The sequence below is a fragment of the Halomonas shengliensis genome, from assembly GCF_900104135.1.
GTDB classification, from domain to species: Bacteria; Pseudomonadota; Gammaproteobacteria; order Pseudomonadales; family Halomonadaceae; genus Halomonas; species Halomonas shengliensis.
On record NZ_FNIV01000001.1, the window covers coordinates 1 to 53,448 of the forward strand.

A 53,448-nucleotide genomic window follows, 5' to 3' on the forward strand; every position below is an offset into this window, starting at 1 on the left:
GGCTACCACGTCAGCACCGTGCACTGGAACTACGCCTCCACCATGGATCGCCGCAACTACGAGGCCGGCGGCACCAAGGCGGTGGACGCCGACGGCTGGTCCAAGAGCCTGGGTGGCTTCTACTCCTTCGAGAACGGCCACATGCTGCTGTGGACGCGCCTGCTTAACCCCGAGGTGCGCCCGGTCTACAGCAACAAGGAGTGGATCGAGAAGGAGTTCGGCGAGGCGCGTGCCGACTCCATCGTCAACCAGACGCGTAACCTCTGCCTCTACCCCAACGTCTACCTGATGGACCAGTTCTCCACCCAGATCCGCGTGCTGCGCCCGATCGACGTGGACAAGACCGAGGTCACCATCTACTGCTTCGCGCCCAGGGGCGAGTCGGCCGAGAACCGTCGCATCCGCATCCGCCAGTACGAGGACTTCTTCAACGTCTCCGGCATGGGCACCCCGGACGACCTCGAGGAGTTCCGCGCCTGCCAGGAGGGCTACAACGGTGCCCTGGCCGAGTGGAACGACCTCTCCCGCGGCGCCAAGCAGTGGATCGAGGGCGCCGACGACAACGCCCAGGCGATCGGCATGAAGCCGCTGCTCAGCGGCGCCTCGCCCGAGGACGAGGGCCTCTACGTGATGCACCACAAGCACTGGGTCGACGAGATGCTGCGCGCCATCGACAAGGAACGCAGCCAGTTCATCGCCACCGCATCCGCATAAGGGGAAGAGACCATGAGCATCAACTATCAGGACCTCCAGGCCTTCCTGTACCGCGAGGCGCGCCTGCTGGATGACCGCGAGTGGGACGAGTGGCTGACCTGCTACAGCAAGGACGTCGAGTTCTGGATGCCGGCGTGGGACGACGACGACCAGCTGAGCCGCGACCCGCACAGCGAGATCTCGCTGATCTACTACCCCAACCGCGAGGGTCTCGAGGACCGGGTCTACCGGATCAAGACCGAGCGCAGCGGGGCGAGCACGCCGGAGCCGCGTACCACGCACCTGGTCAGCAACATCGAGGTGCTCAAGGAGGAGGGTGACAAGGTGGAGCTGCGCTTCAACTGGCACACCCTGGTACACCGCTACAAGAAGACCCTGGAGTTCTTCGGCAGCTCCTTCTACACGCTCGACGTGTCCGGGGAGCAGCCGCTGATCACCCGCAAGGTCGTGCAACTCAACAACGACTATATCCACCAGGTCATCGACGTCTATCACGTCTGACCGTCAGGGACGACGGCGGGACAGGGACGTCCCGGCACGCCACACAAGCCCAATAACAAGCAACCCCCTGGGAATCACCATGAAAAACCTCAAGAAGACCGCCCTCGCCAGCGTGCTGGGCACCGCTACCCTCGTGTCCGCGTTCGGCGCCATGGCCGACGACCACCCGGTCAAGCTGGGGCTGATGCTGCCCTATTCGGGCACCTACACCGCCCTGGGCGAGGCCATCACCAACGGCCTCAGGCTCGCCATCGAGCAGCAGGGTGGCCAGCTGGGCGGACGCGACGTCGAGTACGTCGAGCTCGACTCCGAGGCCAACCCCTCCAAGGCCCCCCAGAACATGAGCCGCCTGGTCAAGGGCGACAAGGTCGACTTCGTCATCGGCCCGGTGCACTCCGGCGTGGCCATGGGCATGCTGCGGGTGGCCAAGCAGAGCGGCGCCATCACCATCATCCCCAACGCCGGCCTGGAGGCGGCCACCAACCAGCTGTGCATGCCCAACGTCTTCCGCACCTCCTTCAGCATGTGGCAGGACGCCTATCCCATGGGCAAGGTCGCCTATGAGCAGGGGCACCGCAGGATCGTGACCATCACCTGGGACTACGCGGGTGGCAAGGAGGACCTGGCCGGCTTCGAGGAGGCCTTCGAGGCCGAGGGTGGCGAGATCGTCGAGCAGATCCTGGTGCCCTTCCCGAGCACCGAGTTCCAGAGCTATCTGACCCAGATCGCCAGCCTCGAGCCGGATGCCGTCTACACCTTCTTCGCCGGGGGGGGCGGGGTCAGCTTCGTGCGTGACTACGCCGCGGCAGGGCTCAAGGAGAGCATTCCGCTGCTCGGCTCCGGCTTCCTCACCGAGGGCAACGTCGCGGCCCTGGGCGATGCCGGCGAGGGGGTGATGACCACCCTGCACTACGCCGAGACCCTCGACAGCGAGGAGAACCAGGCCTTCGTCTCCGGCTACCAGGAGGCCTACGGCGAGGCGCCCGACACCTATGCCGTGCAGGGCTATGACACCGGCATGATGCTGGTCCAGGCGCTCGATGCCGTGGACGGCAACACCGAGGACCAGGAGGCGCTGATCGAGGCCCTGGCCGGTGTCGAGCTCGAGAGCCCGCGTGGCCCGATGAGCTTCTCCGATTCCCATCACCCCATCCAGAACGTCTACCTGCGCGAGATCCGCGACGGCAGGCACGAGGTGGTCGGCGTCGCCGCCGAGCAGCTCGAGGTGCCGGACGACGCCTGCAGGATGTAACGCGGACACCGTCTGACTCGGGGGCGAGCGGGGCTCGCCCCCTTCATCTGGAGGGGATCACATGGATCTCGCATTCTTCGGCGTGCAGCTACTCAACGGGCTGCAGTACGGGCTGCTGCTGTTCCTGATCGCCAGCGGCCTGACCCTGATCTTCGGGATCATGGGGATCATCAACCTGGCCCACGGCGCCATGTACATGATCGGTGCCTACCTGGTCTGGGACCTGACCCTGCGGCTCGGCAACTTCTGGCTGGCGATCCTTATCGCCATCCCGGTGGCAGTCGCCCTGGGGCTGATCATCGAGCGGCTGTTCCTCGACACGCTCTACAAGCGTGACCACCTCTATCAGGTGCTGCTCACCTTCGGCCTGATCCTGGTGCTCAACGAGGCGCAGCGCATCATCTGGGGCGGCGACGTGCACAGCGTGCCGGTGCCGGCACCCTTCGACGCCAGCCTGCAGCTGACCGACAACCTGCAGTACTCGGTCTACCGGCTGTTCGTGATGGGGGTCTGCCTGGCCCTGGCCGGGGTCATCTACTGGGTCATCCGCCATACCCGGCTGGGCATCATCATCCGCGCCGGCGCGGTCAACCGCGACATGGTGGAGGGGCTCGGCATCAACGTGCGCACCCTGTTCACCCTGATCTTCAGTGTCGGCGTGGCGCTGACCGCCTTCGCCGGCATGATCGCCGCCCCGCTGACCTCCATCGCCCCGGGCATGGGCGACAGCATCCTGATCACCTGCTTCGTGGTGGTGGTGATCGGCGGCATCGGCTCCATCAAGGGCGCCTTCTGGGGCGCGATCCTGATCGGCATGGCCACCACCTTCGGGTCGGTGCTGATCCCCAGCCTCGCCAGCATGGTGATCTACCTGATCATGGCCGCCGTGCTGCTGGTGAAGCCACGCGGACTGTTCGCTTGAGGAGGGCGACACCATGTTACATACCTATCCCAAGCGCGTGATGGCCATCATGCTGGCCCTCACCGCCATCGTCGCCACCTTCCCCCTGTGGGGCGAGGCGGTGTTCGGCGGCCAGGCCGACTTCATCCTGGAGAAGATCACCCTGATGCTGATCCTGGCGCTGTTCGCCATGAGCCTCGACCTGCTGGTGGGGGTGGTGGGCCTGGTCAGCCTGGGCCATGCGCTGTTCTTCGGCCTGGGGGCCTACACCCTGGCGCTGGCCAGCCCCGAGTTCAGCCCCGCCTCGCTGTGGTGGATGCTGCCCCTGGTGATGCTGGTGGCGGCGGTGGCGGCGCTGGTCGTCGGCATGCTGGTGATCCGCACCAAGGGCATCTTCTTCATCATGACCACCCTGGCCTTCGGGCAGATGCTTTACTACTTCATCAGCACCTCCCAGTTCGCCGGCGGTACCGATGGCGTCTTCATCATGTTCCGGCCGAGCCTGACGCTCGGCGAGACGGCGCTGCTGGACCTCGACAACCCCTACACCTTCTTCTACTTCTGCCTCGGCCTGCTGGTGGCGGGGTATCTCTTCCTGCGCTGGCTGACCCGTTCCTACTTCGGCCAGGTGCTGGACGGCATCCACGACAACGAGCACCGCATGCAGGCGCTGGGCTATGCCACCGCCGGCTACAAGCTGGTCGCCTTCGTCATCGCCGGGGTGATGGCCGCCATCGCCGGGATGCTGGCGGCGATGCAGTACGGCTTCGCCAACCCGGCGCAGCTGGGCTGGCACACCTCCGGCGAGGTGCTGATGATGCTGATCCTGGGTGGGATGGGCACCATCTTCGGGCCGATCCTGGGTGCCTTCGCCTACGAGATCCTGCTGTTCGTCTACGAGCATGCCACCACCCACTGGCCGATCCTGATGGGCCTGACCATCATCGCCGCGGTGCTGGTGCTGCCACGCGGCATCGCCGGCGTGATCATCGCGCCGCCCTGGCGCCGCCGGGCATCGGCGTATGAGCCGGCGGCCGACGAGGCGACACCGGGGAAACCTGCCACCCAGGGCGAGGAGGGCTGAGCCATGACCCAGGAACCGATCCTTGCCACCCGGGGCCTGACCCGTCGCTTCGGCGGCCTGGTCGCGGTCAACGACGTCGACTTCGACGTCGCCCCCAACGAGATCCACGCCATCCTCGGCCCCAACGGCGCCGGCAAGAGCACCCTGATCAACCTGCTCTCCGGGGAGATCCCGCCCTCCGAGGGCGAGGTGCGCTACCGCGGCCGGCCGATCCAGGGCAGGAGCGTGCGCCAGATCGCCCGCATGGGCATCGGCCGCAGCCACCAGAAGACCAACATCTTCCCGCGGCTCAACTGCCTGCAGAACTGCGAGCTGGCGGCGCGTATCCACATGGGCGGCGTGTTCGGCAGCTGGCGCTCCCGCCGGCAGGCGCGCCGGGTCAGCGAGCGGGCGCTGGAGGTGCTCGACACCTGCCAGCTGACCCATCGCGCCTACACCCCGGCCGCCGACATGAGCTATGGCGAGCAGCGCCAGCTGCAGATCGCCATGGTGCTGGCCACGGCGCCGTCGCTGATGCTGCTCGACGAGCCCATGGCCGGCATGGGCCGCGAGGAGACCGCCCAGGTAACCGAGCTGCTGGCCAGCCTCACCGACCGCTACACCCTGGTGCTGATCGAGCACGACATGGATTCGGTGTTCCGCCTGGCCGACCGCATCACCGTGATGGTGGATGGTTGCGTGCTGGAGAGCGGTCCCACCGAGCAGATCCGCACCAGCGAGAAGGTGCGCGACGTCTATCTCGGGCGCCACCATGAGGAGGCCACCGCATGACCGCACAGCAGCAGATCACCCCGCTGATCGAGGCCCGCGGGCTGCACACCTACTACGGCGAGAGCCATGTGCTGCACGGCGTCGACCTCACCCTGATGCCCGGCGAGACCCTCAGCCTGCTGGGGCGCAATGGCATGGGCAAGACCACCACCCTGAAGTCGATCCTCGGCTTCGTGCCGCCGCGCCGCGGCGAGGTGTTCATCAAGGGCGTCTCCACCGCCAGGCGGCGCCCCTGGCAGCTGATCCGCCAGGGCATCGGCTATGTGCCGGAGGGGCGCGGGATCTTCCCCGGCATCAGCGTGCGCGAGCACCTGATCATGGCCGCGCGGCCTAACGAGCGGGGCGAGACGCCCTGGACGCTGGAGCGGGTGCTGGACACCTTCCCGCGCCTGGGCCAGCGCATCCACCACGACGGCTCCTTCCTCTCCGGTGGCGAGCAGCAGATGCTCTCCATCGGCCGGGCGCTGACCACCAACCCTGACCTGATGATCCTCGACGAGGCCACCGAGGGCCTGGCGCCGCTGATCCGCGACGAGATCTGGAAGATCATCCGCGAGATCAAGGCGTCCGGCATCGCCACCATCATCGTCGACAAGAACATCGACAACCTTCTGGAGGTGGCCGAGAAGCACGTGCTGCTGGTCAAGGGCGAGGTGGTCTACGCCGGTGATGCCCAGGGGCTCAAGGATGACCCCGCGATCCTCGATACCCACCTGGGCGTCGCCTGACGCCGCCCCGGCGGCCGCCGCCGGGGCGATTCCATGCATCACTCTTCGGGAACCCCTGCCATGCAACTCTTCAAGGACGCTTCGGTCCCCGCCATCACCGCCGGCTTCGTGGCGGTGCTGGTCTCCTACTCCGGCCCGCTGGCGATCTTCTTCCAGGCCGCCCAGAGCGCCGAGATCTCCAGCGCCATGATGACCTCCTGGATATGGGCCATCTCGCTGGGCGCCGCCGTCTCCGGCATCCTGCTCAGCCTGTGGCTGAAGGTACCGGTGGTCACCGCCTGGTCGGCGCCGGGCACGGCGCTGCTGGTGACGCTCTTCCCCGAGCTGTCGCTGGGCGAGGCGGTGGGCGCCTACCTGGTGGCGGCGGCGCTGCTCTTCGTGATCGGCGTCACCGGCTCCTTCGATCGCATCATCCGCCTGATCCCGCCGGGCATCGCCAGCGCCATGATGGCGGGCATCCTCTTCCAGTTCGGCGTCGGGGTGTTCGTGGCCCTGGAGGCGGTCCCCGCGCTGGCCATCGGCATGCTCGTCGCCTACCTGGTGGCCAAGCGGCTGACGCCGCGCTATAGCCTGGTGCTGCTGCTGGTCGGCGTGGTGCTGGCGGTGGTGCTGGAGGGGGCGAGCCTCGACGGGGTGTCGCTGAGCCTGGCCCAGCCGCAGTTCATCCGCCCCGAGTGGAGCTGGAGCGCCACCCTCAGCCTCGCCATCCCGCTGGTGCTGGTCAGCCTGACCGGCCAGTTCCTGCCCGGCATGGCGATCCTGCGCACCTCCGGCTACTCGACCCCCGCCAAGCCGATCGTCACCGTGGCCAGCCTGACCTCCTTCGGCACCGCCTTCTTCGGTGGCATCACCACCGTGGTGGCGGCCATCACCGCGGCGATCTGCACCAGCAAGGAGGCCCACGAGGACCCCGACAAGCGCTACGTGGCCGGGGTTGCCAACGGCGTCTTCTACCTTATCGGCGGCACCTTCGCCGGCACCATCGTGGCGCTCTTCACCTCGCTACCCGGGGAGTTCGTGGCGGTGCTGGCGGGGCTGGCGCTGATCGGCGCCATCACCAGCAACGTCAGCGCCTTCGCCGCCCAGAAGGAGCACCTCGAGGCCTCGGTGATCACCTTCATCGCCACCGCCTCGGGGGTCAGCTTCCTGGGACTGGGGTCGGCCTTCTGGGGCGTGGTGGCCGGGGCGCTGGCCTACCAGCTGCTGCATCGCCCCTTCCGGCTGCCCGGCCGCGGCGCCGAGGCATCGTCATCCGCCGGGTCGGCGGCATCCAGCAAACAACAATAGTGCTTACAGGAGAAACCGCATGAACAAGCTGCATGTGGCAATGGACGAGTCCGACTATTCGCGCCGTGGCCTGCGGCTGGGCGCCCGCCTGGCCGCCCAGTCGGGGGCCGCGCTGTCGCTGGTCTCCGTGGTGGCCGAGCCCGCGCGGGCCGAGCCGCGTCGCGCGTCGCTCGCCGCCGCGCTGGAGGAGGAGGGCGCCACGGCGGAGGTCACGGTGCTCACCGGCGACAGCGCCAAGGATGCCCTGGCCGCGCTGCTCGATGACGACCAGGCCGGCCTCTGCATGAGCGCCCATGGGCGGCGGCCGGTGCCCGAGATGCTGATCGGCAGCGTCACCGCCGGGGTGGTGCGTCGTGCGCCCCGGCCGGTCTTCCTGTGCGGGCCGCGCTACGCCCCCGACCGCCACGAGCGGGTGGAGACGATCATGGTCTGCGTCGATGGCTCGCGCCTCTCCGAGGCGATCCTGCCCCATGCGCTGGCCCTCTCCGCGCGCTTCGGTGCGCGCCTGCAGCTGCTCCAGGTGATCGACGTCAGCGCCGCGGCGGCGGTGCCCCGCGACGGTGGCCACGCCGACGTGATGGAGTCCGGCTATCTCCACGGCCTGGCCCGTCGCCTGGGGCACGAGCACGGCGTGGAGGTGGACTGGGAGGTGCTGCATGGCGACCCGGCCGACGCCATCGTCGGCTACCTGGCGGACAGCCACAACGCCATGCTGGCGATGACCACCCATGGGCGCAGCGGCCTCTCCCAGGTGGTGGCCGGGAGCGTCAGCCACGAGGTGCTCCACGAGGCGTGCTGCCCAGTGGCCGTCTACCGGCCGGCCGACCGCGGCTGAGGCGTCGATCCCGGCGTGATGCAGGTCAAGGCGGGGGCGGGCAGCGTGGCCTAGGGTGAGGCTCAGGACACATGACGAGGAGACCTGCCATGATTCCCCTTCACGATGGCGTTCACACCCTGGCGCGCTCGATGGCGAGCGCCTGGCGACGCGGCCGGGAGGAGCGTCGCTGGATGCACCTCGAACCGGAGGAGCGGGAGGCTCGCCTGCGTGACCTGGGGCTGGCGCGCTTCGATCCCTCGCTGTTTGGCGAGCGGAGCGATTCGGCGACGTCCCAGCTGCCGCGCATGATGGCGGTCTTCGGGGTCGACCCGATGACGCCGCTGGTGGTGGGCAATGGGGTCAAGCGCGACCTCGAGCGGGTGTGCAGCGCCTGCCCCGCCAGGTCACGCTGCGCGCGGGTGCTTGACCAGGGCCCGACGCCCGAGGCGTGTGCCTTCTGTCCCAACGCCATGACGCTGGAGGCGCTGGGCCACCACTGAGCGGTGACCCGGTCGTGGCAAGCTCAGCGGCCGTCTTGCCCGGCGTCGCTCCCTTCCTGGCGCACCTCCTCGCCTCTGACTTCATAGTCCCCCTCCAGCACCCGCTGCTCGCGGCGGGTGCCGGAGGCGTCGTGGGTCTCTCGGTAGTGGGTCTCGCGGTAGTGATAGCCGCCGCCGACGTCCTCGGCCTGCTCGGCGCGCATCTGCTCCATGCGCTTCTTCAGGCGGTGGCGCAGCAGCGGCATCAGCGCCCAGCCCAGCAGCAGGAAGACCAGGCCGAACACCATGGCCACGATCATCAGGGTGCCGAACAGCAGCCAGGCGGCCAGCATCTTCAACCCGTCGAGCAGGCCGCCGCCCTGGCTCTGGCGGGCGCGCTGCTGCCATGCCTGGGCGGCCCGCCAGGCGGGATTCTGGCGGGGGTCGCGGTGAGGGCCTCGGGAATCGGGCATCGAACTCTCCTGAATGGCGGCGCGTGACGCCGCGAAATGGACTGCCCCTTGGAAAGCCGCGGGCGAGGTTCGTTCCTTCTGGCCTATCCCTCCAGGGAGGCTACCCCTTCCAGACCTCGGCGACGATCTCGTAGCTCCTCAGGCGATCCGCCTGGGCGTAGACATCGGTGTTGAGCATCAGCTCGTCGGCGCCGGTCTGCTCGAGGAAGGCCTCGAGCCCGGCGCGCACCGTCTCGGGGCCGCCGACGATGGCCGCCCCCAGGAACTGCTGCAGCTGCGCCTCCTCCATGGGGGTCATCTCCAGGTGCTCCACCGGCGGCTTGGCGCAGGTGCGCCGGCCGCGGATCATGCCCAGGAACTTCTGCTGGGAGGTGGTGGCCAGGTACTCGGCGTGGGCGTCGTTGTCGGCGGCGACCACCGGCAGCCCCACCATGGCGTGGGGCTTTTCCAGCACCGCCGAGGGGCGGAAGTTGTCGCGGTAGAGGCGCAGGGCCTCGAACAGGTAGCCCGGGGCGAACTGGGCGGCGAAGGCGAAGGGCAGGCCCAGCCGCGCCGCCAGCTGGGCGCTGTAGCCGCTGGAGCCGAGCAGCCAGATCGGCACCCTGGTGCCCTGGCCGGGCACCGCGCGCACCCGCTGGCCGGGCCGTTCGTCGCCGAGGAAGCCCTGGAGCTCCTCCAGGCGCTGGGGGAAGTCCTCCACCCCCGCGTAGGGGTCGCGGCGCAGCGCCGCCATGGTGGCGGCGTCGGAGCCGGGCGCGCGCCCCAGGCCCAGGTCGATGCGCCCCGGGTAGAGGGTCTCCAGGGTGCCGAACTGCTCGGCGATCACCAGCGGCGGGTGGTTTGGCAGCATGATGCCGCCGCTGCCCACCCGGATGCGCTCGGTGGCCCCGGCGATATGGCCGATCAGCACCGCGGTGGCGGCGCTGGCGATGCCCTCGATGCCGTGGTGCTCGGCGAGCCAGTAGCGGGTGAAACCCAGGCGCTCGGTGAGCCGGGCCAGGGCCACGCTCTCCCGGAAGCTGTCGGCGGCGCTGCCGCTTTCGCGGATGGGGGCGAGGTCGAGGACGGAGAGGGGCGTATCGGCGAGACGGGGCATGGCACCTCCGGGGCGGGAAAACGATTAGCTTGCTTGTCATCCTTGGTGGGGGCAAGGGCAGGGCGTTGCAATCCCCCCGGACAGCGTGTGCCTGGGGGCGCGTTGTGCGCCGGGCGCCGCCGCGGGTCGATCGCTGCACCCACCGCGACGAGGGCCTGTCCTGCGCCATGGCGGGCCGTCGCCACTGGCCGGGCGACGGCACAGGTCGTAAGCTCAGGGGACAATGGTGAAAACGGACTTCGACCATGCCTCTGCTTCCCCTGGCCCGCGGTCGCCGTCGCGGCGCCACAAGGCGTCGCCGGCTCCCTCCGGGGGCGCGGCGCCCCAGCCTCGCCGGGCTGGACCCGTGGCTCGATCGCCTGGTGGATGCCGCCGTGATCATCGCCCTGGTGGTGGGGGGCATCGCCCTGGCGCTGACCCTGCTGCTGTGATGCCCTCGTCGTCCCCGTGACGGGCTGCTATGGTGACGTCCTGCCGCCACAGGGACGTCCCGCATGAGCCCCATCCCCTCCGCCGTGCCGACGACACCGCGCGCCTCGCGCAAGGAGATCTTCGGCTGGGCGATGTTCGACTTCGCCAACCAGGCCTACACCCTGCTGATCATCACCGTGGTGTTCGGCGAGCTCTTCACCACGGTGATCGTCGGCGACCGCGGCGACGGCTATCGCCTGGCCAACTTCCTGTGGAGCCTGGCGCTGGCGGTGAGCTACCTGCTGGTGGTGGTCACGGGGCCGCTGTGCGGGGCGGTGATGGACTACCGCGCCGAGAAGAAGCGCTTCCTGTTCGCCAGCTACCTGGCCACCGTGGCCGCCACCGCGATGCTCTACTTCGTGGCGCCGGGCTACGTGGTACTGGGCCTCGCGCTGATCGTGGTCTCCAACTACGCCTACTCCATGGGCGAGTCCTTCATCGCCGCCTTCCTGCCCGACCTCGGCCCGCCCGAGGATCTGGGCAAGATCTCCGGCTTCGGCTGGGCGCTGGGCTACGTGGGCGGGCTCTTCGCCGCGGGCTTCACCCTGGTGGCGCTGGGCGAGGCCACGGCGGAGAACTTCGAGCGCATCCGCTGGGTGGGCCCCTTCGCCGCCGGCTTCTTCCTGGTTACCGCCATCCCCACCTTCCTGTGGGTGAAGGAGCGCGGCACGCCCCAGCCGGCGGGGAAGCCCTATCGCGAGATCGCCATCGAGCGTGTCTCCACCACCCTGCACGAGCTGAGGCGCTTCCGCGACCTGGCCACCTTCCTGGTGTCGCTGCTCTTCTCCATGGCCGGTGTCTACATCATCATCGCCTTCGCCTTCATCTACGGCGCCCAGGTGATCGGCTGGGACGCGTCGATCCGTAACCTGATGTTCATCATCGTGCAGATCACCGCGGCGGCAGGGGCGCTGGGCTTCGGCTTCCTCCAGGACCGCATCGGCACCAAGGTCACCTACCAGTTCACCCTCTGCCTGTGGGTGGCGGCGATCCTGGCGATCTGGGCGACCCCCGAGGTCACCGCTTTCCTCAATGCCCACCTCGGCCTCGCCTGGGAGGCGCAGCACCTGTTCCTGGTGGTCGGCTGCCTGGCGGGGCTCTCGTTGGGCTCCAGCCAGTCCGCCAGCCGCGCCCTGGTGGGGCTCTTCTCCCCCAGCCGCAAGGCCGCCGAGTTCTTCGGCTTCTGGGGGCTGGCCAACAAGCTTGCCGGGGTGTTCGGCATCATCGCCCTGGGCCTGCTCCAGTCGGTGGTGGGGCTCAAGGCCTCCATCCTGCTCTGCGCGGCGCTGTTCCTGGTCGCCATCGGCATCTGCCTGGCAGTCGACCAGGCCCGCGGCCAGCGCGCCGCCGCCGCCTGGGAGGCACGCAACGGCCGCAACGGCTGAGCTCGCCAAGTTCCCGGGGTTGGGCGATGCTCTGTGCAGGAGACGATGCCGCCGAGGGCGGCGGGGAGGGGAGTCACATGCCTGGCGTCGACCGGCCTGGCCATTACCTGGCGGAGAGCTCGCTGCGGTTGCGCACCATCGAGCCGGTGCCTACCGCCCGCACCGCCTTCATCGGGCGCTGGGAGGGCGAGTGCGAGCGCGGCGCGCAGACCCTCACGGGACACCGGGCGCTCGCCGACTGGCTGGCCGACGCGGCGCCGGCGGTGGCGACCAGCGCGCTGTGCGGCTCGCTGCGGCTGTTCTTCGACAACGGCGGGCGGGAGGCGCGGGTGCTGCCGCTGGGCAGCGCCTCTCGCCCGCCCACCAATGCCGACTACCTGGCGGCCCTGGCCGCCATCGAGGCGCCGGGCAGTGTCGCGACCCTGTGCCTGCCCGGCCAGCCCTGGGTGGCCGGTGGCAACCCGGTGGTCCAGGCGGCGCTTGACCAGGCGGAGCGCCTGGGCGAGCGCATGGTGCTGGTTGACCCGCCCGCCGAGGCGACACTGGCGGATGCCGCGGACCTGGCGGCCCTGGGGCTGCCGGTGTCGCGCCATGCGGCCTGCTACCACCCCTGGGTGACGGTGGCCGATCCCCGTGCGCCTGCCGGGGAGGCAGGCCCGCTCCTGGCGCTGCCGCCCAGCGGCGCCATGGCCGGGCTCTGGGCGCGCAGCGATGCCGGTCGCGGCGTCTGGAAGGCGCCCGCCGGCCTGGAGGCGCGGGTCAGGGGGATCACGGGCCTGATGCAACCGGTCACCCGCGCCCATCTCCAGGTACTCAACCCTCGCGGGGTGAACGCCATCGTCGACTTCCCGGGGCGCGCCTGCCTGGCCTGGGGCGCGCGTACCCTGGCCTCGCCCGACGATCCGGAGCGGCGCTACCTGCCGCTGCAGCGCCTGGCGCTGTTCCTGCAAGAGAGCCTGCGCCAGGGGCTCGCCTGGGTCGAGGGTAACGCCAACGACGCCGCCCTGTGGGCCTCGCTGCGGCTCTCGGTGGCGACCTTCCTGGATGGCCTCCACCGGGCCGGTGCCTTCCAGGGGGCCTCGTCCCGCCAGGCCTACTTCGTGCGCTTCGGCCTCGGCAATACCATGACCCCCGACGACCTGGCCCGGCGCCGGATGGTGGTGCTGCTCGGCGTGGCGCCCATGAAGCCGGGCGAGTTCATGCTGCTGCGCCTGGTGCTGCCGGCCGGGCCGGGCTGGCCCGAGAGGATAGGAGGAGGCGATGAGCGACGAGGGCAGGGCGGTGCGGCGCACCGGGATCGGCATGATGCTGCTGTTCTGGCTGCTGTTCATCGCCACCGGCACCTGGTGGTTCCACGGCTACGTGGAGCGCCAGCGCAACCCCAACAGCCACCTGGTCAGCGCCGTGGCAGAGGGCGAGCCGCTGGTGCTGGAGCGCAGTCGCGGCGGCCACTTCGTGGCCACCGGGCGCATCAACGGCGAGCCGGTGGAGTTCCTGGTGGATACCGGCGCCACCTACGTGTCGCTGCCCCGGGAGATGGCCGAGCGGCTGGGGCTCGAGGCCACCGGCAGCGCCTGGTTCAACACCGCCAACGGGCGGGTGCGCGGCGCTCTCACCACCCTCGACGAGGTCAGCCTGGGCGGCTACGTGGCCCGCGACGTGCGTGGCTCCATCAGTTCGGGCCTCGAGGGCGACACCGCCCTGCTGGGCATGAGTTTCCTCAACCACTTCGATATCCGCATCCGCGATGCGCGCATGGTGCTGACGCCCGCCGAGGGCTGATACCATGGCGCCATGAACCGTCCCGCCGCGGTCGCCGCCTCCCTCGACGACCCCTTCTACTACCTGCTGAACTTCGAGTTCGTGCTGGCCTGGGTGGCCGAGCGCCACGGCGACCTGCTCGGCGAGGCGGAGCACGCCTTCCTCGCCGCCTTCGCCGACCTGCCGCGGCCCGCCCGGGCGCTGCTGGTGCGCATGGTGATGCGCAAGGGCGAGCACTTCCGCCCCTCGCGGCTCGCCTACCCCGAGATCGACGCCGAGGCCGGCGACACCGCGGCAGCGCTGGTGCCGCTGGTGGCGGCCGGCCTGGTGGAGGAGGCGCCACCTCTCGACCTCGAGACCCTCTTCGCCCAGCTGCGCCTCCCCGAGCTGCGCCAGGCCCTGGCCGACGAGATCCGCGCCGCCGGCCTGCCCGCCGGTGCCGGCAAGGCGGTGCTGCGCGAGGCGCTGCTGGCCCGGGACGCGTCGCCGCGGCCGCTGGCCGATTGGTGGCCCGGGGCCCCGGAGGGGGTGGTACGCCTGGCGGTGATGGCCACCTGCGACCGCCTGCGGCTGATGTTCTTCGGCAACCTGCGCCAGGACTGGTCGGAGTTCGTGCTCGCCGAGCTGGGGCACCAGCGCTTCGAGGCGGTGCCCTTCGGCGTCGACGCCCGCGCCTTCCGCCGCCGCGAGGAGGTGGACGCCTACCTGGCGCTGCACCACCTGCGCGGCCGCCTGGAGGAGGGCGAGGCGCCGGACCTGCTGGCCGCGGCGCTGCCGGAGCGGCCTACCAACACCTGGCTGGCGTCGCGCCACGCCCGGCTCTGCCTGGCCCTGGGACGCCAGGCGGAGCGCCAGGGCGAGGGGACGCTGGCGCTGTCGCTCTATGGCCGCGCCGGCTGGCCGGCCCCCGCGGCGAGCGGCGAGGGGCGCATCCGCCTGCTGCGCCTGGCCGAGCGGCGCGGCGAGACGCGCAAGGCGCTGGCCCTGGCCGAGCCCCTGGCCCGGCTCACCCGCGACGAGGCCGAGGCCCAGGCGCTCGACCGGCTGCTGCCGCGGCTGCGTCGCCGGCTGGGCCTGCCGCCCCGGGCGATCAGCGCCGAGCCGAGCCCCGAACGCTTTAGCCTGCGCCTGCCCGGCCCCGCCTGGGTCGAGGGCGCGGTGCGCGACCACCTGCACCGCGAGGCGGCGCCGGTCCACTACGTCGAGAACACCCTGATCACCGGGCTCTTCGGCCTGCTCTGCTGGGAGGCGCTCTTCGCGCCGCTGCCCGGGGCCTTCTTCCACCCCTTCCAGTCCGGGCCCGCCGACCTCTACCGCGAGGACTTCGTGGCGCGCCGACGGGGGCGCTTCGACGCCTGCCTGGCGCGCCTCGAGGCGGGGACGCATCGCGCGGCCATCCTCGCCGCCTGGCGCGACAAGCAGGGGCTGGCCAACCCCTTCGTGCACTGGGGCGCGCTCTCCGAGGCGCTGCTGGCGCAGGCCCTGGCCTGCATCCCGCCGGCCCACCTGCATGCCTGCTTCGAGCGCCTGCTGGGTGACCTGCGCGCCAACCGTGCCGGCCTGCCGGACCTGGTCCAGTTCCTCCCCGAGGCCCCGGCGGGGGAGCCCCGCTACCGGCTGATCGAGGTCAAGGGGCCGGGCGATCGCCTGCAGGACAACCAGCGCCGCTGGCTGGCCTTCTTCCGGCGCCACGGCATCCCCGCGGCGGTGTGCCAGCTGAGCTGGGAGGAGGCCGCGTGAGCGCCGTGCCGGGGCTCAGGGTCGCGGTGCGCACCCTGTGCGACGTCACCGCCCGGGAGGGCGACCTGGACCACCGCTTCACCCCCTCGCCCAGCGCCCGGGAGGGCCAGGAGGGGCATCGCGAGGTGGCGCGCCGCCGCGGCGCCGGCTACCTGGCCGAGCTGCCGCTTTCCGGCGAGGTGGCGGGGATTGCGGTGAGCGGGCGCGCCGACGGCTATGACCCGGCGGCCAACCGCCTGGAGGAGGTCAAGACCCACCGCGGCGAGCTTTCGCGGCTGGCCGCCAACCAGCGCGCCCTGCACCGCGCCCAGCTGCGCAGCTACGGTGCCCTGCTGTGCGCCGAGCGCGGGCTCGACACGCTGGAGCTGGCGCTGGTCTACCTGGAGGTGGGCAGCGGCCGCGAGACGCGGGTGAGCGAGCAGGCCACGGCGTCCGAGCTGATGGCGGAGCTCACCGAGCGCTGCGCGCGCTATCGTGCCTGGGCCGAGCGTGAGGCGCGCCACCGCGCCGCCCGCGACGCGGCCCTCGAGGCCCTCGCCTTCCCCTTCGACGACTTCCGCCCCGGCCAGCGCCCCTTGGCGGAGGCGTGCTACCGGGCCGCGGCCACCGGCCGGGTGCTGCTGGCCCAGGCGCCCACCGGCATCGGCAAGACCCTGGGTACCCTCTTCCCGCTGCTCAAGGCGATGCCGCGCCACGGCCTGGACCGCCTCGCCTTCCTGACCATGAAGACCCCGGGGCGCCGCCTGGCGCTGGAAGCCCTGGCCCGGCTCGGCGCCGCGTCCCCCTCCGGGGAGGGCGGCATGGCGCTGCGGGTGCTGGAGCTGACCGCCCGCGACAAGGCCTGCGAGTACCCCGGGCGCGCCTGCCACGGCGAGGCCTGCCCCCTGGCTGCGGGCTTCTACGACCGCTTGCCGGCGGCGCGCGAGGCGGCCGCCGAGCGGCGCTGGCTCGACCGCGAGGCGCTGCGCGCGCTGGCCGCCGAGCACGGCGTCTGCCCCTACTACCTGGGCCAGGAGATGGCGCGCTGGAGCGACGTGACGGTGGGCGACGTCAACCACTGGTTCGACGACCACGCCCTGCTCCACGGCCTGGCCCGGGAGAACGGCTGGCGGGTCGGCCTGCTGGTGGACGAGGCCCACAACCTGGTGGGCCGGGCGCGCGGCATGTACAGCGTCAGCCTGCGCCAGCGCGATCTGGCACGGCTGCGCCGCTCGGCCCCGGCCGTGCTCAAGGCACCGCTGGGGCGCCTGCAGCGGCACTGGCAGGCCCTGGTGCGCGAGGCGGGGCTCAGCGAGGCGGGTGCGCCGGGACGCCCCGCCTGGCGGCGGCTGGAGGCGCTGCCCGGCGGCCTTCTCGGCGTGCTGCAGGGGCTCGCCGGGGCGCTCACCGAGGCGCTGGGCGAGCGCCCGGAGCTCGGTGTCGAGTGGCAGGAGCTGCTGTTCGAGACCCTGGCCTTCACGCGCCTGGCGGAGCGCTTCGGCGACCATACCCTGTGCGAGCTGACCCGCGAGGGGCGGGGCAGGGCGCGGCTGGCGCTGCGCAACCTGATCCCGGCGGACTTCCTCGCCCCGCGCTTCGCCGCGGCCCACAGCACGGTGCTGTTCTCCGCCACCCTGGGGCCGCCGGACTACCAGCGCGACCTGCTGGGGCTGCCCGCCGACAGCGTGTGGCGCGAGATGCCGTCGCCCTTCGCCGCCGACCAGCTCGAGCTGCGCATCCGCGCCGACCTCTCCACCCGGCTGCGCGACCGCGAGGCGTCGCTTTCGCCCATCGGCGAGGCGATCGCCGCCCAGTACACGCGCCGCCCCGGCCTCTACCTGGCCTTCTTCAGCAGCTTCGCCTACCTGGAGGCGGCCTTCGCCCGCTTCACCGCCACGCATCCCGGGATCCCCGCCTGGGCCCAGCATCGCGGCATGGCCGAGGCCGAGCGCGACGCCTTCCTGGCCCGCTTCACCGAGGATGGCCGCGGCATCGGCTTCGCGGTGCTCGGCGGCGCCTTCGGCGAGGGGATCGACCTCCCCGGCGAGCGGCTGGTGGGGGCCTTCGTCGCCACCCTGGGGCTGCCGCCGGCCGACCCGGTCAACGAGGTGCTCAAGGCGCGCCTGCAGGCACGCTTCGGGCGCGGCGACGAGTACGCCTACCGGGTGCCGGGGCTGGTCAAGGTGGTACAGGCCGCCGGCCGCGTGATCCGCGGGCCCGAGGACCGCGGCACCCTGCTGCTGCTGGACGACCGCTTCGCCCGCCCCGAGGTGCGCCGGCAGCTGCCGGGGTGGTGGGGCGAGCCGGCCATCGAACCGGCACCGACAGGCTGAGCGAGGCCTGTCGCGGTCGGGAGACGGTTGGTTCGCCGCCGGGGCCTGTGCTACCTATGGAGGGGCAAGGCATTCGAGGCAAACGGCAACAAGGAGGTGCACGATGGGTATCGAAGTGACCGGGCTGCTCGGCCTGATCTGGCTGATCATCATCATCTGGGCCATCGTCAAGGTGGCCAAGAGCTCGGCCGGTGGCCTGGCCAAGCTGATCTGGATCCTGGTGCTGCTGTTCTTCCCGCTGGTGGGGCTGATCGTGTGGTTCCTGTTCGGTCCCAAGGGGTAGCGATGCCTTCGGCGTGAGCCGCCTGGCCAGCCTTCGGGCCACCCTCGGGTGGCCCGAAGGCGTTCAGGGGGGCGGGTTGTCACGGGGCTCGCCGCGGTCGCACTTCACGCACCGAAGTTCCAGGCCCAGGCGCGAGCGTCGCCCCGCGTCGCTGGTCACCCAGGGGCGCTCGACCCAGGGCGGCTGGTGGCGCACATGCTGGTTATGGCCGCAGGCAAGCTCGGCCACCCAGTGCCCCTCCTCGTCACGGTGGTAGCCGACGATGGGCTGGCGCATGGCGCTCAGCGGCGCCTGTCGGGCGCCCGGTAATGGCCGGGAACGATCACCCGCTCGCCGTCCGGGCCGGTGCGCACGTGGGTGGGGACGTAGACGCGGGTGATGACACTCTTCTCCATGCGGGGACCTCCACTGCCACGCCTCGCGACGGCGAGGCACACAACCAGTGTGGCGCGGTGTCCCGGGTCCGACAATACCTCCGCCGGGCTATCCCCGGGGTTATCTCGGGGAGCACGCTGTCGCCGGACACCGACGGGCAGGCGGCGGCCGCGTTTTCGGGTATCCTTCAGGAAATGGCGGTGCACCGCACGGTGCGCCTTCCACCGACCCAGGGAGACGACGCGAGGATGGACGATAGCCTGCTGCCCCATGATCAGGACCACGTGCTGATCATCGAGGACGACCAGCGCCTGGCCGAGCTGACCCGGGACTACCTGGAGGCCAATGGCTTCCGGGTGACCCTGGAGGCCGATGGCGCCCGCGGGGTCGAGCGGATCCTCTCCCTGCAGCCCGACCTGGTGATCCTCGACCTGATGCTGCCGGGCGAGGATGGCCTGTCGATCTGCCGCCGGGTGCGCGACGACTACCCCGGGCCGATCCTGATGCTCACCGCGCGCACCGACGACATGGACCAGGTGCTGGGCCTGGAGATGGGGGCCGACGACTACGTGGCCAAGCCGGTGCAGCCGCGGGTGCTGCTGGCGCGCATGCGCGCGCTGCTGCGCCGCGCCGAGATCGGCGAGGGCAGTGGCGAGACCCGCCTCACCTTCGACACCCTGGAGATCGACAACGCCACCCGCGAGGCGTGGCTGGCCGGCGAGCGCATCGAGCTCACCAGCGCCGAGTTCGACCTGCTCTGGCTGCTGGCCAGCAACGCCGGCCGGGTGCTGACCCGCGAGGAGATCTTCTCCCAGCTGCGCGGCATCAAGTACGACGGCCAGGACCGCTCCATCGACGTGCGCGTGTCGCGCATCCGCCCCAAGATCGGCGACGACCCCAACCAGCCGCACCGCATCAAGACGGTGCGCAGCAAGGGCTACCTCTTCGTCAGGGACGGCTGAACCATGCGTCGGGTCCTCGCCGACAGCACCTTCCTGCGCGTCTACCTGCTGCTGGCGCTGGCCCTGCTGCTGACCTTCGGTCTGGCCCTGCTGGGCCTGGCGCTGGTCGACCAGGTACGCCGCGAGGCGCACCGCGAGCAGCTCGCCGAGGCGCCCATGCGGCTGCTCGCCGCCCGCCTTGCCACCCTGCCTGCCAGTGCCCACGACGATTGGCTGGATGCCCAGAGCCGGCGCCTGGACATGACCGCCGGCGTGCTGCCGCTGGAGGAGGCGGCACCAGGCTACTTCGCCCGCCTGCGCCTGGAGCGGGGACGGGTGCTGGTCGAACCCCGCGAGGAGACCGGCTGGCGGCTGCAGTCGCTGCTGCCCGGCGGTGAGCGGCTGCTGCGGGTCGAGCTCACCAACCTCAGCGAACACCAGCTGCGCGGGCTGACCGAGCTGCTCGGCGAGTGGCTGGCGGGCGTGCCCGCCGAGGCCCGCCAGGCCCGGCTCGAGCGCCTGGCCGAGGGGCGCCTGCCGATCCGCCTGCAGGAGGCGCCGCCCAACGGGCTCGACGACCACCAGCTGAGGCGGCTCTCCAATGGCGAGGTGGTGATCCAGCTGCTCCCCGGGCGCTGGTCGGTGGCGATCTACCTGGCGCTGCGCGAGCGCAGCGGCGACGCCAGCTGGCTGGTGGTGGGGCCGGTCTCCGCCTTCGAGCCGATGCCCGGCTCGCTGCAGCTGCTGCTGGTGCTGGTGCTGCTGGCGGTGCTGGGGGTGACCATCTACCTGATCGTGCGCGGCGTGGAGGCGCGCATGGTGCGCCTGGAGCAGGCCGCCTCGCGGATCGCCGCGGGTCGCCTCGACACCCGGGTCAAGGTGGAGAGTGCCGACTTCGTGGGCCGCCTGGGCATGGCGCTCAACGGCATGGCTGCCCAGGTGCAGTCGCTGCTGCGCGCCCAGCAGGACATGATCCGTGCCGTCTCCCACGAGCTGCGCACCCCGGTGGCACGCATCCGCTTCGCGGTGCAGATGGTCGAGGACATGACCGCGGACCCGGGGGTGCGCCGGCAGCTGCAGGGGGTCGACGCCGATATCGAGGAGCTCGACGGGCTGATCGACGAGATCCTCACCTATGCCCGGCTGGGCAGCGAGGCGGTCGACGGCCGCGAGATGAACGCCGAGCAGGTCGACTGTCGCGACCTGGCACGCCGTGTCATCGAGGCGCTCAGCCCGCTCCACCCGCAGCTCACTCTGAGCCTGGCTGAGGGCGGCGAGGTGGAGGCGCTGGCCGAGCCGCGCTACCTGCAGCGTGCCGTGCAGAACCTGGTGGCCAACGCCTGCCGCCACGCCCACTCGCGGGTGAGGATCCGCGTCAGGGGCGAGCTCGCCCTGGTGCGCATCGACGTGGAGGACGATGGCCCCGGGGTGGCGGTGGCCGATCGCCAGACCATCTTCAAGCCCTTCGCCCGCCTCGACGACAGCCGCACCCGCAGCGCCGGCGGCTACGGCCTGGGGCTCTCCATCGTGCAGAAGGTGATGAGCTGGCACGGCGGCAGCGTCGGGGTGGACGACAGCCCCGAACTCGGTGGCGCGCGCTTCACCCTGCTGCTGCCGCGGCGCGGCGAGGACGCCCGTCTCACGCCGGCCTGATGCCGTCCAGCACCGCGAAGGAGGTCTCCCGGGCGGTGCGCAGGAAGTCCTCCATCCAGGGGGCGCTGCGAGTCTCCTCGCGGATCGCCGCGAACAGCGTGCTCCATACCCCCTTCTCCCCCAAGGCCACCGCCTTGACGTAGTCGCGCTCCAGGTACTCGGTCAGCGCCCAGTTGGGCAGCGCGCAGACGCCGCGCCCGCTGGCCACCAGCTGCATCATCATGATGGTCAGCTCGGCGGTGCGCACCTCCTTCGGTTGCACCCCCGCCGGGTCGAGGAACTGGGTGAAGACATCCAGCCGCGAGTGCTCCACCGGGTAGGTGATCAGGGTCTCCTCGGCCAGCGCCTCGGGGGTGACGAAGGGCTTGCCGGCCAGCGGGTGCTGGCGCGCCACCGCCAAGAGCCCCTCGTAGCGGAACAGCGGCTCGTAGTGCACCCCCGGCAACGATTGGGGGTCGGCGGTGATCACCAGGTCGAGCTGCTCGCGGGCCAGCGCCGGCAACGGGTCGAAGTGGTGGCCGCCGGGGATGTCGATCTCCACCTCCGGCCAGTGGTCGCGGAAGTGATCCACCGTGGGCATCAGCCACTGGAAGCAGCTGTGACACTCGATCGCCATGTGCAGACGCCCCTGCTCGTTGCCGGCCAGGCGCGCCAGGTCGCGCTCGGCCATGCGCACCTGGGGCAGCACCTGTTCGGCCAGGGTCAGCAGCCGCTGGCCGGCGCGGGTGAACTCCACCGGCCGGGTCTTGCGCACGAACAGCGGGCTGCCCAGGCGCTCCTCCAGGTCCTTGATCTGGTGGGAGAGGGCGGACTGGGTCAGGTGCACGCGCTCCGCCGCCTCCACCAGGGAGCCGGCGTCGCGCAGGGCGATCAGGGTACGGAGGTGTCGCAGCTCGAGCATGGGTGAGTCGCTTTCATTTTGAAGATTAGGAAGTTTAGTTTGATTCACTCCCCTTGGCCAGCCAGACTCCCCTGAATCGTTCATGCAGAAGGGGTTTGATCATGACATTGGCTCATATTTCTGGCTATCCACGCATCGGCGCCGACCGCGAGCTCAAGCGTGCCGTGGAGACCTACTGGCGCGGCGAGCTCGACCGCGAGGGGCTGGAGGCGGTGGGCCGAGAGCTGCGTGCCCGGCACTGGGCTGCGCAGCGCGAGGCGGGGCTCGACCTGGTGACGGTGGGCGACTTCGCCTTCTACGACCAGGTGCTCGACCTCTCGGTGGCCCTGGGGGCGGTGCCGCCACGCTTCGCCGCCGAGGCCGAGGTGGCCGCCGGCGAGGTGGACCTGGACACCGCCTTCCGCATGGCCCGGGGCCGGGCCCCCTCGGGGGCACCCGCCGCGGCCTGCGAGATGACCAAGTACTTCGATACCAACTACCACTACCTGGTGCCGGAGCTGCACGCGGGCCAGGCCTTCCGCCTGGCCGCCACGCGCCTGTTCGACCAGGTGGATGAGGCGCTGGCCGCCGGTTACCCGGTCAAGGTCACCCTGCTCGGCCCGCTGACCTGGCTGTGGCTCGGCAAGGAGAAGGGCGAGGTCGCCTTCGACCGGCTCTCGCTGCTGGACGCCCTGCTGCCGGTCTACGGCGAGCTGCTCGCCCGCCTGGCGGCGCAGGGGGTGGACTGGGTGCAGCTCGACGAGCCGGCACTGGTGCAGGAGCTGCCGCCCGCCTGGCGACAGGCCTATGAGGCCGCCTACAGCGTGCTCGCCCGCGCTCCACTGAAGCTGCTGCTGGCCACCTACTTCGGCGGCCTGGGCGACAACCTGGGGCTGGCCGCCTCGCTGCCCACCGACGGGCTGCATATCGATGCCGTGCGTGCCCCCGGCGAGCTCGAGGCCGTGCTCGACCGCCTGCCCGCCTACAAGGTGCTCTCGGTAGGGGCGATCGACGGGCGCAACGTGTGGCGCGCCGACCTGGCCCTGCTGCGCGAGCGCCTGGCCGAGGCGCGCCTGCGCCTCGGCGAGCGGCTGTGGATCGCCCCCTCCTGCTCGCTGCTGCACGTGCCGGTGGATCTGGAGCGGGAGACCGAACTGGATCCCGAGCTCAGGCGCTGGCTCGCCTTCGCCCGCCAGAAGCTCGACGAGACGGTGACCCTGGCGCGTCTGCTCGACGGCCGCGCCACCGCGGTTGACCACGAGCGGCTGGCGGATGCCACCGCGGCCCTGCAGGCCCGCCGCGACTCGACCCGCCTGCACCGTCCCGAGGTGGCCGACCGCCTGGCCGGGGTGGAGCCGACGGACCAAGAGCGCGCCAGCCCCTACCCGCGGCGGGCCCTGGCCCAGCGCCGGGCCCTGGACCTGCCGCTCTTTCCCACCACCACCATCGGCTCCTTCCCCCAGACCGACGCCATCCGCGGGGCGCGGCGTGCCTTCAAGGCCGGCGAGCTCGACCGCGACGCCTACGAGGCGCGCATGGAGGAGGAGATCGCCCACGCCGTGGCGCGCCAGGAGGCGCTGGGCCTCGACATGCCGGTGCACGGCGAGGCGGAGCGCAACGACATGGTGGAGTACTTCGGCGAGCGGCTCGACGGCTACGCCTTCACCCGCTTCGGCTGGGTGCAGAGCTACGGCTCGCGCTGCGTCAAGCCGCCGGTGATCGTCGGTGACGTCAGCCGGCCGGGGCCGATGACGGTGCGCTGGAGCGAGTATGCCCAGTCGCTGACCGAGCGCCCCATGAAGGGCATGCTGACCGGTCCCGTGACCCTGCTGCAGTGGGCCTTCGTGCGCGACGACCAGCCCCGCGAGACCACCTGCCGCCAGATCGCCCTGGCCCTGCGCGACGAGGTGGCCGACCTCGAGGCCGCCGGCATCCGCGCCATCCAGATCGACGAGCCGGCACTGCGCGAGGGGCTGCCGCTGCGGCGCAGCGAGTGGGCCGGCTATCTCGACTGGGCGGTCGCCTGCTTCCGCCTGGCCGCCTCGGGGGTGCGCGACGCGACCCAGATCCACACCCACATGTGCTATTCGGAGTTCAACGACATCATCGAGGCGATCGCCGCCCTGGATGCCGACGTCATCACCATCGAGACCTCGCGCTCGGACATGGAGCTGCTCGACGCCTTCCGCGACTTCGCCTATCCCAACGAGATCGGCCCCGGCGTCTACGACATCCACTCGCCCAACGTGCCCGAGGTCGACGCCATGGTGAGGCTGCTGGTGCGGGCGGCCGAGCGCATCCCCGCCGAACGGCTGTGGGTCAACCCCGACTGCGGTCTCAAGACGCGGCGCTGGGAGGAGGTGGAGCCGGCGCTGGCCAACATGGTGGCGGCCGCGCGCGAGCTGCGGCGACGCTTCGGCTGAGCGTTCCTGCAGCCATGCGGGGCTATCGCAGAGGGAAGCACCGCTCAAGGCTCTCCCGGCGACAGGCCTGTTCGGGGGCGCTGTGAACCCCTCCCTGGGCGCTACCGATGCCTTCCCTGGCATAGGACCCCCACCACGACCTGTCCCCGGCGCCTTTCGCTATCGCCGCATGACTAACTGCGATTGCCCTGGGTGCCATGGCTAGGTGGCGCCGGCGGGCGGCGGGAGCTGCTATGCTCGGGGCCATCGGATCTCGCTCATGCAAGGAGTCGCCATGTCCCGCCCGCTCGCCCCCGTCCTGTTCGGCGCCGCCCTGCTGCTGGGGGGCTGTGCCAGCGCCCCCGCGCCGATCACCCCGACCGGCCAGGCCCCGCTGCTGCCCTCGACTCTCTTCCCCGGCGAGGCGGAGGCCTTCACCGCCTGGCGCTGCACCCCGGACCAGGCGCTGGTCACCGCCGCCGGCGAGGAGGAGCTGCGACTGTGGTCGGCCCACGGCGCCTGGCGGCTGACTCCCGCCGTGGTGGCCAGCGGAGCGCGCTTCGAGCAGGGCGAGCTGAGCTTCTGGAACAAGGGGGAGGAGGCCGTCGTCGAGTCGCCTCGCGGGCGCCTGGAGTGCCAGGCCCGCCTGCGCCGCCAGGCGCTGACCCGCGAGCAGCGCCCCGGGGTGATGTTCCACGCGCGGGGCAACGAGCCGGGCTGGATGGCGAGCCTCGCCCACGACCGCCCCGAGGTCACCCTGACCCTCGACTACGGCAGCCGCGAGCAGACCCTGCCCTACCGGGTGACGACCCTCGACAATGAGGCGGGGCGGGTGATCCTGGCCAGCGGCCGAGGCGACACCCCCTTCACGCTGCGCATCGAGGCCGGCGCCTGCCTCGACGACATGAGCGGCGAGCCCTTCCCGGCGCGGGTGACCCTCAGCGTCGACGGGGAGCAGTATCGGGGCTGTGGCCAGGGGATTGCTCCCTGATTTTCGTTTTTATCGAATATTGAAGGCGGATATTTGCGCTTTTCGTGGCAAATAATCCAACTATCATGGCGATTATCCTTCCATGCCTGATCCAAGGAGGTCGCCATGACCACTCGTGTCCTCGTGCTTACCGCTTCCATCCTCGCCGAGAACGGCCAGTCCAAGGGGCTGGCCGAGCACTTCATCGCCCGCGCCGCGTCCCGTGACGGCGTCGAGGTCACCCATCGCGACCTGGTGGCCGAGGAGCTGCCGCACCTGGGGCTGGCCGAGCTGGGCAGCTGGCAGGTGGCGGCCGAGGAGCGCAGCGACGAGCAGCGCGCGCTGGCCGCCCGCTCCGACGTCCTGCTCGCCGAGCTGCGCGGCCACGACGTCGTGGTGCTGGGGGTGCCGATGTACAACCTGGGGATCCCCAGCCAGCTCAAGGCGTGGTTCGACCGGGTGATGCGTGCCGGCGAGACCTTCCGCTACACCGAGAACGGCCCCCAGGGCCTGGTGGAGGGCAAGCGCGCGGTGATCCTGGCGGCCCGTGGCGGCCAGTACGCCGGCACCGAGAAGGACACCCAGACCCCTCACCTCAAGCTGATGCTGGGCATGATGGGGATCACCGAGGTGGATACCGTCTTCGCCGAGGGGCTCAACATGGGCGAGTCGCATCGCGAGGCGGCGCTCAAGGAGGCCCGCCAGGCCATCGATGGCCTGGTGGAGCGCCTGTAAGGCGACACCAGCCGAGCCACGGCAACGCAGCGGGGCGGCCCAAGGGCCGCCCCGTTGCTTGTGTTGCCCGGTGCTGGCTCAGCAGCCCTCGGGCGCCTCCCGCAGCCAGCCGGCGGCGACGAAGTCGCTGGTGCACAGTGCCGGGCTCGGGGTCAGGATGCGCCCGGCGAGGCGCGTCAGCGCCTCGCGGTTGCCGCGGGACGGCGCCGGGAGCTGGCGGGAGGTCGCCACCGGCCGCCATGCCTCCCCGTCGCGGATCGCCAGGTCGAAGGCGAAGGGGTGGAATCCCGGGAAGCCCAGGCGCAGGTCGGTGGCCACCAGGGTCTCCCGGCCGTCGATCTCACGGCTCTCGTAGCGCAGGAAGGGGCCGGCGAACCACGCCAGGCGCCGGCCGCGATCGGTTTCCAGTGCCGCCGCCTCGAGCTCGGCGCCGCGGCGGTAGGTCTCCACCGTCGGCGGGGTGTCGCCGTCCAGCACGCCCACCAGCAGCTCGTGGTGGTCGTCACCCGCCACCACCGTGGCCCGCCACAGCAGGATGTTGAAGGGGGTGGGCTGGAGCAGTCGCGGGCTCGCCTCGAGGCCGCGCTCGGCCAGCACCGGTTCGAGACGCGCCTCCACCAGCTGCTTGGCGCCGAAGGCCAGCACCAGGTAGGCGCCCGCCAGCGCCAGCCCCCGGGCCGGGGCGCGCTGGCCGTTGCCGGTGACCAGGGCCACCCCGATCCCCACCAGCAGCGGCAGCGTGACCAGCGGGTCGATGATGAAGACGATGGGGTAGGCGGCGGGGCGCACGTCCAGCGGCCACCAGATCTGGGTGCCGTAGGTGGTCAGGGCGTCGAGCAGCGGGTGGGTGAGCAGGCAGAGGCCGAAGAAGGTCGCCCAGCGCCCCGCGGTGATGTCCCGGGCCGGGGCGAGGCGCCTCGCCAGCAGGGTGAGCAGCGCGGCCAGCTCCGTCAGCACGAACAGCGAGTGGGAGAAGCCGCGATGCTCGGTGACGTTGGCCACGGCGTCGCCGTAGTCGATCACCACGTCGAGGTCGGGGAGGGTGCCGAGCGCGGCGCCGATCAGCACGGCCTTGCGGCCCAGGCGGCGGCCGAGCACGGCGCCCCCCACCGCGGCGCCCAGCGCCGCCTGGGTCAGGGAATCCATGGTCGAGGTGTCCTCGTGGTCGGGGTCTGATCTGGGATGCCTGACGGCGGCGAGGGTTCCCCCGGCCGCCCGGCTGGCGGCATCAGCGGCGTGTCCAGGGCGGCGAGGCGGCGAGGATGCGCGCCTGCACCGGGCAGTCGTCGCGGTGGGCGCCGGGCAGGTAGCCGGTGCTCATCAGGAACTCGCCGACGATCTCCGGGCCGGTGAAGCGGAAGGTGCGCCGGAAGCGCCGCACCCACTCCTCATGGGGCAGGGGATGGTGGTGGTCGAGCCAGGCGTGGAAGCTGCCGTGGGTCTCTTGGAGCTCGAGGATGACCGAGGCGTTGTGGATCACCGCGTCGACCTTGCGCCGGTTGCGGATGATGCCGGCGTCCGCCAGCAGCCGCGCGCGCTCGGCCTCACCGTAGGCCGCCACCCGCTCGATGGCGAAGCCCTCGAAGGCGCGCCGGAAGGCCTCACGCTTCTTGAGCACGGTGAGCCAGGAGAGCCCTGCCTGGTTGATCTCGAGGGCCAGACGCTCGAACAGGGCGTCGTCGCCCGCGACCGGGAAGCCGTACTCGTGGTCATGGTAGGGGCCATGAAACGGATGCCCCGGGGCCAGGTCACAGTAGTCGCTCATGCCGGGGTCTCTCTGGCCATTCCGTGTTCCTCCTCGGCGGGTTTACACTGCCCGTCACGCTACACGACTCACGCCACACGACAAGGAGTTCGATATGCAGTACCTGCACACCATGGTGCGCGTCAGTGACCTGGACGCCTCGCTGCACTTCTACTGCGACCTGCTGGGCCTTCGCGAGGTGCGTCGCAAGGAGAACGACAAGGGGCGCTTCACCCTGATCTTCCTCGCCGCCCCCGACGACGAGGGACGCTCCGCGGAGCTCCAGGCCCCGGAGCTCGAGCTGACCTGGAACTGGGACCCCGAGGAGTACACCGGGGGGCGCAACTTCGGCCACCTGGCCTACCGGGTGGAGGACATCTATGCCCTGTGCGAGAAGCTCCAGAACGCCGGGGTGACCATCAACCGGCCTCCCCGTGACGGCCACATGGCCTTCGTCAGGAGCCCCGACGGCATCTCCGTGGAGCTCCTGCAGAAGGGCGAGGCACAGGCGCCCCGCGAACCCTGGGCCTCCATGGAGAACACCGGCACATGGTAAGGCCATCGGTACTCCATCGCTCCCGCCCGCTGCTGGCGCTTGCCGCCGCCGTGCTGCTCGCCGCCTGTGCCGGCCGCACCCCGGCCCCCGAGTCGCCCACCGCCGAAGGCCTGGAGGGGCCGGTGGTGGGACAGCGCTGGAACCTGCTGCTGGTCGGCACCAGCGAGCGGCTCGCGATGCCCGAGACGCCCTGGTTCGAGGTGAGCCGCGACGGACGCCTGGTGGGCAGCGACGGCTGCAACGCGATGGGCGGCCGGGTGCGCCTGGGCGACAACCAGCGCATCGAGGTCAGCGAGCTGGCCACCACCCGGCGCGGCTGTCCGCAGCTGGAAGACGCCGCCCGGGTGACCGGGATGCTGGAGACCGCCTACCGCTACCTGATCGACCACGACCGCCTGGTGTTCTTCGGCCCCGACCAGCGCGTGCTGGGGGGCTGGCGCGAGGCCAACTGAGCCTCGCGCCAACCGCGCTCCGGCACGACAGCGCCCCCGTCGAAGCCTCGGCGGGGGCGCTGTCGTTGCGCGGTCCGGGGGTGCCGCTCAGGGCAGCTCCTCGGCCTCCGGGTCTTCTTTCTTCGCCGGGATCAGGTCCTCGCGCTCCAGCTTCACCGCCAGCAGCAGGGCCGCGGCCACGTAGATGGAGGAGAAGGTACCGACCACCACGCCGATGATCAGGGCGATGGAGAAGCCTTCGATCATGTCGCCGCCCAGCAGCAGCAGGGCGATCAGCACCAGCAGGGTGGTGCCGGAGGTGGCCAGGGTGCGCGACAGCGTCTGGTTGAGCGACTCGTTGAAGATTGCCGCCATGTCGTCGATGCGTGACTTGCGGATGTTCTCGCGGATGCGGTCGTAGACCACGATGGTGTCGTTGAGCGAGTAGCCGATCACCGCCAGCACCGCGGCCAGCACCGTGAGGTCGAACTCGATCTGGAACAGCGAGAAGATGCCCACCACGATGATCACGTCGTGCAGCAGCGCCAGCAGCGCGCCGATGGCGAACTTGTACTGGAAGCGGAAGGCGACGTAGAGCATCACGATGCCCAGCGCCACCAGCAGGCCGAGGCCGGACTGGTCGCGCAGCTGGTCGCCCACCTGGGCGCCGACGAACTCGGCGCGCACCAGGGTGACCTCCTCGCCGCCGCGGCGCAGCAGCTCCACCACGCGGTCGCCGACGTCGGCGTCGAAGGCCTGCTGCAGGCGGATCAGCACCTCGTTGGCGGCGCCGAAGGTCTGCACCGAGACATCACGGAACTCGGCGGCCTCCAGGGTCTGGCGCACGGCATCCAGGGAGGGCGCCACGGCGTAGCGCACCTCCACCAGGGTGCCGCCGGTGAAGTCCAGCCCCAGGCTGAGCTGCTGGAACAGCAGCGAGACGATCGACGCCAGGATCAGCAGGCCGGAGATCGCGAAGGCGACCTTGCGCTTGCCCATGAAGTCGAGCTGTCGATTGGCCAGGCTTTTCATGCTCACCTCTTATATCCAGAGCTTCTTGACCGGCTTGCCGCCGTAGACGAGGTTCACCATCGCACGGGTCACCAGCAGGGCGGTGAACAGCGAGGTGAGGATCCCCAGCGACAGGGTCACGGCGAAGCCCTTGACCGGCCCGGTGCCGATCGAGAACAGGATCACCGCCACCAGCAGGGTGGTGATGTTGGCGTCGATGATGGAGCTGAAGGCGCGCTCGTAGCCGGCGTGGATCGCCTGCTGCACCGAGAGTCCGGTGCGCAGCTCCTCCCGGATGCGCTCGAAGATCAGCACGTTGGCGTCCACCGCCATGCCCAGGGTCAGCACGATGCCGGCGATGCCGGGCAGGGTGAGGGTGGCGCCCAGCAGCGACATGGCCGCCACCAGCAGGGTCAGGTTGAGCGCCAGGGCGATGTTGGCGAAGACGCCGAACACCTTGTAGCGGATCAGCATGAACAGCACCACCAGCAGCAGGCCGATCTGCACCGACATCACCCCGCGCTGGATGTTCTCGGCCCCCAGGCTCGGGCCGATGGTGCGCTCCTGGGCGAAGTAGATGGGGGCGGCGAGCGAGCCTGAGCGCAGCAGCAGGGCCAGCTCGGCGGCCTCGGTGGGGGAGTCCAGGCCGGTGATGCGGAAGCTGTTGCCCAGCGCGCTCTGGATGGTGGCCAGGCTGATGATGCCGCGCTCGGTGTAGGGCTCGCGGACGATGGTCTCCTCGCCGTCCACCGTCTCCACCCGGTCGCGGGTCTTGTGCTCGATGTAGATCACCGCCATGTTGCGGCCGATGTTGGTGCGGGTGGCGCGGTTCATCAGGGTGCCGCCGGTACCGTCCAGGTTGATGTTGACCTGGGGGCGGCCGTTCTCGTCGAAGCTGCGGCTGGCGTTGGAGACCTGGTCGCCGGTGATGATCACGTCGCGCATCAGGTCGGCGTCGCGCGAGGGGGTGTTGCGGAACGGCAGCGTCTCGGTCTCGCTCTCCGGGGTGTCGGGGCGCGCCTCGAGGCGGAACTCCAGGTTGGCGGTGGCGCCGACGATGCGCTTGGCCTCGGCGGTATCCTGCACGCCGGGCAGCTCCACCACGATGCGGTCCGGCCCCTGGCGCTGTACCAGCGGCTCCGCCACGCCCAGCTCGTTCACCCGGTTGCGCAGGGTGGTGAGGTTCTGGTTGATGGCGTAGTCCTGGATCTCGTCGACCGCCTGGTCGGTGAGGGTCATGGCCAGCTCGGCGCCGCGGCCGTCGCCCTGGTTCTGGTACTGGAAGTCGGGGAACTCGCGGCTGATCAGGCTGCGGGCGGTGTCGCGGTCCTCGGCGTCGGTGAAGGTCAGCGTCAGGGTGCGCCCGTCGATGTCGGTGTCGCGGTAGCGGATGCGCTCGTCGCGCAGCAGCTCGCGCATGGCGCTGGCGTTGACCTCCAGGCGCTGGCTCACGGCGGCCTGCATGTCCACCTCGAGCAGGAAGTGCACGCCGCCGCGCAGATCGAGGCCCAGGGTCATGGGCGAGGCGGAGAGGGCCTGCAGCCACTCGGGGGTCGACTCGGCGAGGTTCAGGGCCACCACGTAGTCGTCGCCGAGCATGGCGGCGACGCGGTCGCGGGCGGCCAGCTGGGCATCGGGGGTCTCCAGGCGCAGCAGGGTGCTGGTCTCGCTGCGCTCCACGGCCTTGATGTCGATGCCGGCCTCGGTGAGCGAGCCGCGGATGCGCTCGAGCTGGCGCTCGTCGACGGTGGCGTCACCGCGCTCGCTGCTGATCTGGATCGCCGGATCCTCGGGGAAGAGGTTGGGCAGCGAGTAGACCAGGCCGACGAGGAGCACGATGAGGATCAGCAGGTACTTCCACAGGGGGTAACGGTTGAGCATGCGGGCTCGTCCCAGGTTGCTGACGAAGGGGAGCTGGCGCGATCACGCCACGACCGCCCCCGGCGAAGCCGGCGGCGGTCGTGAGTCGGCTCGCCGCGTGGTGCTGGCGAGGCCGGATTGGCCGCGGGTCAGATGGACTTGAGGGTGCCCTTGGGCAGCACCGCGGCCACGGCGTTCTTCTGCACGTTGACCTCGGTGCCCTCGGCGATCTGCATGGTCAGGAACTCGCTGTCGTCGCTGACCTTGGTGACGCGGCCCAGCATGCCGCCGCCGATGACGATCTCGTCACCCTTTGAGAGGCCGGCGATCAGCTGCTTGTGCTGCTTGGCACGCTTGGCCTGGGGGCGCCACAGCAGGAAGTAGAAGATGGCCACGAAGCCGACCAGCATGACGATCTGGGCGATGCCGCCGCCGGCGGGGGCGTCCTGGGCGTAGGCCGGCGCGATGAAGAAGTCCAGCATGGGTGGGAGTCTCCTGATTGGGATGGGTAAGGGGGTAGGCCGCCGCGTCGGGCGCCCTGGCGCGATGCCGTACCCTCGGATGGCGGCACCGCGCACGGATCAGTTCGGGGCGGGAGGCACCGGCAGGCCGCGCCGGGCATAGAAGCCTTCCACGAAGTTGGCCAATGTACCCGCTTCGATGGCACCGCGCAAACCGGCCATCAGGCGCTGATAGTGGCGCAGGTTGTGGATGGTGTTGAGCATCGAACCGAGCATCTCGCCGCAGCGATCCAGGTGGTGCAGGTAGGCCCGGGAGAAGTGCCGGCAGGTGTAGCAGTCGCACTCCGCCTCCAGCGGGCCGGTGTCGTGGCGGTGCCGGGCGTTGCGGATCTTCACCGTGCCCTCGGCGGTGAATAGGTGGCCGTTCCTCGCGTTGCGGGTCGGCATCACGCAGTCGAACATGTCGATGCCGCGGCGCACCCCCTCCACCAGGTCCTCGGGCTTGCCCACCCCCATCAGGTAGCGGGGGGTGTCCTCCGGCATCCAGGTGGGCAGATAGTCGAGCACCTTGATCATCTCCTCCTTGGGCTCGCCAACCGAGAGGCCGCCGATGGCCAGGCCATCGAAGCCGATCTCCATGAGCCCCTTCAGGGAGCGCTCGCGCAGCTCGGGATACATGCCGCCCTGGACGATGCCGAACAGCGCCGAGGGCGAGGCGCCGTGGGCCTCCCGGGAGCGGCTTGCCCAGCGCAGCGAGCGCTCCATGGAGAGCCGCGCCTCCTTCTCGGTGGCCGGGTACGGGGTGCACTCGTCGAAGATCATCACCACGTCGGAGCCCAGCGAGCGCTGCACCGCCATGGACTCTTCGGGACCCATGAACACCTTGGCGCCGTCCACCGGCGAGCGGAAGTGCACGCCCTGCTCGGTGATCTTGCGCATGGCGCCCAGCGAGAACACCTGGAAGCCGCCGGAGTCGGTGAGGATCGGCTTGTCCCACTGGGCGAAGTCGTGGAGGTCGCCGTGGGCCTCGATCACCTCCATGCCCGGGCGCAGCCACAGGTGGAAGGTGTTGCCGAGGATGATCTCGGCGCCGATCTCCTCCACGGAGGCCGGGGTCATGCCCTTGACGGTGCCGTAGGTGCCCACCGGCATGAAGGCGGGGGTTTCCACCGTTCCGCGGGGAAAGGTGAGGCGGCCACGGCGCGCCCGGCCGTCGCTGGCCAGGCGCTCGAAGGTCATGAAGCAGTCGTTACGCATGATCGATCTCGGTGCCCCTTGCGGGTCAGGAAGGCTGGCGGGTGAGGAACATCGCATCGCCGTAGCTGAAGAAGGCGTAGCGTTCGGCCACCGCCTCGCGGTAGGCCGAAAGGGTGGTCTCGAAGCCGGCGAAGGAGGCCACCAGCATCAGCAGGGTGGATTCCGGCAGGTGGAAGTTGGTGATCAGGGCGTCCACGCAGCGCCACCGGTAGCCGGGGTAGATGAAGATATCGGTCTCGCCGCGGTAGGGGGCGATCTCGCCGTGCTCGTCGCTGGCGCTCTCCAGGCAGCGCACGCTGGTGGTGCCCACGGCGATCACCCGGCGCCCGGCGGCGCGGGCGGCGCGCACCTTCTCGCACACCGTTTCGTCCACCTCCAGCCACTCGCTGTGCATGACGTGCTCGCGGATATCGTCGGCCCGAACCGGCTGGAAGGTGCCGGCGCCCACGTGCAGGGTGACGAAGGCGCGCTCCACGCCCTTCTCGGCGAGCGCCTCGAGCAGCGGCTCATCGAAGTGCAGGCCGGCGGTGGGGGCGGCCACCGCGCCCTCGCGGCGGGCGTAGACGGTCTGGTAGCGCTCGCGGTCAGCCAACTCGTCCTCGCGGTCGATGTAGGGCGGCAGCGGCATATGGCCGTGGCGCTCCAGCAACTCGACCAGGGGCGTCTCGCCGAGGAAGCGCAGCTCGAACAGCGCCTCGCGGCGCCCCTCCACCACGGCGCGGATGCCGCCCTCGAACTCGAGCTCGGTGCCGGGCTTGGGCGACTTGCTCGAGCGCAGGTGGGCCAGGCCGCGGTGGGCGTCCAGCGGGCGCTCGAGCAGCATCTCCACCTTGCCGCCGCTGGCCTTGTGGCCGTGCAGGCGGGCCGGGATCACCCGGGTGTCGTTGAACACCAGCAGGTCGCCGGGCTCGAGCAGCTCGAGCAGGTCCGGGAAGCGGCGGTGGGTCAGGGTGCCGCTCGCCCCCTCCACGCACAGCAACCGGCAGTCGGTGCGCTGCTCGGAGGGGTAGCGGGCGATCAGCTCGTCGGGAAGCTCGAAATGGAAGTCGGCGCGCTGCATGGGCGGTATCGGGTCCGGTGGTGCGGGCAAGGGGGCGATGCCGGGAGCCGGCAAGCCGACTAGGATACCGCCTGGCGGACGTGAAGTCAGGCCCGCGATTGACCCGCGGTGGGGCCCACGTATAATGCTTCGCGCGTTGCCGGCGTGGCGGAATTGGTAGACGCAGCGGATTCAAAATCCGCCGGGTGCAAGCCCTTGTCGGTTCGAGTCCGACCGCCGGTACCAGCCCCCCTCTCTCATGACGACGGCCGCCTGCCATCCCCGAAGGCGGCCGTCGTCGTTTTCGCCGTTTTCCCTCGCTTCTGCGTTACTTATTGGGCAGGCCGGGTGTAGCAGTTTCCGCCTGTGCTTGTTTTCTTGCGCTCTGTTATAGCTTTTAGGCTACAATGCTCCCGATGATGGAGCTGACGCACTACCTCACCGCTGACGGCCACGATCCGTTTCAAGCCTGGCTGGATGCCACCAAGGGCAAGGATCGTCAGGCCGCCATGCGCGTGCTGACTCGCCTCAACCGCTTGGCTGCTGGGAATGCAGGAGATACCAAGGCTGTTGGCGACGGAGTGCTGGAGCTGCGAATCGACTACGGCCCTGGCTACCGGGTGTATTACACCAAGGTGGGCAGGCGCCTGGTGATGTTGTTAATCGGTGGGACCAAGAAGCGCCAGCAGGCCGACATCGAGCAGGCCAAGGAGTTTCTGGCTGACCACCGGAGGAGAGCACGAAGATGAAAAGCCACGACACCGCTGTCGTCGAGATGCTGCGCGATGACCCTGATATGGCGCTCGATTACCTGCGCACTGCCTTCGATGAACTGGATGAGGAGGGGGGCGAGTCTGCCTTCCTGCTGGCGCTGCGCCATGTGGTGGAGGCCCAGGGCGGCATGGCTGCCGTGGCTGAGCGTGCCCAGGTCTCTCGCGAGAGCCTGTACCGGGCGCTGTCGCCCAAGGGGAACCCTACCCTGCGTACCATGACCGCCGTTATCAAGGCGACCGGCATCCACTTCCATGACCTGACCCGCGCCGCCTCCTGAATATCGTGCTACCCCATCAGGCTTGCCAGCACCACCGCCAGGGTGCCGCCGGTGAGCAGGTAGCCGAGCAGGGCGAGCAGGCCGTCGTCGGCGAGCAGTGCCAGGCCGAACAGGGTGAGGGCGAGGCCCGCGCCGTTGGCGCTGAAGGGGATGACCTCCATGGGCGGCATGGCCAGCGCCACCACCAGGCAGGTGAGGGCGACGCCAAGATGGGCCGGCGGACGCGTCAGCCACACCAGCCTCTGCTTCAGCAGCCGGTCGATCCAGGCGGCGGGGCGTTCCAGCCAGGCCAGCACGCGCCGGAAACGCGCGCGGGACACCCGCCGCTCCAGCAGCCAGCGCGGTAGCCAGATGCTGCGTCGCCCCGCCAGCAGCTGGCCCACCGCCAGCAGCACCAGGCTGGCCATCAGCGTCGGCACCCCGGGGATGTCGCCGACCAGTGGCGCCAGGGTGACCAGGCCGGCGACCAGCAGGAAGGGGGCGAAGCTGCGCCGGCCCACCGCCTCCAGCAGGGCCCGCAGGCTGACGCTGTGATCTTGCCTGCCGGCGTGGCTCACCCGCTCCAGCAGCTCACCGAGGCTGGCCGGTCCCGTCTCAGCGGCCACGCCACGTGACCAGCAGCAGGATGCCCAGCAGTGCCAGCACCGGGCCGACGAAGCCGACGGGGCTGGCGGTCTGCCAGCCCACCACGGGCAGCAGCAGGCCGAGGCCGATCATCATCCAGGCAAAGAGGCGAACCGACATGGGGGAGCTCCGGCGGTGAGGGGGCTCCAGTCTAACGGCCGCCACGCCGGGTTGCAGCCCGTCCCGACGGGCCGGCGAGTGCCGTGCTGACGGGGACTGTCCGAAGGCCGCCGGATGTCGTATGGTGAGGTAACACAGTCCTTCGCCCCTTCGCGGGTGGAGGGCTGTTTTCGTTGGATACCCCGGTAAACGTCCAATAAGCGTTTATCGGATTTCAGGAGGTCCCATGTCGTCCCGTCCCCCCCTTATCATCAACCGGCTGGATGCCGACCGCCTGCAGCGCCTGATCGACGAGGTCGCCGACAAGGACCGCTTCGTGGCCGAGGCGCTGGAGGAGGAGCTCGAGCGCGGCGAGGTGATCGACCCCGAGGAGATCCCCGAGGATGTGGTGAGCATGAACAGCCGCATCCAGTTCACCGACCTGACCCGGGGGCGCCAGATGATCCGCACCCTGGTCTATCCCCACGCCCTGGCCACCACCGAGGATGGCATCTCGGTGATGGCGCCGGTGGGCGCGGGGCTGATCGGCCTGCGTGTCGGCGATGCCATCGACTGGCCGCTGCCGGACGGCAGCGAGGTGAAGCTGCGGGTGGATGCCATATTGTGGCAGCCCGAGCGCGAGAAGCAGTTCCATCGCTGAGGTCGCCGGCATGCCCCTTTCCCTCTGGCTCTCCCTGGTGGCGGTGTGCGCCATGGGGGCGATGTCGCCGGGCCCCAGCCTGGCCATGGTGCTGCGCCACACCCTGGGGGGTGGGCGTGCCCCGGGGATGGTGGCGGGCCTCTCCCACGCCCTGGGCGTGGGGTTCTATGCGCTGCTTACCGTGTGGGGCCTGGGCGCGCTGATCGTGCGTCAGCCCCTGCTCTACCAGGCCGTCACCTGGTGCGGGGCGGCCTACCTCGCCTGGCTCGGCGTCAGGGCGCTGCGCGCCGGTCGTGGCGGCGCCCTGCAGGCGGGCGGGACGAGCACTACCCGCCGCCAGGCGGCCCGCGACGGCATGCTGGTGGCGCTGGGCAACCCCAAGCTGATCCTGTTCTTCATCGCCCTGCTCAGCCAGTTCGTCACCCCGGGCATGAGCCTCGCCGGCCAGGCGCTGATCGTGCTCACCGCCATGGTGATCGACGGCGCCTGGTACGTACTGGTGGCCCTGGGGCTCTCGCACTCGCGGGTGCTGCCCTGGCTGCAGGCCCATGCCCACTGGATCAACCGCGCCACCGGGGCGCTGCTGCTGGCGCTGGCGGTGCGTGTGGTGGCCGGGCCGCTGGTCGCCTAGCGTTGACCGGGGTCATGGGTCGCGCCATGTGGCGAATCCTCAGTGGTGTTAGGCTCAAGGCGTCATCCTCGCCGCGCAGGTCCTGCCGATGAACGAGTCGTCACGGGCGCCGCAGGCGCTCGCCCTGGTGCTGGAGGCGGACATGGACATGGCCGCCGTGCTCTCCCTGCAGCTGGAGACGTTGGGGCTGGGAAGCCGCTACTACGCACATTCGCGCCCCCTGCTGGAGGCGGTGGAAAGCCGTGCGCCGACCCTGGTGATCCTCGGGCTGGAGCACGGCAGCGAGGACGCCATCGCCCTGCTGCGGCGCCTGGCGGCCACCGGCTACCGGGGCTGGGTGCTACTGCTCTCCGGGGTGGAGCGCAAGATCGCCCGCATCGCCGAGCGAGTGGGCCTGGCCCTGGGACTGCGCATGCTCGGTTGCCTGGACAAGCCGATGCGCCTGGCCGAGCTGCGCTGCTGCCTCGGTAACCTGCGGGTCGGGCGCGAGCCGCCCGCCGAGGTGCACGGCGACCCGGTGTTCTCCAGCGAGGAACTGGACCTGGCCCTCAAGCGCCGCGAGCTGACCCTCCACTACCAGCCCCAGTTCGAGCTCTCGTCCGGCCGCCTCAGCGGCGTGGAGGCGCTGGTGCGCTGGGCCCACCCCGAGCTGGGGCTGATCGGCCCGGGCGCCTTCCTGCCGCTGCTCTCTTCCGACCAGGGGCAGCGGCTGACCCGCCATGTGCTGGAGATGGCGATGCTGGACGCCGAGGCCTGGCACCGCGAGGGGGTGATGCCGTCGCTGTCGGTCAACGTCACCGCCGACGACCTCGGCTGCCCCGACCTGCTGGCGCTTACCCGGCGCCGCCGACCCGGCGATCCGCCACTGGTGCTGGAGGTGACCGAGACCGCGGCCATGCGTGATGACCTCTTGGGCAGCGAGGTGGCGGCGCGGCTCTGCCTGGGCGGCCTGGAGGTCTCGGTGGATGACTTCGGCATCGGCTTCTCCTCGCTGGCGCGGCTGCAGCTGCTGCCGATCAGCGAGCTCAAGGTGGATCGCAGCTTCGTGCGCCACCTGCACGAGGAGTCCCAGGATGCCGCCATCGTCGAGGCGGTGGCGCTGCTGGGGCGCCGGCTCGGCATCCGGGTGGTGGCCGAGGGGGTCGAGGACCCGGGGGCGCTGGCGCTGCTCGATCGCTTCGGCTGCACCCATGTGCAGGGCTTCGGGCTGGCCCGTCCGATGCCCGCCGAGGAGATCCTCGAGCTGGGCGCCACTCAGGACGCGATGCGCGCCAGCACCGCCGCCAGCGGCGCACCGCTGGGCAGCACGCCGTAGGCAGGACCCGCCTCCTCGCCGAGGCGCGCGCGGCAGAAGGTCTCGCCGACCTCCACCGGCGCGTGGCGCAGCAGCAGCGCCCCCTGCAGGCACTGGGCGAGCCGCTGGGTCAGCCAGCGCGCGCGGGGCTCCAGCGCCTGCGGCGACTCGCCCAGCAGCCGCTCCAGCCCGGCGAGGGCGGCGTCGAACTCCCGCACCTGACCCCGCGCCGGGACGAGCTCGGCGTGCAGCGCCTCCAGCGCCTCGGGGTGGCGACCCAGCACCCGCAGCACATCCAGGCAGATGACGTTGCCCGAGCCCTCCCAGATGGAGTTGACCGGCGCCTCGCGATAGAGCCGCGCCAGCGGCGCCTCCTCCACGTAACCGATGCCGCCCAGGCACTCCATGGCCTCGGCCATGAAACCCGGCCCGCGCCGGTTGTGCCAGTACTTGGCCAGCGCCGGCAGCAGTCGGGCCAGGGCCCGTTCCCCCCCCTCGCCCCGGGCCGCGCTGTCGAAGGCGCGGGCGGCGCGCAGGCAGAGGGCGACCCCCGCCTCCACCTCCAGCGCCAGGTCGGCGATCACCGCGCGCATCAGCGGCTGCTGGGCCAGGGCGCGACCGAAAGCGTGGCGTGCCTGCACGTGGCTCCATGCCTCGTCCAGCGCCTGGCGCATCATGCCCACCGGCGCGGTGGCGGCATCCAGGCGGGTCTGCTGCACCATGGCGAGGATGGTGGCGATGCCGCGATCGGGCGGCCCCACCGGCTTGGCCCAGGCGCCGCGGTACTCGATCTCGGCGGAGGCGTTGGCGTGGTTGCCGCACTTCTCCTTGAGCCGCTGCAGCTCGATGGCGTTGCGCTTGCCGTCCGGCGTGAAGCGTGGCACTAGGAAACAGCCGAGCCCCGCCTCGCTCTGCGCCAGGGTCAGGAAGCCGTCTGACATCGGCGCGCTGCAGAACCACTTGTGGCCGCCAAGCCGCCAGCCATCGTCGGTCGGCTCCGCTCGGGTCGCATTGGTTCTCACGTCGCTGCCGCCCTGTTTCTCGGTCATCGCCATGCCCAGTGTCAGGCCCTGCTTCTCGCCGGCGGGCAGTGCTCGCGGGTCGTAGTGGTGGGCGAGCAGTCCGGGGGCCCAGCGCGCCGCCACCCCGGGGGCGTGGCGCAGCGCCGGCAGGGCGGCGTGGGTCATGGTGACCGGGCAGCAGAAGCCCGGCTCGGCCTGGGTCAGCAGGTAGAGGGCGGCGACATGGGCCTGGTGCCCGCCGCGGCCCTCCTGCTGCCAGGCCACGGCGTGCCAGCCGCCCTCCATGGCCAGGGCCATCAGCTCGTGGTAGGCGGGGTGGTAGGCCACCTCGTCCAGGCGGCGGCCGTGGCGGTCGAAGAGGCGCAGCGCCGGCGGATGGCGGTTGGCCGCCTCGCCCAGCGCCTGGATGTGCTCGCTGCCCACCGCCCGGCCCAGCGGCGCCAGGCGCTCGGCGACCCAGGCGGGGGCCTCCCGGGCCAGCGCCTCGCGCAGCGGCAGGTCATCGGCGAGCCGGTCGCGATCGCCGCTCGGCGGCGGCTGGTTGGTCACCTCGTGGGTGGCCAGGCGGTTGCGGGGGGCGCGGTCAGGCATGGCGTCTCTCCGTGGCGGAGGCCTCCCTCGAGCATGGAAGGCGCGGCGGCGACGGTCAACGTGACGCCGGGGCGGCGACTGGGTAGGCTGAAGGCATTTCCGGGGAGAGGCCCATGACCGACGAGTCGCGCGAGGCGCCGCTGCCGGCGCCGCATATCGCCCGTGAGCGCATCCAGCTGGTGGATGCCCGCAATCGCCCCTGCGGCAGCGCCTGGCGCGCCGAGATGCGTCGCTTCCGCTTCTGGCACCGCGCCACCTACGTGGTGGTGGTCAACCCCCGCGGCGAGCTGTGCGTCCAGCGCCGCACCCTCACCAAGGAGGTCTTCCCCGGTGGCCTCGACCTCGCCGCCGGCGGGGTGGTGGGGGCCGGGGAGGCGGTGCATGTCGCCGCCCGCCGCGAGCTCGAGGAGGAGCTGGGTATCCGCGGGGCCCCGCTGCGCCCGGCGGGAGGCTTCGTCCACGCCTCGGGCGGCCACCATATCTTCGGCAGCCTCTACCTGGTCGAGCACGACGGACCGCTGCAGCTCCAGGCCGAGGAGGTGGCCGACGCCTTCTGGCTGCCACCCACCGCGGCGCTGGCCCGGGAGGCGGTGACCCCCGACACCCGCCAGGCGGTGGAGGCGCTGCTGGTGGCCGGCCTGCTGGAGGCGGCACCATGAACCGCCCGGCCAGGCTCGGCGAGCTGGAGGCGGTGACCGCGGCCCTCGAGGGGGTGGTGCTGGGCAAGTCCCGGGAGCTGCGCCTGGCGCTGTGCTGCCTGCTGTGCCGCGGCCACCTGTTGATCGAGGACCTGCCGGGGCTGGGCAAGACCACCCTGGCCCAGTCGCTGGCGCGGGTCACCGGCCTGGACATGCAGCGGCTGCAGTTCACCAGCGACCTGCTGCCGGCCGACGTGCTGGGGGTCTCGGTGTTCGACCCCCGCGAGGCGCGCTTCACCTTCCACCCCGGCCCGATCTTCCATGGCGTGGTGCTGGCCGACGAGATCAACCGCGCCACCCCCAAGACCCAGAGCGCGCTGCTCGAGGCCATGGAGGAGGGGCGGGTGACCGTGGAGGGCGAGACCCGCCCCCTGCCCGACCCCTTCTTCGTCATCGCCACCCAGAACCCCCAGGAGCAGGCCGGCACCTTCGCGCTGCCGGAGTCCCAGCTCGACCGCTTCCTGATGCGTCTCTCGCTGGGCTACCCCGACCCCCGCGCCGAGCGCGAGATCCTGCGTGGCCGCGCCGGGCGCGAGCGCCTCGCTGCGCTGCCGGCGCTGCTCGACGCCGAACGCCTGCGCGCCTGGCAGGCGCGCCTGGCCGACATCCACGTCGCCGAGGCGCTGCTCGATTATGTCCAGGCGCTGGTGACCGCCAGCCGCGAGCATCCGGAGCTGGCCTGGGGGCTCTCCACCCGTGGCGCCCTGGCGCTGCTCCAGGCGGCCCGCGGCTGGGCGCTGCTCGAGGGGCGCGACCACGTGCTGCCCGAGGATGTCCAGGCGGTCTGGGTGCCGGTGGTGGGGCACCGGCTGAGCAGCGGCCGCCGCGAGGAGGGCGAGGCCCTGGCCCGCCACCTGCTGGCCCGCGTGCCGGTGATGGGCTAGCCGTGCTGCGGCGCGCGTCACGCCAGCGCTGGTGGCGCCGGGTGGCGATCGCCCCCGGCACACCGCTGCCCCAGCGCCGGCTCTTCCTGCTGCCGACCCGCTTCGGCCTGGGCTGGGCGGTGCTGGTCCTGCTGCTGCTGCTGTTCGGCATCAACTACCAGAACAGCCTCGCCTTCGCCCTCGCCTTCTGGCTGTTCGCGGTGGCGGTGGTGGCCCTGCTGCGTACCTGGCGCAACCTGCTCGGCCTGCGCGCCACCCTGCGCCTGCCCGCCGAGACCTTCGCCGGAGGCGAGGCGCGCCTGGGGGTGACCCTCGAGGGCGGGCGTCCGCGCCACGTCGTCGAGGTCCACGCCCCGGGGGCATCCGCCTCGGTCTCGCTGCCCGAGGGGCGCGGCGAGGCGTTCCTGTCTCTTCCGGCCCCGCGGCGCGGCGAGCCGCCGCTGCCGCTGCTGCGCCTGGAGAGCGCCTGGCCGCTGGGCCTGGTGCGGGCGGTGGCCTGGCTGGAGGCCGACGAGCGGCTGCTGGTCTATCCGCGCCCCCGGCCCGACGAACTCCCCGAGCACCGCCTGGCCGGGGCGGGCCTCGAGGCCACCGACTTCGCCGGCCTGCGCCGTGCCGAGCCCGGCGACAGCCCCGCGCGGCTGGCCTGGAAGCAGTGGAGCCGCACCGGGGTACTGGCCGCCAAGGCGTTCAGCGTGCCGCCCCGCCAGCAGCTGTGGCTCGACTACGACGCCTGTCGCGGCGACCCCGAGACGCGCCTGTCGACCCTCTGCGCCCGGGTGCTGGCCCACCACCAGGCCGGCGACCGCTACGGGCTGCGCCTGCCGGGGCTGACCCTGCCCCAGGGCGAGGGCGCCGCCCAGCGCCGGGAGGCGCTCGCCGCCCTGGCGCGTTTCCCGGGGCACCCGGCCGAGGGCCCGGGGGCGGCGTCATGAGGCGGCGCCAGGCCACCCCCGCCGTGCTCGCCGACGGCCGCGCCCTGGGCGCGGCCATGCTGCGCCGGCTGTTCATCGGCCAGTGCCTGGTGCTGGCGCTGCACCTGGCCTTCATGCCCGCCTGGCTGGCGGGGCTCGCCGCCCTGGTGGCGGGCTATCGCGCCCTGCAGCTGCGCCGGCGGCTGCCTCGGGCCGGGGTGGTGCTGCGCCTGGCGGGGGTCGCCGCGCTCACCGCCGGGCTATGGCTGCAGTACGGTACCCTGGGGCGCATGGAGGCGATGATCGGCCTGCTGCTCGGGGTCTACCTGCTCAAGCTGCTGGAGACCCATACCCGTCGCGATGCCCGGGTGGTGGTGCTGATCGGCCTGGTCGCCACCACCGTGGCCTTCCTCCATGACCAGGGCATCCCGGTGGCGCTCGGCGCCCTGCTGGCGGTGGCCTGGCTGCTGCACTCCCTGGTGTGCCTGGCGGGGGCCAGCGATGCTCGCCTAGCGTGGCGCGAGAGCGCCTGGCTGCTGGGGCTCTCGGCGCCGCTGATGGTGCTGCTGTTCCTGGCCTTCCCGCGCTTCGGGCCGCTGTGGAACCTGCCCCAGGCCGAGCGTGCCGCCACCGGGCTCAGCGACGAGATCGCCCCGGGGGATATCGCCGAGCTGTCGCGCAGCGACCGACGCGCCTTCCGGGCGCGATTCTTGGGCGACGCGCCGGCCCCCGCCGAGCGCTACTGGCGGGTCTACACCCTCTCGGACTTCGACGGCGAGCGCTGGCGCCGGGCCACGGCGGCGCGCCTGGGCCTCGGCCGCGGGGCCCTGGCGGCGGAGGGGCGCCGCTCGCCGTGGCCGCCGTCCGGCGAGCCGCGCTTCGAGGCCGAGCTGCTGCTGGAGCCCGACAGCCGTCCCTGGCGCCCCTCCCTGGGGGCGCCCCTGGCCAGCGACGAGCGGCTGCGCTGGCTCGCCGACGGCACCGTGGAGGGGCTCTCGCCGCTCGCCTCGCGCAGCCTGCTGCGGCTCTCGAGCAGCGGCCAGGCACCGGGCTGGCCCGACCCCCTGGGGGCACGCTGGCACACCCGGCTGCCCGAGGAGGGCAACCCGCGCAGCCGCGCCCTGGCCGAGCGGCTGTGGCGCGAGACGGGGGGCGCGCCGCGGGCCTACCTGGAAGCGCTGATGGCACGCTTCGGCGAGGCGCCGTTCCGCTACACCCTGACCCCGCCGCGGCTGACCTCCCGGGACCGGGTCGACGAGTTCCTGTTCGAGAGCCGTGCCGGCTACTGCACCCACTACGCCTCGGCCATGGCGGTGCTGGCCCGCGCCGCGGGGTTGCCGGCGCGCATCGTCGCCGGCTTCCTGGGCGGCGAGCGCCATCCGGATGGCCACTTCACGGTGCGCGACTACGACGCCCACGCCTGGGTCGAGGTGTGGCTCGACGGCGGCTGGCAGCGCCTGGACCCCACCGCGGCCATCGCCCCGGAGCGCATCGAGCAGGGCGCCGGAGCGATCGAGGATGGCGGCGAGGCCTTCCTGGCCGACTCGGGGTTCTCGCCGCTGCGCATGCGCGAGATCGGCTGGGTCAATCGGCTGCGCCTGGGCTGGGAGCGCATGGAGTACCGCTGGCAGCGCGAGGTGATCGGCTACCGCGACCAGGCGCGCACCGCGCTGATGGCGCGGCTGGTCGAGCGGCTGCACGCCTTCTGGGAGACCCTGCTGGGGGCGCTGCCCGGACGCGGCCCGCTGGGCTGGCTGGCGGGCCTGGCGATCGCCGCGGGCCTGCTCGCCGGCCTCGGCGGGGGGCTGGCGCTGGCCTGGCGGGCCCGTCGTGAAGGGCGCGACGAGGCGCTGCGCATCCGGCGCCTGCAGGCCTGGCTGGCCCGGCGCGGGCTGCCGCCCCGGGAGGGAGAGTCGCCCGCCGCCCACCTGCGCCGCCTGGCGGAGGCGGCCGGCCCGGCCGGACCGGCGCTGCGTGACTGCGCCCACCAGCTCGAGCGCCTGCGCTATGCACCGCTGGCGGCGGCGGAGCGCCGTGAGCGGCGGCGAGTCCTGGGGCGGCGTGTCGCCGAGGTGCGCCGGCGCCTGCCGCGGCACCGGGCCGGGGGGTAGCGTCGCCGCGGAGGGCGTGGCATCGTGGATGACCACGACCCGCAAGGCGCCCCCATGTCCATCCACGACCACCGGTGCCACACCGCCCAGGGCGAGTCCTTCAACTTCGCCGCGCTGCGCGGACAGGTGCTGCTCATCGTCAATGTCGCCAGCCGCTGCGGCTTCACGCCCCAGCTGCGCGAGCTCGAACGCCTCTATCGGCGCTATCGCCAGCGTGGCTTCATGGTCATCGGCTTCCCCTGCAACCAGTTCGCCCGCCAGTCGCCGGAGTCGGCGCTGGATTTCTGCACCCTGAGTGCGCGGGACTACCAGGTGAGCTTCCCGCTGATGGAGAAGGTGAGGGTCAACGGCCGCCACGCCCACCCGCTGTTCGTCGAGCTCAAGCGCGAGGCGCCCGGGGTGCTGGGCAGCGGCATGGTCAAGTGGAACTTCACCAAGTTCCTGGTGGGGCGCGATGGCCGGGTGATCCGCCGCTTCTCGCCGCGCCACGGCGAGGCCGAGCTGCGCGAGGCGCTGGAGGTGGCGCTGGACGAGGCCTAGCTCGTTCCAGCCTGAAGTGGCGAGAGTCGGGTCATCATGGAGGTGTCTCGCCGCGTTCCACCATCAGCCGCGCGATCAGCTCGTTCCAGCGATGGCGGGTCATCATGGTGGTCAGCCCCGAGAACAGCGCCCAGCTCTTGCGCCGCCATCCGGTGAGGCGCAGGTTGTGGGCCACCAGCTGCTTCATCAGCTTGTAGTCATCGAAGGCGCGCCACTCGCCCACCACCGACATCTGGTGGCGCGCGAGCACCGGCGCCAGCTCCAGCCGGAACACCCACTCCAGCTCGTGCACCGTGAGGTCGTGGCGTTCGATCACCGTGATCATCTCGGCGTAGTCGCGTTCGCCGGGCTCGCGCTCCAGCCACAGCGGTGCCAGGGCGAGCCACAGCTCGCCGCGTCGGTCGACCAGGCTCTGGGCATCCATGGTTCGCTCCCGGTTGTGCTCGTCAGGCTGGCATCCTGCCCCAGGCGCCGGCCCGGCTCAAGGGCGGACAGCGCCGCACGCGGCCGCTAGAATAGGGCATCGACGCACCACTCAGCGGGCGGTCCAGCCGCTCCCCAGGACGAACAGCGAGGTCTGACGTGATCATCAAGCCCAAGGTACGCGGTTTCATCTGCACCACCACCCACCCCGTCGGCTGCGAGAAGAACGTGCTCGAGCAGATCGAGGCGACCCGTGCCCGGGGCCTGGACAAGGCGAACGGGCCGAAGAAGGTGCTGGTGATCGGGGCCTCCAGCGGCTATGGCCTGGCGGCGCGCATCACCGCGGCCTTCGGCTACGGCGCCGATACCCTGGGGGTGTTCTTCGAGAAGCCGGGCACCGAGAAGAAGCCGGGCACCGCGGGCTGGTACAACAGTGCCGCCTTCGACCGCTTCGCCAAGCAGGAGGGGCTCTACAGCAAGTCCATCAACGGCGACGCCTTCTCCCACGAGGCCCGCGAGAAGGCCATCGAGCTGATCAAGCAGGACCTGGGCCAGGTCGACCTGGTGGTCTACTCCCTGGCCTCGCCGGTGCGCAAGCTGCCCGACTCCGGTGAGCTCAAGCGCTCCAGCCTCAAGCCGATCGGCGAGACCTACCGCGCCACCGCCATCGACACCAACAAGGACGCCATCATCGAGGCCGAGGTCGAGCCCGCCACCGAGCAGGAGATCGAGGACACCAAGGCGGTGATGGGCGGCGAGGACTGGGAGCTGTGGATCGACGCCCTGGACCGCGCCGGCGTGCTGGCCGAAGGCGCGCGCAGCGTCGCCTTCAGCTACATCGGCACCGAGATCACCTGGCCTATCTACTGGCATGGCGCCCTGGGCAAGGCCAAGGAGGACCTGGATCGCGCCGCCGGCGAGATCGACAAGCGCCTCTCGGCCTCCGGCGGCGGCGCCAACGTGGCGGTGCTCAAGTCGGTGGTGACCCAGGCCAGCGCGGCCATCCCGGTGATGCCGCTCTACATCGCCATGGTCTACCGGGTGATGAAGGAGAAGGGCCTGCACGAGGGCACCATCGACCAGCTCAACCGCCTGTTCGGCGAGCGCCTCTATCGGGGTGCAGGTCAGGGCAGCGCCGAGACCGACGAGGCCGGCCGCCTGCGCCTGGACGACTGGGAGCTGCGCGACGACGTCCAGCAGGCGTGCAAGGACCTGTGGCCGCAGGTGACCACCGAGAACCTCTTCGCGATCACCGACTATGCTGGGTACAAGCACGAGTTCCTGAAGCTGTTCGGCTTCGAGCGGGACGACGTCGACTACGATGCCGACGTGGATCCCGTGGCGGAATTCGATGTCGTAACCCTGTAAGGGCAGGGCGCCCACGGCGTCCTGCCGGTCATTCCCGCAGACCCGGAGGGCGCCATGGATACCCGCGAGAGCCAGACCCCCGAAGAGGAGCTCCAGCACCTCAAGGAAGTCAGCCAGCCCGAGGACTACGAGCACCCCGAGCCCGAAGAGACCCAGCCCGAGGCCCGGGAGCCTTCCCGTGGCTTGCCCTGGGTCCTGCCGCTGGTGATCGTGCTGGCGGTCGCCGCGGTGGGCTTCATGCTGCTGACCGGCGTCGCCGACTGAGGCGCTGAGGCTGCCCCGGGCAGGGGCTTTGGCTACAATGGTCGCTCCCGTCGTCGCGAGAGCCCCGCATGCCCGACCTTCCCCCCACCTCGACCCCGCCCGCCCGGCGACGGGTGGGCGTGGTGTTGCTGCAGGGGTTCTCGCTGCTGGCCGAGTCCTGCGCCACCGAGCCGCTGGCGGTGGCCAACCAGCTGACCGGTGAGGGTCTCTACTCGCTGGTCACCCTGGGGCTCGACGCCCACCCGGTGCGCAGCGGTTCCCGCCACCTGCTGATGCCCGATGCGGTCATCGGCGAGCCGGTCTCCCTCGACCTGCTGCTGCTGTGCGCCCCCTGGGGCGAGTCACCGACCCCGGCGCTTGCGGCCTGGCTGCGTCACCTGGCCCTGGCGGGGGTGGCCCTTGCCGGGATCGGCGGTGGCGCCGAGCTGCTGGCGCGCAGCGGCCTGCTCGACGGCTACCGCGCCACGGTGCCCTGGCCGCGCTTCGAGGCGGTGGCCGGCGCCCACCCGGGGGTCCGCCTCTCCCGCCAGCTCTTCGAGATCGACCGCGACCGCCTCACCTGCGGCGGCGGCACCGCCGCCATGGACATGATGATGACCCTGATCGCCAGCCATCACGGCAGCGAGCTCGCTGAGCGGGTCTCGGCGCACTTCGTGCTGGAGCGGGTGCGCATGGCCGACGAGCCCCAGCCCGCCTCGCCGCTGGCCGGCGCCCCCCAGAGCCTGGTGGACGCCGTGGCGCTGATGGAGGCCAACATCGAGGAGCCGTTGACCACCCACGAGCTCGCCGAGCACCTGGGGCTCTCCCGGCGTCAGCTGGAGCGACTGTTCAAGAAGCACCTGCAGGCGGTGCCCAGCCGCTACTACCTTAACCTGCGCCTGCGCCGTGCCCGCCGCCTGCTGCGCGAGAGCGAGCGTCCCGCCGGGGAGATCGCGATGCTCACCGGCTTCTCCTCGGCGGCCCACTTCTCCACCGCCTACCGCAACCACTTCGGCGTGACGCCCCGCGAGGAGCGCCTGGGCTGAGCGGTGCCGGCCTCAGGCGGGCCGGGCCAGCAGCGCCCGGAACAGCGCGCCCATCATCACCGGGGTGTCCTGCTCGATGACGAAGCCCCCGGCCTCCAGCAGCGGCCGCGCCTGGCGAGTGATGTCGGTGGCGATGGCCGAGGTCAGCGCATTGAGGGCCCGGCGGGCGAGGCCGGCCGGGCGGTCGTCGGCCTGGAACTTGTCCATCACGCAGAGCTGGCCCTCGGGGGCGAGCACCCGGTGCGCCTCGGCGAGCCCCCGGGCCGGGTCGGGCATCACCGCCAGGATCAGGTGCATCACCACCACGTCGAAGTGGCCGTCGGGGTAGGTCAGGCGCGCGGCGTCCATCTCCTCCGCCTCCAGGTCCCGGCCTAGCGCCTCGGCGCGGCGTTCCAGGCGGCGCACCATGGCCGGCGAGAGGTCGGTGGCGTGCAGCTCGATGTCCCGCGGCAGGAAGGGCAGGTCGAGCCCGGTGCCGGCGCCCACTAGCAGCACGCGCATCCCCGGGCGCCAGTGCACCTGGGCCAGGGAGGCGCGCCGCGCGCGGCGGAAGGCACGCTCGGCCACGGCGTCGTAGATCGGCGCGTAGAGGGTGTAGCGGCGGCGGTTCCAGCCGGTGGTGTTGAACATCCGGGGCTCCTCCTCGGGGGATGCCCCCAGAGTAACCGCCTCCGGGAGCTTTTACACAAGTCCTCGTGCCTTGGGTGAAAGCACCGCGGCGACAGGCTCCCTATACTCGAGGGCACCGCATACATGATGCGTGTCTTCGACTTCACAGGAGGATGTCATGAGCCAGACCCCGACCCGCGCCGACTTCGACCGCTACATGGTGCCGAACTACGCCCCCCAGCAGGTGATACCGGTGCGCGGCGAGGGCAGCCGCCTGTGGGACCAGCAGGGCCGCGAGTACATCGACTTCGCCGGCGGCATCGCGGTCAACGGCCTGGGGCACTGCCACCCGGTGCTGGTCGAGGCGCTCAAGACTCAGGCCGAGCGGGTCTGGCACCTCTCCAATGTCTACACCAACGAGCCGGCCCTGGCCCTGGCCCGGGCCCTGGTGGAGCGCACCTTCGCCGACAAGGTGTTCCTGTGCTCCTCCGGCGGCGAGGCCAACGAGGCCGCGCTCAAGCTGGCGCGGCGCTGGGCCCATGACCAGGGCGGCGAGCACAAGCACCGCATCGTCTCCTTCGGCCAGGCCTTCCACGGTCGCACCTTCTTCACCGTCAGCGTGGGCGGCCAGCCCAAGTACGCCCAGGGCTTCGGCCCGGTGCCCGGCGGCATCGTCCATGGCGAGTACAACAACCTCGACAGCGTGCGCGACCTGATCGACGACGACACCTGCGCGGTGATGGTGGAGCCGATGCAGGGCGAGGGCGGCGTGCTGCCCGGCCAACGCGAGTTCCTGCAGGGACTGCGCGACCTGTGCGATGCCCACGACGCCCTGCTGATCTTCGACGAGGTGCAGACCGGCGTGGGCCGCACCGGCTCGCTCTACGCCTACCAGCAGTTCGGCGTGACCCCCGACATCCTGACCAGCGCCAAGGCGCTGGGCGGCGGCTTCCCGGTGGGCGCCATGCTGACCACCGACCGCGTCGCCCCGGCCTTCTCCATGGGCACCCACGGCTCCACCTACGGCGGCAACCCGCTGGCCTCGGCGGTGGCGCTGGCAGCCATCGAGCACATCGACACCCCCGAGGTGCTGGAGGGGGTGAAGCGCCGCCATGACCTCTTCCGTGAGCACCTGGAGGCGATCAACGCCCGCCACGGGGTCTTCAAGGAGGTCCGCGGCATGGGCCTGCTGATCGGCGCCGAGATGAGCGAGGCGTGGCGTGACCGCGCCAAGGACATCCTGCCGCTGGCCATCGAGGAGGGGCTGATGGCGCTGATCGCCGGCCCCAACGTGCTGCGCATGGCGCCCTCCCTGGTGATTCCCGAGGCCGACATCGCCGAGGGCATGGCGCGCCTGGAGCGTGCCGTGAGCCGCCTGGTCGCCGGCCAGTGAGCGGCGAGGGAGACGCCGCCATGCTGGTCGTTCGCCCCGTCGCCCCGGCCGACCTGCCCGCCCTGGAGCGGCTGGCGGGCGAGGCCGTGCCGCGACTCACCAACCTGCCGGCCCACCGCGACCGCCTGGAAGAGCGCATCGCCCGCTCGCGCCAGGCCTTCGCCGCCGAGGTGGAGTTCCCCGGCGACGAGCACTACACCTTCGTGCTCGAGGACCGGGCCCGCGGCGAGGTGGCCGGCACCGCCACGGTACGCGCCCAGGCCGGCGCCCGCGACGCCTACTACACCTATCGCCAGGAGACGCTGATCCACGCCTCGCAGCAGCTCAACGTGCGCCGCGAGGTGCAGACCCTGGCGCTCTCCCACGAGGTCTCCGAGGCGAGCCTGCTGTGCGCTTACTCCCTGGCGCCGCGCTATCGCGGCACCAGCGCCGAGAGCCTGCTGCGCCGGGCGCGGCTGATGCTGATCGCCCAGTACCCCGAGCGCTTCGCCGGGGTGCTGGCGATGGCCTTCCCCGGCTTCCTGGACGAGGCCGGCGAGTCGCCGTTCTGGAACAGCGTGGGGCGCCACTTCTTCGTGCGCGACTTCGAGGAGATCAACTACCTGGCCGGGGTGCGCTCCAAGAGCTTCATCGCCGAGGTGATGCCGCAGTTCCCGCTCTACCTGCCGCTGCTCACGCCCCAGGCGCGGGCCGCCATCGGGCGCGAGCATCCCGACCACGAGGTGGCCCTGGCGGAGATGCTGGCCGAGGGCTTCCAGCGCTCCCGCCACGTCGACATCTTCGACGCGGGTCCGGTGATCAAGGCCGAGCGCGAGCGGCTGCAGAGCTTCCGGCGCGCCGCCTGGCACCCGGTGCGCATCCGCCCGGTCCACGCCCTGCCCGACGCCGAGCCGGCGATGGTCGCCAACCAGCGCCTGGCCGACTTCCGCTGCGTGGTGGCGCGCTATGCGCTGTCGCCCACCGGCCAGCTGATGCTCTCCGAGGAGCACGCCGCGGTGCTGGGCGTGGAGGAGGGCAGGGCGGTGCTGGCCGCGCCGCTGGCACTCGCCGATGCCGAGTCGGCCGACCCGGGCTATGACGAGGGGGAGCTGTGATGCGTATCCGACCCATCGCCGAGGGCGACCTCGAGGAGCTGCAGGCCCTGGCCCGGGAGACCGGGGTGGGCTTCACCTCGCTGCCCGACAACCGCGACTTCCTGGCCGCCAAGATCGCCGCCACCGAGGCGACCTTCCTCGAGCGCACCCCGGCGGGCCAGCGCAACTACTTCTTCGTGCTCGAGGACGAGGCCAGTGGCCACCTGGCCGGCTGCTGCGCCATCGAGGGCGAGGTGGGGCGCGAGGTGCCCTTCTACCACTACCGGCTCGGCACCCTGGCCCACTCCTCGGTGCAGCTCGACCTGCACCGCACCATCGATACCCTCTTCCTGTGCTCGGACCATACCGGCGACGCCGAGGTGGCCTCGCTGTTCCTGCGCCCGGCCTATCGCGGCGGTGACCGCCGTCACCAGCGCAACGGCGCCCTGCTCTCCATGGTGCGCTGGCTGTTCATGGCCGAGTTCCGCGACCGCTTCCCCGACAAGGTGCTGGCGGAGATGCGCGGGGTGTTCGACGGCGAGGGCAAGAGCCCCTTCTGGCACTGCCTGGGCAGCCACTTCTTCCCGCTGGACTTCGACGAGGCGGACCGCCTGACCGGCCTGGGCCAGAAGAGCTTCATCGGCGAGCTGATGCCCAAGTACCCCATCTACACGCCCTTCCTCTCCGAGGCGGCGCGGGCCTGCATCGGACAGGTGCACGAGCAGACCCGCCCGGCCCTGGCCATGCTCAAGAAGGAGGGGCTGCGCTGGGAGGGCTACATCGACATCTTCGACGGCGGCCCCACCGTGGAGGCCTACATCGACGACGTGCGCGGCGTGCGCCTGTCGCGGCGAGTCACCGTCACCCTCGACCCCGCCCTGGACGAGGCGGGCGAGCGCCCGCGCTGGCTGGCCGCCACCACCGAGATGGCGCACTTCCGCGCCGCCTGGGTAGGGCGCGGCCCCGACGCCGAGGGCCGCCTGCGCCTGAGTCCCGCCGAGGCGGCACGCTTGGAGGTCGAGGCGGGCGCCACCCTGCGCATCCTGGATACCGAGGAGGAAGCCTGATGAAGCCGACACACTCCCTGCTGATCGGTGGGCACTGGCGCGACGGCGCCGGGGAACGCTTCGCCAAGCACGACGGCGTCACCGGTGAGCGGCTGTGGCAGGGGGCCGGCGCCAGCCCCGCGGACGTCGCCGCCGCGGTGGCCGCGGCCCGCGAGGCCTTCCCCGCCTGGGCGCGGACGCCCTTCGCCGAGCGCCAGGCGCTGGTGGAGCGCTTCCGCGAGGTGCTGGAGCGCCACCGCGAGGCGCTGGCCGCCGCCATCGCCCACGAGACCGGCAAGCCGCTCTGGGAGGCGCGCACCGAGGTGGGCGCCATGATCGGCAAGGTGGCGATCTCGCTGCGCGCCTATCAGGAGCGCACCGGCGAGCGCGAGCGCGACCTGGGCGAGACGCAGGCCGTGCTGCGCCATCGCCCCCACGGCGTGATGGCGGTGTTCGGCCCCTACAACTTCCCCGGCCACCTGCCCAACGGCCACATGGTACCGGCGCTGCTGGCCGGCAACGCCGTGGTGTTCAAGCCCAGCGAGCAGTCGCCGCTCACCGCCGACCTGACCCTGCAGTGCTGGCAGGAGGCGGGGCTGCCGGCCGGGGTGATCAACCTGGTGCAGGGTGGGGCCGAGACCGGCCAGGCGCTGGCCGCCGACCCGGGCATCGACGGCCTGCTGTTCACCGGCAGCGCCAGGGTAGGTGGCCTGCTACACCGCCAGTTCGCCGGCCAGCCCGGCAAGATCCTGGCCCT

Annotated in this window: 57 protein-coding genes, 1 tRNA gene and 1 pseudogene (1 of these 59 only partly in view); 42 read left to right on the forward strand and 17 right to left on the reverse strand. The window is 71.4% G+C overall.

Annotated elements, in window-relative coordinates; genetic code table 11:
* From BLP95_RS00005 to BLP95_RS00050, 10 genes are all read left to right on the forward strand, one after another.
* On the forward strand, positions 1 to 714 hold a 714-nt coding region (locus BLP95_RS00005), incomplete at its 5' end, for an SRPBCC family protein (protein ID WP_281187363.1).
* A 12-nt stretch (positions 715 to 726) separates the two neighbouring features.
* On the forward strand, positions 727 to 1,215 hold the full coding sequence (gene benB / locus BLP95_RS00010; RefSeq protein ID WP_089676155.1) for a benzoate 1,2-dioxygenase small subunit: 489 nt from the start codon (positions 727 to 729) through the stop codon (positions 1,213 to 1,215).
* Positions 1,216 to 1,294: 79 nt separating this feature from the next.
* Entirely contained in the window at positions 1,295 to 2,467 is a 1,173-nt protein-coding gene (locus tag BLP95_RS00015; RefSeq protein ID WP_089676156.1) for an ABC transporter substrate-binding protein, read from the forward strand.
* Positions 2,468 to 2,528: 61 nt separating this feature from the next.
* A complete protein-coding gene (locus tag BLP95_RS00020; RefSeq protein WP_089676157.1) occupies positions 2,529 to 3,389 on the forward strand; it encodes a branched-chain amino acid ABC transporter permease in 861 nt (286 codons plus the stop codon).
* Between the two features lie 13 nt (positions 3,390 to 3,402).
* On the forward strand, positions 3,403 to 4,452 hold the full coding sequence (locus tag BLP95_RS00025) for a branched-chain amino acid ABC transporter permease (RefSeq protein WP_089676158.1): 1,050 nt from the start codon (positions 3,403 to 3,405) through the stop codon (positions 4,450 to 4,452).
* Between the two features lie 3 nt (positions 4,453 to 4,455).
* On the forward strand, positions 4,456 to 5,223 hold the full coding sequence (locus BLP95_RS00030) for an ABC transporter ATP-binding protein (RefSeq protein ID WP_089676159.1): 768 nt from the start codon (positions 4,456 to 4,458) through the stop codon (positions 5,221 to 5,223).
* Positions 5,220 to 5,951 (forward strand): ABC transporter ATP-binding protein, encoded by a 732-nt coding sequence (locus BLP95_RS00035; protein ID WP_089676160.1) that lies wholly within the window; start codon positions 5,220 to 5,222, stop codon positions 5,949 to 5,951. Before BLP95_RS00030 ends, BLP95_RS00035 begins: the two co-directional genes overlap by 4 nt.
* A 60-nt stretch (positions 5,952 to 6,011) precedes the next feature.
* Positions 6,012 to 7,238 carry a benzoate/H(+) symporter BenE family transporter gene (locus BLP95_RS00040; RefSeq protein WP_089676161.1) on the forward strand — a complete coding sequence of 409 codons (1,227 nt, stop codon included), beginning with the start codon at positions 6,012 to 6,014 and terminating at the stop codon, positions 7,236 to 7,238.
* Between the two features lie 19 nt (positions 7,239 to 7,257).
* On the forward strand, positions 7,258 to 8,073 hold the full coding sequence (locus BLP95_RS00045) for a universal stress protein (protein ID WP_089676162.1): 816 nt from the start codon (positions 7,258 to 7,260) through the stop codon (positions 8,071 to 8,073).
* A gap of 89 nt (positions 8,074 to 8,162) precedes the next feature.
* The gene (locus BLP95_RS00050) at positions 8,163 to 8,555 is read left to right on the forward strand and encodes a hypothetical protein (protein ID WP_089676163.1); all 393 of its coding nucleotides are present in this window, start codon (positions 8,163 to 8,165) and stop codon (positions 8,553 to 8,555) included.
* 23 nt (positions 8,556 to 8,578) lie between these two features.
* On the opposite strand, the gene BLP95_RS00055 is transcribed toward BLP95_RS00050, so the two are convergent.
* Positions 8,579 to 9,007 (reverse strand): hypothetical protein, encoded by a 429-nt coding sequence (locus BLP95_RS00055; protein WP_089676164.1) that lies wholly within the window; start codon positions 9,005 to 9,007, stop codon positions 8,579 to 8,581.
* Between the two features lie 100 nt (positions 9,008 to 9,107).
* A complete protein-coding gene (locus BLP95_RS00060) occupies positions 9,108 to 10,103 on the reverse strand; it encodes an LLM class flavin-dependent oxidoreductase (RefSeq protein ID WP_089676165.1) in 996 nt (331 codons plus the stop codon).
* Between the two features lie 245 nt (positions 10,104 to 10,348).
* Between BLP95_RS00060 and BLP95_RS00065 the strand changes: the two genes are divergently transcribed.
* Positions 10,349 to 10,534 carry a hypothetical protein gene (locus BLP95_RS00065; protein WP_089676166.1) on the forward strand — a complete coding sequence of 62 codons (186 nt, stop codon included), beginning with the start codon at positions 10,349 to 10,351 and terminating at the stop codon, positions 10,532 to 10,534.
* A gap of 63 nt (positions 10,535 to 10,597) precedes the next feature.
* Positions 10,598 to 11,959 (forward strand): MFS transporter, encoded by a 1,362-nt coding sequence (locus BLP95_RS00070; protein ID WP_089676167.1) that lies wholly within the window; start codon positions 10,598 to 10,600, stop codon positions 11,957 to 11,959.
* A 103-nt stretch (positions 11,960 to 12,062) separates the two neighbouring features.
* Here BLP95_RS00070 and BLP95_RS17000 read toward each other — a convergent pair whose 3' ends face one another.
* On the reverse strand, positions 12,063 to 12,323 hold the full coding sequence (locus BLP95_RS17000) for a hypothetical protein (RefSeq protein ID WP_245678635.1): 261 nt from the start codon (positions 12,321 to 12,323) through the stop codon (positions 12,063 to 12,065).
* Here BLP95_RS17000 and BLP95_RS17245 point away from each other — a divergent pair.
* From BLP95_RS17245 to BLP95_RS00095, 5 genes and pseudogenes are all read left to right on the forward strand, one after another.
* Positions 12,289 to 12,786 (forward strand): annotated as a pseudogene (locus BLP95_RS17245) (phage tail sheath subtilisin-like domain-containing protein); the annotation flags it as partial. The gene BLP95_RS17000 and the pseudogene BLP95_RS17245 overlap by 35 nt on opposite strands.
* A gap of 433 nt (positions 12,787 to 13,219) precedes the next feature.
* Complete coding sequence (locus tag BLP95_RS00080) at positions 13,220 to 13,741, forward strand: retropepsin-like aspartic protease family protein (RefSeq protein WP_089676168.1); 522 nt, start codon at positions 13,220 to 13,222, stop codon at positions 13,739 to 13,741.
* Positions 13,742 to 13,753: 12 nt separating this feature from the next.
* The gene (locus tag BLP95_RS00085; RefSeq protein WP_089676169.1) at positions 13,754 to 15,460 is read left to right on the forward strand and encodes a VRR-NUC domain-containing protein; all 1,707 of its coding nucleotides are present in this window, start codon (positions 13,754 to 13,756) and stop codon (positions 15,458 to 15,460) included.
* 5 nt (positions 15,461 to 15,465) lie between these two features.
* On the forward strand, positions 15,466 to 17,772 hold the full coding sequence (locus tag BLP95_RS00090) for an ATP-dependent DNA helicase (RefSeq protein WP_089676843.1): 2,307 nt from the start codon (positions 15,466 to 15,468) through the stop codon (positions 17,770 to 17,772).
* Between the two features lie 103 nt (positions 17,773 to 17,875).
* Complete coding sequence (locus tag BLP95_RS00095) at positions 17,876 to 18,055, forward strand: PLDc N-terminal domain-containing protein (protein ID WP_089676170.1); 180 nt, start codon at positions 17,876 to 17,878, stop codon at positions 18,053 to 18,055.
* A 63-nt stretch (positions 18,056 to 18,118) separates the two neighbouring features.
* Here BLP95_RS00095 and BLP95_RS00100 read toward each other — a convergent pair whose 3' ends face one another.
* Positions 18,119 to 18,331: a DUF3565 domain-containing protein gene (locus BLP95_RS00100; protein ID WP_089676171.1), complete on the reverse strand. Its 213-nt coding sequence runs from the start codon at positions 18,329 to 18,331 to the stop codon at positions 18,119 to 18,121.
* Between the two features lie 347 nt (positions 18,332 to 18,678).
* Here BLP95_RS00100 and BLP95_RS00105 point away from each other — a divergent pair, with 347 nt between their 5' ends.
* Together BLP95_RS00105 and BLP95_RS00110 are read left to right on the forward strand one after the other, a co-directional pair.
* Complete coding sequence (locus tag BLP95_RS00105; RefSeq protein ID WP_089676172.1) at positions 18,679 to 19,392, forward strand: winged helix-turn-helix domain-containing protein; 714 nt, start codon at positions 18,679 to 18,681, stop codon at positions 19,390 to 19,392.
* 3 nt (positions 19,393 to 19,395) lie between these two features.
* Positions 19,396 to 21,024 (forward strand): ATP-binding protein, encoded by a 1,629-nt coding sequence (locus tag BLP95_RS00110; protein ID WP_089676173.1) that lies wholly within the window; start codon positions 19,396 to 19,398, stop codon positions 21,022 to 21,024.
* Here BLP95_RS00110 and BLP95_RS00115 read toward each other — a convergent pair.
* A complete protein-coding gene (locus BLP95_RS00115; RefSeq protein ID WP_089676174.1) occupies positions 21,011 to 21,925 on the reverse strand; it encodes a LysR family transcriptional regulator in 915 nt (304 codons plus the stop codon). The genes BLP95_RS00110 and BLP95_RS00115 overlap by 14 nt on opposite strands.
* Before the next feature lie 101 nt (positions 21,926 to 22,026).
* On the opposite strand from BLP95_RS00115, the gene metE reads away from it, so the two are divergent.
* The 3 genes from metE (at position 22,027) to BLP95_RS00130 (ending at position 26,011) form a co-directional block, all read left to right on the forward strand.
* Positions 22,027 to 24,327, forward strand: coding sequence for a 5-methyltetrahydropteroyltriglutamate--homocysteine S-methyltransferase (gene metE, locus BLP95_RS00120; RefSeq protein ID WP_089676175.1), 2,301 nt, complete (start codon positions 22,027 to 22,029; stop codon positions 24,325 to 24,327).
* A 274-nt stretch (positions 24,328 to 24,601) separates the two neighbouring features.
* Positions 24,602 to 25,297 (forward strand): COG3650 family protein, encoded by a 696-nt coding sequence (locus tag BLP95_RS00125; RefSeq protein ID WP_089676176.1) that lies wholly within the window; start codon positions 24,602 to 24,604, stop codon positions 25,295 to 25,297.
* A 105-nt stretch (positions 25,298 to 25,402) separates the two neighbouring features.
* The gene (locus BLP95_RS00130; RefSeq protein WP_023007421.1) at positions 25,403 to 26,011 is read left to right on the forward strand and encodes an FMN-dependent NADH-azoreductase; all 609 of its coding nucleotides are present in this window, start codon (positions 25,403 to 25,405) and stop codon (positions 26,009 to 26,011) included.
* Positions 26,012 to 26,089: 78 nt separating this feature from the next.
* On the opposite strand, the gene BLP95_RS00135 is transcribed toward BLP95_RS00130, so the two are convergent.
* Both BLP95_RS00135 and BLP95_RS00140 read right to left on the reverse strand, forming a co-directional pair.
* Positions 26,090 to 27,157, reverse strand: coding sequence for a metal-dependent hydrolase (locus BLP95_RS00135; protein ID WP_089676177.1), 1,068 nt, complete (start codon positions 27,155 to 27,157; stop codon positions 26,090 to 26,092).
* An 82-nt stretch (positions 27,158 to 27,239) separates the two neighbouring features.
* Complete coding sequence (locus tag BLP95_RS00140) at positions 27,240 to 27,776, reverse strand: DNA-3-methyladenine glycosylase I (protein ID WP_089676178.1); 537 nt, start codon at positions 27,774 to 27,776, stop codon at positions 27,240 to 27,242.
* A gap of 94 nt (positions 27,777 to 27,870) precedes the next feature.
* Here BLP95_RS00140 and BLP95_RS00145 point away from each other — a divergent pair, with 94 nt between their 5' ends.
* Complete coding sequence (locus tag BLP95_RS00145) at positions 27,871 to 28,311, forward strand: VOC family protein (RefSeq protein ID WP_089676179.1); 441 nt, start codon at positions 27,871 to 27,873, stop codon at positions 28,309 to 28,311.
* Positions 28,305 to 28,763 (forward strand): META domain-containing protein, encoded by a 459-nt coding sequence (locus BLP95_RS00150; RefSeq protein ID WP_089676180.1) that lies wholly within the window; start codon positions 28,305 to 28,307, stop codon positions 28,761 to 28,763. The genes BLP95_RS00145 and BLP95_RS00150 overlap by 7 nt, the downstream gene beginning before the upstream one ends.
* Before the next feature lie 87 nt (positions 28,764 to 28,850).
* Here BLP95_RS00150 and secF read toward each other — a convergent pair whose 3' ends face one another.
* The 5 genes from secF to queA form a co-directional block, all read right to left on the reverse strand.
* Positions 28,851 to 29,774, reverse strand: coding sequence for a protein translocase subunit SecF (gene secF / locus BLP95_RS00155; RefSeq protein WP_089676181.1), 924 nt, complete (start codon positions 29,772 to 29,774; stop codon positions 28,851 to 28,853).
* A gap of 9 nt (positions 29,775 to 29,783) precedes the next feature.
* Entirely contained in the window at positions 29,784 to 31,634 is a 1,851-nt protein-coding gene (gene secD, locus BLP95_RS00160; protein ID WP_089676182.1) for a protein translocase subunit SecD, read from the reverse strand.
* 128 nt (positions 31,635 to 31,762) lie between these two features.
* Positions 31,763 to 32,095 (reverse strand): preprotein translocase subunit YajC, encoded by a 333-nt coding sequence (yajC, locus tag BLP95_RS00165; RefSeq protein WP_089676183.1) that lies wholly within the window; start codon positions 32,093 to 32,095, stop codon positions 31,763 to 31,765.
* A gap of 99 nt (positions 32,096 to 32,194) precedes the next feature.
* Positions 32,195 to 33,313 (reverse strand): tRNA guanosine(34) transglycosylase Tgt, encoded by a 1,119-nt coding sequence (gene tgt / locus BLP95_RS00170; RefSeq protein WP_218118512.1) that lies wholly within the window; start codon positions 33,311 to 33,313, stop codon positions 32,195 to 32,197.
* Between the two features lie 43 nt (positions 33,314 to 33,356).
* The gene (queA, locus tag BLP95_RS00175; protein WP_089676185.1) at positions 33,357 to 34,391 is read right to left on the reverse strand and encodes a tRNA preQ1(34) S-adenosylmethionine ribosyltransferase-isomerase QueA; all 1,035 of its coding nucleotides are present in this window, start codon (positions 34,389 to 34,391) and stop codon (positions 33,357 to 33,359) included.
* A gap of 138 nt (positions 34,392 to 34,529) precedes the next feature.
* Here queA and BLP95_RS00180 point away from each other — a divergent pair.
* The 3 genes from BLP95_RS00180 to BLP95_RS00190 all read left to right on the forward strand — a co-directional run bounded on the left by BLP95_RS00180 (position 34,530) and on the right by BLP95_RS00190 (position 35,421).
* Positions 34,530 to 34,616 (forward strand) — tRNA-Leu (locus BLP95_RS00180).
* A gap of 170 nt (positions 34,617 to 34,786) precedes the next feature.
* The gene (locus BLP95_RS00185; protein ID WP_089676186.1) at positions 34,787 to 35,119 is read left to right on the forward strand and encodes a type II toxin-antitoxin system RelE/ParE family toxin; all 333 of its coding nucleotides are present in this window, start codon (positions 34,787 to 34,789) and stop codon (positions 35,117 to 35,119) included.
* Positions 35,116 to 35,421: an addiction module antidote protein gene (locus BLP95_RS00190; RefSeq protein WP_089676187.1), complete on the forward strand. Its 306-nt coding sequence runs from the start codon at positions 35,116 to 35,118 to the stop codon at positions 35,419 to 35,421. The genes BLP95_RS00185 and BLP95_RS00190 overlap by 4 nt, the downstream gene beginning before the upstream one ends.
* 8 nt (positions 35,422 to 35,429) lie before the next feature.
* Here BLP95_RS00190 and BLP95_RS00195 read toward each other — a convergent pair whose 3' ends face one another.
* Positions 35,430 to 36,026 carry an exopolysaccharide biosynthesis protein gene (locus BLP95_RS00195; protein ID WP_089676188.1) on the reverse strand — a complete coding sequence of 199 codons (597 nt, stop codon included), beginning with the start codon at positions 36,024 to 36,026 and terminating at the stop codon, positions 35,430 to 35,432.
* Positions 36,016 to 36,165, reverse strand: a complete 150-nt coding sequence (locus BLP95_RS16795; protein WP_176760192.1) for a hypothetical protein — start codon at positions 36,163 to 36,165, stop codon at positions 36,016 to 36,018. The genes BLP95_RS00195 and BLP95_RS16795 overlap by 11 nt, the downstream gene beginning before the upstream one ends.
* Before the next feature lie 226 nt (positions 36,166 to 36,391).
* On the opposite strand from BLP95_RS16795, the gene rnk reads away from it, so the two are divergent.
* The 3 genes from rnk (at position 36,392) to BLP95_RS00210 (ending at position 38,751) form a co-directional block, all read left to right on the forward strand.
* Positions 36,392 to 36,805, forward strand: coding sequence for a nucleoside diphosphate kinase regulator (gene rnk / locus BLP95_RS00200; protein ID WP_089676189.1), 414 nt, complete (start codon positions 36,392 to 36,394; stop codon positions 36,803 to 36,805).
* A gap of 10 nt (positions 36,806 to 36,815) precedes the next feature.
* Entirely contained in the window at positions 36,816 to 37,436 is a 621-nt protein-coding gene (locus tag BLP95_RS00205; protein ID WP_089676190.1) for a LysE family translocator, read from the forward strand.
* 88 nt (positions 37,437 to 37,524) lie between these two features.
* Positions 37,525 to 38,751 (forward strand): EAL domain-containing response regulator, encoded by a 1,227-nt coding sequence (locus BLP95_RS00210; protein WP_089676191.1) that lies wholly within the window; start codon positions 37,525 to 37,527, stop codon positions 38,749 to 38,751.
* Here BLP95_RS00210 and BLP95_RS00215 read toward each other — a convergent pair.
* Complete coding sequence (locus BLP95_RS00215) at positions 38,691 to 40,343, reverse strand: acyl-CoA dehydrogenase family protein (protein WP_089676192.1); 1,653 nt, start codon at positions 40,341 to 40,343, stop codon at positions 38,691 to 38,693. The genes BLP95_RS00210 and BLP95_RS00215 overlap by 61 nt on opposite strands.
* Before the next feature lie 113 nt (positions 40,344 to 40,456).
* Between BLP95_RS00215 and BLP95_RS17140 the strand changes: the two genes are divergently transcribed.
* Genes BLP95_RS17140 through BLP95_RS00240 form a run of 5 tightly spaced genes read left to right on the forward strand, consistent with a single transcriptional unit; the run spans position 40,457 to position 45,490 of the window.
* Positions 40,457 to 41,002 (forward strand): NUDIX hydrolase, encoded by a 546-nt coding sequence (locus BLP95_RS17140; RefSeq protein WP_089676193.1) that lies wholly within the window; start codon positions 40,457 to 40,459, stop codon positions 41,000 to 41,002.
* On the forward strand, positions 40,999 to 41,925 hold the full coding sequence (locus BLP95_RS00225; protein WP_089676194.1) for an AAA family ATPase: 927 nt from the start codon (positions 40,999 to 41,001) through the stop codon (positions 41,923 to 41,925). The genes BLP95_RS17140 and BLP95_RS00225 overlap by 4 nt, the downstream gene beginning before the upstream one ends.
* A gap of 2 nt (positions 41,926 to 41,927) precedes the next feature.
* Positions 41,928 to 42,860, forward strand: coding sequence for a DUF58 domain-containing protein (locus tag BLP95_RS00230; RefSeq protein WP_143004388.1), 933 nt, complete (start codon positions 41,928 to 41,930; stop codon positions 42,858 to 42,860).
* Positions 42,857 to 44,950, forward strand: a complete 2,094-nt coding sequence (locus BLP95_RS00235; RefSeq protein WP_089676195.1) for a transglutaminase TgpA family protein — start codon at positions 42,857 to 42,859, stop codon at positions 44,948 to 44,950. The genes BLP95_RS00230 and BLP95_RS00235 overlap by 4 nt, the downstream gene beginning before the upstream one ends.
* A gap of 54 nt (positions 44,951 to 45,004) precedes the next feature.
* Entirely contained in the window at positions 45,005 to 45,490 is a 486-nt protein-coding gene (locus BLP95_RS00240) for a glutathione peroxidase (protein ID WP_089676196.1), read from the forward strand.
* Positions 45,491 to 45,524: 34 nt separating this feature from the next.
* Here the strand turns inward: BLP95_RS00240 and BLP95_RS00245 are convergent, their stop codons facing one another.
* A complete protein-coding gene (locus BLP95_RS00245; protein ID WP_089676197.1) occupies positions 45,525 to 45,914 on the reverse strand; it encodes a DUF7079 family protein in 390 nt (129 codons plus the stop codon).
* Positions 45,915 to 46,072: 158 nt separating this feature from the next.
* Here BLP95_RS00245 and fabV point away from each other — a divergent pair, with 158 nt between their 5' ends.
* From fabV to BLP95_RS00260, 3 genes are all read left to right on the forward strand, one after another.
* Positions 46,073 to 47,281: an enoyl-ACP reductase FabV gene (gene fabV, locus BLP95_RS00250; protein ID WP_089676198.1), complete on the forward strand. Its 1,209-nt coding sequence runs from the start codon at positions 46,073 to 46,075 to the stop codon at positions 47,279 to 47,281.
* Positions 47,282 to 47,335: 54 nt separating this feature from the next.
* Positions 47,336 to 47,545, forward strand: a complete 210-nt coding sequence (locus BLP95_RS00255) for a hypothetical protein (protein ID WP_089676199.1) — start codon at positions 47,336 to 47,338, stop codon at positions 47,543 to 47,545.
* Positions 47,546 to 47,613: 68 nt separating this feature from the next.
* Positions 47,614 to 48,570 carry a GlxA family transcriptional regulator gene (locus BLP95_RS00260; RefSeq protein WP_176760193.1) on the forward strand — a complete coding sequence of 319 codons (957 nt, stop codon included), beginning with the start codon at positions 47,614 to 47,616 and terminating at the stop codon, positions 48,568 to 48,570.
* Positions 48,571 to 48,582: 12 nt separating this feature from the next.
* Here BLP95_RS00260 and BLP95_RS00265 read toward each other — a convergent pair whose 3' ends face one another.
* The gene (locus BLP95_RS00265; RefSeq protein ID WP_089676200.1) at positions 48,583 to 49,200 is read right to left on the reverse strand and encodes a class I SAM-dependent methyltransferase; all 618 of its coding nucleotides are present in this window, start codon (positions 49,198 to 49,200) and stop codon (positions 48,583 to 48,585) included.
* 157 nt (positions 49,201 to 49,357) lie between these two features.
* Between BLP95_RS00265 and BLP95_RS00270 the strand changes: the two genes are divergently transcribed.
* The 4 genes in view from BLP95_RS00270 to astD are tightly spaced (at most 20 nt apart) and all read left to right on the forward strand, a layout consistent with a single transcriptional unit that may run on beyond the window.
* Positions 49,358 to 50,572 (forward strand): aspartate aminotransferase family protein, encoded by a 1,215-nt coding sequence (locus BLP95_RS00270; protein ID WP_089676201.1) that lies wholly within the window; start codon positions 49,358 to 49,360, stop codon positions 50,570 to 50,572.
* A 20-nt stretch (positions 50,573 to 50,592) separates the two neighbouring features.
* The gene (locus BLP95_RS00275; RefSeq protein ID WP_089676202.1) at positions 50,593 to 51,666 is read left to right on the forward strand and encodes an arginine N-succinyltransferase; all 1,074 of its coding nucleotides are present in this window, start codon (positions 50,593 to 50,595) and stop codon (positions 51,664 to 51,666) included.
* On the forward strand, positions 51,666 to 52,712 hold the full coding sequence (gene astA / locus BLP95_RS00280; RefSeq protein ID WP_089676203.1) for an arginine N-succinyltransferase: 1,047 nt from the start codon (positions 51,666 to 51,668) through the stop codon (positions 52,710 to 52,712). The genes BLP95_RS00275 and astA overlap by 1 nt, the downstream gene beginning before the upstream one ends.
* Positions 52,712 to 53,448, forward strand: partial view of a succinylglutamate-semialdehyde dehydrogenase gene (astD, locus tag BLP95_RS00285; protein ID WP_089676204.1) — the 5' portion only. 733 nt of this gene lie beyond the right edge of the window; only the first 737 of its 1,470 coding nucleotides appear in the window; the start codon lies at positions 52,712 to 52,714; its stop codon lies beyond the right edge, outside the window. Before astA ends, astD begins: the two co-directional genes overlap by 1 nt.

Bases quoted from the DNA above. Each gene is read 5' to 3' on its own strand.
- BLP95_RS00115 (WP_089676174.1), bottom strand. From the start codon at position 21,925: ATGCTCGAGCTGCGACACCTCCGTACCCTGATCGCCCTGCGCGACGCC.
- tgt (WP_218118512.1), bottom strand. From the start codon at position 33,313: ATGACCTTCGAGCGCCTGGCCAGCGACGGCCGGGCGCGCCGTGGCCGC.
- BLP95_RS00205 (WP_089676190.1), top strand. From the start codon at position 36,816: ATGCCCCTTTCCCTCTGGCTCTCCCTGGTGGCGGTGTGCGCCATGGGG.
- BLP95_RS00140 (WP_089676178.1), bottom strand. From the start codon at position 27,776: ATGAGCGACTACTGTGACCTGGCCCCGGGGCATCCGTTTCATGGCCCC.
- BLP95_RS00070 (WP_089676167.1), top strand. From the start codon at position 10,598: ATGAGCCCCATCCCCTCCGCCGTGCCGACGACACCGCGCGCCTCGCGC.
- BLP95_RS00025 (WP_089676158.1), top strand. From the start codon at position 3,403: ATGTTACATACCTATCCCAAGCGCGTGATGGCCATCATGCTGGCCCTC.
- BLP95_RS00055 (WP_089676164.1), bottom strand. From the start codon at position 9,007: ATGCCCGATTCCCGAGGCCCTCACCGCGACCCCCGCCAGAATCCCGCC.
- BLP95_RS00110 (WP_089676173.1), top strand. From the start codon at position 19,396: ATGCGTCGGGTCCTCGCCGACAGCACCTTCCTGCGCGTCTACCTGCTG.
- BLP95_RS00050 (WP_089676163.1), top strand. From the start codon at position 8,163: ATGATTCCCCTTCACGATGGCGTTCACACCCTGGCGCGCTCGATGGCG.
- BLP95_RS00095 (WP_089676170.1), top strand. From the start codon at position 17,876: ATGGGTATCGAAGTGACCGGGCTGCTCGGCCTGATCTGGCTGATCATC.
- BLP95_RS00080 (WP_089676168.1), top strand. From the start codon at position 13,220: ATGAGCGACGAGGGCAGGGCGGTGCGGCGCACCGGGATCGGCATGATG.
- BLP95_RS00240 (WP_089676196.1), top strand. From the start codon at position 45,005: ATGTCCATCCACGACCACCGGTGCCACACCGCCCAGGGCGAGTCCTTC.
- BLP95_RS00020 (WP_089676157.1), top strand. From the start codon at position 2,529: ATGGATCTCGCATTCTTCGGCGTGCAGCTACTCAACGGGCTGCAGTAC.
- BLP95_RS00225 (WP_089676194.1), top strand. From the start codon at position 40,999: ATGAACCGCCCGGCCAGGCTCGGCGAGCTGGAGGCGGTGACCGCGGCC.
- BLP95_RS00190 (WP_089676187.1), top strand. From the start codon at position 35,116: ATGAAAAGCCACGACACCGCTGTCGTCGAGATGCTGCGCGATGACCCT.
- BLP95_RS00015 (WP_089676156.1), top strand. From the start codon at position 1,295: ATGAAAAACCTCAAGAAGACCGCCCTCGCCAGCGTGCTGGGCACCGCT.
- BLP95_RS00135 (WP_089676177.1), bottom strand. From the start codon at position 27,157: ATGGATTCCCTGACCCAGGCGGCGCTGGGCGCCGCGGTGGGGGGCGCC.
- BLP95_RS00045 (WP_089676162.1), top strand. From the start codon at position 7,258: ATGAACAAGCTGCATGTGGCAATGGACGAGTCCGACTATTCGCGCCGT.
- yajC (WP_089676183.1), bottom strand. From the start codon at position 32,095: ATGCTGGACTTCTTCATCGCGCCGGCCTACGCCCAGGACGCCCCCGCC.
- BLP95_RS00215 (WP_089676192.1), bottom strand. From the start codon at position 40,343: ATGCCTGACCGCGCCCCCCGCAACCGCCTGGCCACCCACGAGGTGACC.
- BLP95_RS00130 (WP_023007421.1), top strand. From the start codon at position 25,403: ATGACCACTCGTGTCCTCGTGCTTACCGCTTCCATCCTCGCCGAGAAC.
- BLP95_RS00100 (WP_089676171.1), bottom strand. From the start codon at position 18,331: ATGCGCCAGCCCATCGTCGGCTACCACCGTGACGAGGAGGGGCACTGG.
- BLP95_RS00125 (WP_089676176.1), top strand. From the start codon at position 24,602: ATGTCCCGCCCGCTCGCCCCCGTCCTGTTCGGCGCCGCCCTGCTGCTG.
- BLP95_RS00185 (WP_089676186.1), top strand. From the start codon at position 34,787: ATGATGGAGCTGACGCACTACCTCACCGCTGACGGCCACGATCCGTTT.
- BLP95_RS00235 (WP_089676195.1), top strand. From the start codon at position 42,857: ATGAGGCGGCGCCAGGCCACCCCCGCCGTGCTCGCCGACGGCCGCGCC.
- secD (WP_089676182.1), bottom strand. From the start codon at position 31,634: ATGCTCAACCGTTACCCCCTGTGGAAGTACCTGCTGATCCTCATCGTG.
- BLP95_RS00150 (WP_089676180.1), top strand. From the start codon at position 28,305: ATGGTAAGGCCATCGGTACTCCATCGCTCCCGCCCGCTGCTGGCGCTT.
- queA (WP_089676185.1), bottom strand. From the start codon at position 34,391: ATGCAGCGCGCCGACTTCCATTTCGAGCTTCCCGACGAGCTGATCGCC.
- BLP95_RS00275 (WP_089676202.1), top strand. From the start codon at position 50,593: ATGCTGGTCGTTCGCCCCGTCGCCCCGGCCGACCTGCCCGCCCTGGAG.
- BLP95_RS00260 (WP_176760193.1), top strand. From the start codon at position 47,614: ATGCCCGACCTTCCCCCCACCTCGACCCCGCCCGCCCGGCGACGGGTG.
- BLP95_RS00270 (WP_089676201.1), top strand. From the start codon at position 49,358: ATGAGCCAGACCCCGACCCGCGCCGACTTCGACCGCTACATGGTGCCG.
- benB (WP_089676155.1), top strand. From the start codon at position 727: ATGAGCATCAACTATCAGGACCTCCAGGCCTTCCTGTACCGCGAGGCG.
- BLP95_RS00105 (WP_089676172.1), top strand. From the start codon at position 18,679: ATGGACGATAGCCTGCTGCCCCATGATCAGGACCACGTGCTGATCATC.
- BLP95_RS00145 (WP_089676179.1), top strand. From the start codon at position 27,871: ATGCAGTACCTGCACACCATGGTGCGCGTCAGTGACCTGGACGCCTCG.
- BLP95_RS00030 (WP_089676159.1), top strand. From the start codon at position 4,456: ATGACCCAGGAACCGATCCTTGCCACCCGGGGCCTGACCCGTCGCTTC.
- metE (WP_089676175.1), top strand. From the start codon at position 22,027: ATGACATTGGCTCATATTTCTGGCTATCCACGCATCGGCGCCGACCGC.
- BLP95_RS00040 (WP_089676161.1), top strand. From the start codon at position 6,012: ATGCAACTCTTCAAGGACGCTTCGGTCCCCGCCATCACCGCCGGCTTC.
- BLP95_RS00035 (WP_089676160.1), top strand. From the start codon at position 5,220: ATGACCGCACAGCAGCAGATCACCCCGCTGATCGAGGCCCGCGGGCTG.
- astA (WP_089676203.1), top strand. From the start codon at position 51,666: ATGCGTATCCGACCCATCGCCGAGGGCGACCTCGAGGAGCTGCAGGCC.
- BLP95_RS00060 (WP_089676165.1), bottom strand. From the start codon at position 10,103: ATGCCCCGTCTCGCCGATACGCCCCTCTCCGTCCTCGACCTCGCCCCC.
- BLP95_RS00065 (WP_089676166.1), top strand. From the start codon at position 10,349: ATGCCTCTGCTTCCCCTGGCCCGCGGTCGCCGTCGCGGCGCCACAAGG.
- BLP95_RS00265 (WP_089676200.1), bottom strand. From the start codon at position 49,200: ATGTTCAACACCACCGGCTGGAACCGCCGCCGCTACACCCTCTACGCG.
- BLP95_RS16795 (WP_176760192.1), bottom strand. From the start codon at position 36,165: ATGTCGGTTCGCCTCTTTGCCTGGATGATGATCGGCCTCGGCCTGCTG.
- secF (WP_089676181.1), bottom strand. From the start codon at position 29,774: ATGAAAAGCCTGGCCAATCGACAGCTCGACTTCATGGGCAAGCGCAAG.
- rnk (WP_089676189.1), top strand. From the start codon at position 36,392: ATGTCGTCCCGTCCCCCCCTTATCATCAACCGGCTGGATGCCGACCGC.
- BLP95_RS17140 (WP_089676193.1), top strand. From the start codon at position 40,457: ATGACCGACGAGTCGCGCGAGGCGCCGCTGCCGGCGCCGCATATCGCC.
- BLP95_RS00210 (WP_089676191.1), top strand. From the start codon at position 37,525: ATGAACGAGTCGTCACGGGCGCCGCAGGCGCTCGCCCTGGTGCTGGAG.
- BLP95_RS00255 (WP_089676199.1), top strand. From the start codon at position 47,336: ATGGATACCCGCGAGAGCCAGACCCCCGAAGAGGAGCTCCAGCACCTC.
- BLP95_RS00085 (WP_089676169.1), top strand. From the start codon at position 13,754: ATGAACCGTCCCGCCGCGGTCGCCGCCTCCCTCGACGACCCCTTCTAC.
- BLP95_RS00245 (WP_089676197.1), bottom strand. From the start codon at position 45,914: ATGGATGCCCAGAGCCTGGTCGACCGACGCGGCGAGCTGTGGCTCGCC.